Here is a 57,356-nt window from a genome sequence, read left to right on the forward strand (position 1 = left end):
CGATCCGGATCGGGATGCCCTGCAGCTCGGCGTCGACCGCCCGGCGGCCGAACGGGATGTCGGAGCGGTCGTCGAGCTTCACCCGTACACCCGCGGTCTTCAGCTCGTCGCGCAGCGACGCGGCCGCCTCGGCGACGCCGTCGCCCGCCTTGACCACCATGACCTGCACCTGGATCGGCGCCAGGCGCGGCGGCAGCCGCAGGCCGTTGTCGTCGCCGTGCACCATGATCAGACCGCCCACCATGCGGGTCGAGGTGCCCCACGAGGTGGTCCAGGCGTGCTCGACGCCGCCGGCGGCCGACGAGTAGGAGATGTCGAACGCCTTGGCGAAGTTCTGCCCGAGCTCGTGCGAGGTGCCCATCTGCAGCGCCTTGGTGTCGCCCATCATGGCCTCGACGGTCATGGTGTTGGTGGCGCCGGCGAACCGCTCCCGCTTCGTCTTGCGGCCGGGCACGACCGGGATGGCCAGGAAGTCGGTGATGAACGCCTCGTAGACGTTGCGGTGCACGTCACGGGCGTGCTCGCGGGCGTCCTGCTCGGTGGCGTGGGCGGTGTGGCCCTCCTGCCAGAGGAACTCGGTCGTCCGCAGGAAGGTGCGCGGGCGCAGCTCCCAGCGGACCACGTTGGCCCACTGGTTGAGCAGCAGCGGCAGGTCACGGTACGAGTCGACCCACTTGGCCATGAACTCGCCGATCACCGTCTCGCTGGTCGGGCGCACCACCAGCGGCTCGGACAGCTCCTTGCCACCGGCGTGGGTCACCACCGCGAGCTCGGGCGAGAAGCCCTCGACGTGGTCGGCCTCGCGGCGCAGGTAACTCTCCGGGATGAACAGCGGGAAGTACGCGTTCTGGACGCCAGCCTGCTTGATGCGGGCATCCATGTCCGCCTGCATCCGCTCCCAGATCGCGTAGCCGACCGGTCGGATGACCATGGTGCCGCGCACCGGGCCGTTGTCCGCCAGCTTCGCCTTGGCGATCAGGTCCTGGTACCAGCGAGGAAAGTCCTCCGCACGCGGAGTGAGCACTCGAGCCACGAGGGGACATTCTAGTCAGGGGCCGCGCAACCGCTCCGACAGGCATCCCGTGTCCTAGGTGGAAGGGCGGTGCGGATGACAACCACGGACGATTTCGACAACTTCTACCGGGACACCTCGCGCAGGCTGGCCCGGTACGCGTACGGCCTCACCGGCGACGCCGCCGAGGCGCAGGATCTGGTCCAGGAGGCGTACGCCCGGGCCTGGCAGCGATGGCGGCGATTAGCCGGCTACGAGAACCCCGAGGCCTGGTTACGGCTGGTGGTCAACCGTCTGGCCGCCGACGGCTGGCGCCGCTTGGGGGTACGCCGTAACCGGCCGGCCGAGGCACCGGCGACGGCGCCGCCCCCGTCCGAGGACACCGTGCTCGTGGTGCGGGCCATGCAGACGCTCCCGGCCGCCCACCGCCGCGCCCTCGCCCTCTACTACCTGCTCGACCGCTCGGTGGGCGAGATTGCCGCCGAGACCGGGGCCTCCACCGGCACGGTGAAGTCCTGGCTGTCCCGCGGCCGCGCCGGTCTGGCCGCCGCCCTCGAACCGATCGCGCCCAAGGAGGCGACCCGCGATGCTCGATGATCTCCTCACGCAGGTCGGCCGCGACGCCGACGCCATCCCGCTGAGCGGCCCGGCCTCGGCCCGGCAGCGCGGCCGGCAGCGCACCCGGCGCCAGGCCACGATCTCGGCCGCGCTCGCGGTGACGCTGGTCGCGGTGGGCGTGGGGCTGGCCCTGACCCGCCCGCACGACGACCTCGACCGGACGATCGCGCCCACGCCGTCCGCGCCCGTCCTGCCCGAGGTCGGCTCGCCGGTGGAGCTCGGCGCCCGGCCCACGTCGGTCGCCCAGGCGGCCGGGGACGGGAAGGTCTTCTCGGCCTGGCAGACACCGGACGGCGCCACCTTCGTCAACGCGGTCGACCTGCACACGGGCGCGGTGCTGTGGACGAAGCCGATGGAGACCACCGGCGCGGTGGCCGACGTGCGCCTGGTGCCGGGCGCGGTGGTGATCATCCGGGATGCCCCGCAGGGCCCAGGTCAGGGCCTGACCGTCTCGTACGCCGACCCGGCGACCGGACAGTCCCGGCGGCAGTTCCGGGTCAAAGCGGGCCACGAGGTGTCGCCCGCGGCGACGGTGCTGGTGGACCGCTGGGACACCGGCGAGGTCGAGGCGGGCAGCGTGGCGACGGGCGCGCCGGCCTGGTCGGACACCACGAACAAGACGACCCGCGTCATCTCCGACGGCGAGCGGCTGGTCCAGGTCACCACGGACGGCCGGTTGCTGGTCCGCGAGACCGGCACCGGCACGCTGCGGCGGACCATCACGCCGGCGTTGAAGCCGAACGAGCACGGTCAGTCCCAGTTCGTGATCGCGGGCGACCGGCTCTTCTTCGACACCGTCCCGTGCTGCGACGGCGCGGCCTACCAGATCGTCTCGACCGACCTCGCCACCGGCGACTCGTCGGTGGTCCTGAGCCAGGGTCCCGAGCGGTTGGTGGGCATGACCGCCTGCGGCGACCAGCGGCTGTGCGTCCTCGACGACACACCCCAGGTGACCGCGATCGACCTGGGCAGCAAGGTACGGCTCTGGCAGTCGCCCGCGCCGGAGTCGGCCGGCATGATCTCGGCGATCGGCGACAGCACCCTGATCACCGGCGGCGGCCCGGCCGTGGTCCTGGACGGCGGCGGACAGCCCGCGTTCCGGGCCCCCGACGCGAACGTGGACTGGCTCGACGAGGACACGGTGCTGATGACGCCGAGGCTGACGGCGGGCACGGTCACGACAGTGAACATCATCGACCGGAAGGTCACCCGGCTCGGCGAGATGCCGGCGACGATCGGGAACTGCGTGCACACGACCGACCGGCTGGCCTGCCCCACGGCGACCAGCCTGCGGCTCTGGAGCCTTACCGGATGACCTGACCGCGCAGCACGATCCGGCTGGGCGCCCGCACCACCCGCAGATCACGTCGAGGGTCGGCCTCGTAGACCACCAGGTCGGCGAGGCCGCCCTCGACCAGCCCCGGGAAGCCCAGCCACTCCCGCGCCTTCCACGAGGCTGAGGCCAGGATCGCCTCGGCCGGCAGCCCGGCTTCCTCGAGGATCAGCATCTCCTCGGCCACCAGCCCGTGCCGGATGCCCCCACCGGCGTCGGTGCCGACATAGATCGGCACGCCCGCCTCGTACGCCGCCCGCACCACCGACGGGAACCGGTCCCGCAGCGCGAGCATGTGATCGGCGTACCCCTCGAACTTGCCCCGGGCCTGCTCCGCGATCTTCCCGAAAGTCCGGATGTTGATCATCGTGGGCACGAGCGCCGTCCGGTTGCGGGCCATCTCGTCGATCAGGTCGAGCGACAGCCCGGTCCCGTGCTCGACCGAGTCGACCCCGGCCCGCACCATCATGGCCACGCCCTCCTCGGAGAACGTGTGCACCGCCGCCCGCACCCCCGCCGCATGCGCCGCCTCGACCGCCGCGGTCATCGTCGCCTCGTCCCACGACGGGGCCAGATCACCGACCCCCCGGTCGATCCAGTCCCCCACGATCTTCACCCAGCCGTTGCCGGCCTTGGCCTGCGCCGCCACGGTCTCGGCCACATCCGGCGCCTCGACCTCGATCCCCACCCCGCGCAGATACCGCTTCGGCGGCGCCACATGCCGCCCGGCCCGGGCCAGCCGCGGGATCCCCGGCTCGTCATCCAGCTCCGGATACGGATAGGGCGACCCCGCATCCCGCAACGCCAGCACCCCCGCGTCCCGGTCTCGGCCGGCCAGCTCCCGCGCCTGATCCAGGCTCTCGATCGGCTTGGCCCCCAGCGCAATCCCGAGATGGCAGTGCGCATCGACGAGCCCCGGCACCACAAACCCGCCGTCGCTGATGGTCTCGGCTTCCTTGACCGGCTCGAACGTGACCCGATCCCCCACCAGCCAGAGATCCCTGACATCCCCATCCGGCAAAACAGCCCCACGCACATGAAACGCCATAGGACAGTCCTACCTGATCAGGCGTTCAGGCACGCGAAGGGTTGTCGCTCCGGATCCGATTTCGGCGCCAAGCACGCGGACGCTTCATCTGGCCGCCTCGTAGAACTCGTCGCGTTCACGGGTGAGGGCGGGCACGTCGACGGGGCGTGATGGAGCATCGTGACCGAGGGCAGGATCAGGCGTCCCTCGATGAGCGCGCTGCGCAGTTCCACCGGGAGCCGCGCGAACTCGTCGGCGGTGACGTCATCGCGGCCGATCAGGTACGAAGCGGCGCGACGGATGTCCGAGGTCATCGACGTCTCCTCGGGCTGCTAGGCGGTGACCCGCGCGGCGGCGCGGATCCTTTCGCGGGTTCGGGTCAGCGCCGGCAGGTCGAGAGTCGCTTCCCAGGGCTGATCGACCGTCACCTTGGCGGCGGTGTGCAGCCGGCGGTGGTAGCGGCCACCGCGGCCCAACTGAAACTGGGTCAGGGTCACCTGCTCAGCCGTTGAGTCGACGAGCCAGTAGAACGGGATGCCGGCCCGGGCATAGAGCCACTTCTTCGGACCACGATCGAGCGCTTCCGACCAGGGGGCGATGACCTCGACAGCCAGAGTGACCCCGGCGGCCGGAACGGGTGAGTGCCCGGCCGCCTCGGCCCGCATCGCGACAACGTCCACGAAGGGCATGTTGTGGGCGTCGATTTCGATTGCCAGCCCAAAGCTGACTATGTGATCGTCGGGTGCGCGGCGGTCGAGGGCGGTCACCACCGCGGACATATGGACCTGATGGCTCGGAAGCGGCGATGGACGGCGAACGGCCTTGCCGTCCAGCAGCTCGAAGCGGAACTCTTCGGGAAAGTCCGCGACGTCGTCGATCGTGAGCCGGGACCCGAGGGTCACCGGCCGTCCTCAGCCTCGTCGTACTCGTCTCGAAGGGCCGTCAACGCCGGAACGTCGATCTCGATGCGATAGGGCACGTCGGTCGTGAAAACCTTGTTGGTGCTGGTGATGGCGTCGTACTGACCGTTGTCGCCGAGACGGTACTCGGTCAGCATGACGCCGCCCTCGAAGGTCGGATCAACGATCAGATACGTGCCGACGCCGTAGGTGGCATAGACCTTCAGCTTCGCCTGCATGTCACGGAAGTGGGATGTCGGCGAAACGACCTCGACGACGAGCAGAGCTCCATCGACGGGGAGGGGGCTGCGCTTGCCGTATGCCTTGCGCGCCACCACCACGTCCGGGCGTGGTTCGTTTCGATGGTTGACCTGCAAGGACAGATCGGTGACAGGTTTGTCGCCAGGCGGGCAATGGGGCCGGAGCATGCCATTCAGCTCCCAGCACAGGTCCTGATGAAAGAAGGCGGGAGACGGCAAGATCAACCTTCCGTCGATCAACTCATAGCGAAGATCCTGTGGAAGGCTTGCCAGGTCGTCGACGGTCCAGTCGTGCTTTTCGTCCAGCAGACTCGGCATATGAAGGGCCGCGGTCATCGGAACCTCCTCAGGGGATGTCACGAGACTACTGTACCCATGCCTAGATCGCCAGTCAGTTCTTGTCGTCGTCCCGCTGTTGCTTCATCAGCTTGTTGAAGTCGAGGTTGGGGAGCTTGAACCCGCCCCCAGGACCACCGGCGCCGCCGAGGGCGTTGGGGTCGAGGCCCGGGGGGAGCTGGGGCATGCCGCCCGGGAAGCCGGCGGGCAGGCCGCCGCCGGCGCCCGCGCCGGTGCGGGGGCGGTTGCCGCCCTTGGTGCCCTTGCGCTTGTTCTTGGGGCTCTTCGTGGCCTTGCGGCGGCCGCCGGGGAGGCCCATCATGCCGCTCATCTGCTTCATCATCTTCTGGGCGTCGGTGAAGCGGTTGAGCAGCTGGTTGACGTCCATGACGGTGACGCCGGAGCCGTTGGCGATGCGGGCGCGGCGGGAGCCGTTGAGGATCTTCGGGTTCTGGCGCTCGCCGGGGGTCATCGAGCGGATGATCGCGGTGACCTTGTCGAAGTGGCTGTCGTCGAGCTCGTCGAGCTGGGCCTTCATCTGGCCCATGCCGGGCATCATGCCGAGGATGTTGGCGATCGGGCCCATCCGGCGGACGGCGATGAGCTGGTCGAGGAAGTCCTCGAGGGTGAAGGTCTCGCCGGCCAACAGCTTGCCGGTCATCTTCTCCTTCTGGTCCTCGTCGAAGGCCTGTTCGGCCTGCTCGATGAGGGTCAGAACGTCACCCATGCCGAGGATCCGGCTGGCCATCCGGTCGGGGTGGAAGAGGTCGAAGTCCTCGAGTTTCTCACCGGTCGACGCGAACAGGATCGGCTCGCCGGTGACGTGGCGGACCGAGAGGGCGGCGCCGCCGCGGGCGTCGCCGTCGAGCTTGGAGAGGACCACGCCGGTGATGCCGACGCCGTCGCGGAACGCCTCGGCCGTCTGGACCGCGTCCTGGCCGACCATGGCGTCGATGACGAAGATGACCTCGTCGGGGTCGACCGCGGCCCGGATGTCGCGAGCCTGCTGCATCATCTCGGCGTCGATGCCGAGGCGGCCGGCGGTGTCGACGATGACGATGTCCTTGGCGGTGCGCTTCGCGTGCTCGATCGAGTCCTTGGCGACCTGGACCGGGTCACCGACGCCGTTGCCGGGCTGCGGGGCGTAGATGTCGACGCCGGCCCGGCCCGCGAGGACCTGGAGCTGGTTGACCGCGTTGGGGCGCTGCAGGTCGGCCGCGACCAGCAGCGGCTGGTGGCCCTGGTTCTTGAGCCAGCGGGACAGCTTGCCGGCCAGCGTGGTCTTACCGGAGCCCTGGAGGCCGGCCAGCATGATCACCGTGGGCGGCTGCTTGGCGAACTGGAGCCGCCGCCCCTCGCCGCCGAGGATGTTGATGAGCTCCTCGTGGACGATCTTGATGATCTGCTGGGCCGGGTTGAGCGCCTGCGAGACCTCGGCCCCGCGCGCCCGCTCCTTGACGTTGAAGATGAAGGCCTTGACCACGGGCAGCGCGACGTCCGCCTCCAGCAGGGCGAGACGGATCTCGCGCGCGGTGGCGTCGATGTCGGCGTCGGTGAGCTTGCCTTTGCCCCGGAGCTTGGTGAAGATCCCGGACAGGCGGTCACTCAAGGTGTCAAACACGGTGCGACATCCCCATGGTCGAAAGGTGTGTGTAGCACCGCAAGCCTAGCCGCCCGCGCGGAGCCTCACTTGTTGCGCATCCGGTACGTCTTCGTCGCGGCCTCGATCCGCCGCTGCGTACGCCCGTCCTGAGAGATCGACTTCTTGGCCTTCGAGTACAGGTAGTACCCGCCGCCGACCACTAGGGCGCCCACGATCAGGTAAAACAGCACCGGCCCGATCAGATTGGCCGCCACCCAGCCGACCACGACCACGCCGGCGATCAGCGCTACGAGAAATGCGATGGCCTTGCCCATCTTCGACCTCCCCAGTCGAGCGAAACCTCCTCCACCATGACGCAGCCGGGCAACTCTGCCCATCGGCCGTATCCCTGAGCGCACCCGTAGGGGTCGGTCGCGGTGAAAAAGCATCGCCACAACGGCAAATCGCGTATACCGCAGATATAGGGCGTCACTTACGGCCCAGGCGCCAGTTGAGGGTCAGCGAAGGCGACGAACCCCGGCGGAAGGAACAACGGCGTGCCCCTGCGGCAGATCCTCGGGCTGACGCCCTGGCCGGTCCGGCGGCGCGTGATGCGCCAGGTCGAGCTCCGGCTGCTGCCCCGCGTCGCGGCCGGGAACCAGCTGCGGACGGCCCGGCGGGTGGTCCCGCTGGTCCCCCGGCGCCGGCCCCGGCCGTCGGTCGCCCAGGCGCCGGCGCTGCGGGTCCGCACGGCCGGAGCGCGCCTCAAGGCCCGTCGTTCCTCCTGGTCCGACCCCGCAGCAGTACGCCGTGAGAACCTCGACCGCGTCGTCGCGTCCCTGGAGTCCGCGGGCCTGGAGTGGTTCCGCATCCCGTCCGAGTCGCTGACGCGCACGGCCGTGGCCGTGCTGGAATCGGACCGCGAGCGGGTGCTGGCCGTGCTCGAGGCGCTGACCGAGGCCGAGGTGGGCCGGCTGGTGATCAAGGGCCGCCGCGCCACCACCCGGCTGCTGCGGGTCAGCTGGCCCGTCACGGACCTCGCCGGGCAGGTCGTCTACGGCCCCGACTACTCCTGCGAGATCGAGCTGTGGCGCGCGGTCGACGGCCGCCTGGCCGCTCCCCGGCCCAACCCGGTGGCCACCTCGATCGCGGCCGACGAGCCGGCCACCGCCGCCCCGGAGCCGATCTTCGGCTCGTTCGGCGTGCCGGGCCCGCTGGCCCGCTACCGCACCCGCGAGATCTTCACGATGGTCAGCCCGGACCGGGTGGCCTTCCCGATCGACGCGGTCTACACGTGGGTCGACGGCGACGACCCGAACTGGTGCGAGCGCAAGGCCCGGGCCCTGCGCGACAACGGCTGGGTGGCCGGTTCGAACGGGCAGACCGCGAACCCGTCCCGTTTCATGTCGCGCGACGAGCTCCGCTACTCGCTGCGCTCCCTGCACGCGTACGCGCCCTGGATCCGGCACGTCTTCCTGGTCACCGACGATCAGGTGCCGGCCTGGCTCGACCTCGACCGGGCCGACCTGACCGTCGTCGGCCACCGGGAGATCTTCGGCGACACCGGGCGGCTGCCGACCTTCAACTCGCAGGCCATCGAGTCGCGGCTGCACCGGATCCCGGGACTGGCCGAGCACTTCCTCTACCTGAACGACGACGTCTTCCTGGGCCGGCCGGTGGCCCCCGAGATGTTCTTCACGCCGGGCGGGCTGACCCGGTTCTTCCCGTCCGGGGCGCGGGTCGACCCGGCGCCGCGGCGGCCCGGTGACACCCCGGCCAACTCGGCCGGCAAGAACAACCGGGACCTGATCCGGGACACGTTCGGCCGGGTGCTGACCCGCAAGATGAAGCACACGCCGCACCCGTCGCGGCGCAGCGTGCTGGCCGAGATCGAGCTGCGCTTCGCCGACGAGGTCAAGGCGACCTCGGAGCACCAGTTCCGGCACCCGGACGACATCGCGCTGCTCTCGTCGCTGCAGCAGTACTACGCCTATCTGACCGGGCGGGCCGCGCCGGGCGAGATCGAGTACATGTACACGGATCTGGCCGACCCGTCGACGCCGTTCCGGCTGGCCCGGCTGCTGCACAACCGCAACCTGGACGCGTTCTGCCTCAACGACACCGACTCGGCGGCCGAGCTCGTGGGCGAACAGGCGGCGCTGCTGGCCGAGTTCCTCCCGGCCTATCTGCCGTTCCCGTCGCGCTGGGAGCTGGACAAGCCGCGCGCGGGCACCATGTCACCGTCCTCGACCCGCAAGCCGATGATCGCGCGGCAGGCCACGAGGGCGCACCATCTCGCCGAGAGGCCGCACTCATGAGCGTGGACGTAGTGATTCTCGGCCTGGGTTACGTCGGGCTGCCGCTGGCCCAGCAGGCGGTCCGGGCCGGGCTCGGGGTGGCCGGCTTCGACGTGCAGCCGGCGGTGGTGACGTCGCTGGCCGCCGGCCGGTCGCACGTCGACGACTTGAGCGACGCCGACATCGCCGAGATGCTGACCGGCGGTTTCGCCCCCACGACGGACGAGCGGGTCATCGCGACGGCGGGCACGGCCGTCATCTGCGTACCGACGCCCCTCGCCGAAGGCGATGGTCCTGATCTGCGGGCCGTCGTCGGCGCCACCGAGGCGATCGGCCGCAACCTGCGGCCCGGCATGCTGGTCGTGCTCGAGTCGACGACCTATCCCGGCACCACCGACGAGGTCGTCCGGCCGCTGCTCGAGAAGCTGTCCGGGCTGACCGCCGGCATCGACTTCCACGTCGCGTTCTCGCCCGAGCGGATCGACCCGGGCAACGAGCGGTACGGGGCCCGCAACACCCCCAAGGTGGTCGGCGGCTACACGCCCGCCTGCACCGACGAAGCGGCCGCGTTCTACGGGCGTTTCGTGGACACCGTGGTGCGCACGCGCGGCACCCGCGAGGCGGAGACGGCCAAGCTGCTGGAGAACACGTACCGGCATGTGAACATCGCGCTGGTCAACGAGATGGCGCGGTTCTGCCACGAGCTCGAGATCGACCTGTGGGACGTGATCCGGGCCGCCTCGACCAAGCCGTTCGGCTTCCAGGCGTTCTATCCCGGGCCCGGGGTGGGCGGCCACTGCATCCCGATCGACCCGAACTATCTGAGCCACAACGTGCGCAGCCGGCTGGGCTATCCGTTCCGCTTCGTCGAGCTGGCCCAGGAGATCAACGCGACCATGCCGGACTACGTGGCCCGCCGCGCGCAGAATCTGCTCAACGCCGACGGTCAGGCCGTGCACGGCGCGACCGTGCTCCTGCTCGGGGTCACCTACAAGCCGAACATCGCCGACCAGCGCGAGTCCCCGGCGACCCCGCTGGCCCGCCAGCTCGCGGCTCTGGGCGCGACTGTGCTCTACCACGACCCGCACGTTCCTGAATGGACGGTCGGCGACGTCGCGGTCTCCCGCACCGACGACCTCGAGGGCGCCGCCACCTCGGCCGATCTGGTGATCCTGGTGCAGAACCACCGGGAGTACGACGCCGACCGGCTGGCCGGGCTGGCCAAGCGCTTCTTCGACACCCGCGGCGTCACCACCGGCCGGACGGCCCATCGCCTCTGAGAAATCAGGGTGGGATCATTCGCGCCATGCGCCGCCTGATCCTGCGTCTGTCCGCCGCCCTGACGATCGCCGCCCTGCTGGCCGGGGCCGTCGCCTGGGCCACGTGGCCCGCCTTGGCCGGCGATCTGCCCACCGACGAGCGGATGCACGCGCTGGCCGGCCTGGTCGTCGAGGGCTCGGAGAAGGGCACCGACATCACCCGCGTGGAGCACGTCGCCGGCTCGTCCTACGGCGACGACGTCCAGGACGGCTCGAACTGGCTGCTCGGCGTGGACGAGTACCGCGCGGGCTACGCCCGGACGTCGTTCGGGGCGGCCAAGACCGACCTCGCGGCCGCGGGCGAACGCCTCGAGGCCGACGGCTGGCGCGTCGGACGGGACGACGGCACGCTCGTGGCGGCGAACGACGCCTGGCGGCTGCGATTCGAGCCGACCGACGGCGAGGGCTCGGACGCCGTCCTGACGGTGGAGCGCGGCGCCCCGATGGCCGCGCTGGCTCTGACCAGCCTGGCCTGGATCGCCGGGCTGGCCCTGGGGTGGCGGCTGGCCCGGCGCTTCGACAACCCGGTCGGCATCGCCGCGATGGTCGTGCTCTGCCTCAACACCCTCGACACCACGCTGACCGTGGTCGACAACGCGGTCCTGATCGGCGGCACCCGGCCGTTCGGCCTGCCCTGGGCCTTCTCGGCGTACTACGGGGCCCGGCCGTTCGTGCTGCTCGGGCTGGCGCTGACCGCCCTCACCCTGCTCGTCGGCGGCCGGGTGGCGGTGGCGCCGAAGGTCCAGCGGGAATTGAGCGCGTAGTTCACGAGGGGGATCACGACCATCGCGGCCCCCTGGACAAGCGCGAACGGCCCGGGGGCGAGGCCGACGATCGCCGCGTTGAGCGTGAACGCGACGGCGGTGACGGCCAGGAAGCGCGGACCGGCCCGCGCGTGGGCCGTGGGCGAACGGAAGACCCAGGAGCGCTGCAACCCGTACGACACGAGAATGCTCACCGCGAAGCCGGCGGCGGACGACAGGACCGGCGGAACGCCGAAGCCCTTGTACGCCAGCAGGCCGAGGCCGAGATGCGTGGCCGCGCTGATCCCGCCGCTGAGGCCGTACCGGATCAGCTCAGCGCTCGGCACGTTCGACGACCCACTCCTCGGGGACGGAGAGCGCATCGGCCCGTTCCTGCACCAGATAGCGCGGCCGGCCACGCACCTCCTCGTGGATGCGGGCCAGGTACTCGCCGATGACGCCCAGGCCCAGCAACACGAACGTGCCCATCACCAGCAGCAGCAGGATGACCGTCGGGAAGCCGGCCACCGATCCGCCGTTGATCCAGCGGACCAGCGTCTGCGCGCCGAGCAGCACCGCGAACGCGGCGAAGGCCAGCCCCACGAAGGTCACCAGGTGAAGCGGGGCCGAGGTGAACGACGTGATCCCGTTGACGGCCAGCCGGAACAGCGACTGGAACGTCCAGCGGGAGCCGCCGCCCTCGCGGTGGTCGATGTCGACCTCGATGGTGCTGCGCCGGAACCCGATCCAGCTGCTGGTGCCGCGGAAGAACGACGAGTGCTCGGGCAGCATCAGCAACGCGTCCAGCGCGGCCCGGCTCAGCAACCGGAAGTCGGTGGCGTCGACGAGGTCCACTTTGGTCAGTCCGGTGAACGCCCGGTTGAACAACCGCCCGCCGAGCCGGCCGACCACGCCCTGCCCGGTGCGGTTGCGCTTGACCGCCTCCACCACGTGGGCGCCGTCGAGCCAGCGCCGCACCATGGCCGGGATCGCCGACGGCGGATGCTGCAGATCGGAGTCGATGACCACCACGGCGTCGCCGGCCGCGTGCTCCAGCCCGGCCAGCACGGCCGGCTCCTTGCCGAAGTTGCGGGACAGCTGGACGCCGCGGACCCGCCGGTCGAGCAGCGACTGCCGCACGATCCGGTCCCAGGAGTCGTCGCCGGAGCCGTCGTCGACCAGCACGAGTTCGTAGCGCAGCCCGGCGCCGGTCAGCACCTCGGTGAGCCGGCGCACGAATCGCTCGACGCCCGGCCCCTCGTTGTAGACCGGTGCGACCACGGAGATGAGCGCGCTCATGACCGAGCCAACGACGCGCCGAAGGAAGAGGTTGCGTTTTACCGCAGAAGGTCGGCCAGCGTCGGCGGGTGGGCCCGGTCCACGATGACCGTGCGGACGGTGCCGTGGTCGCGGTAGAGCCGGGACAGCCGCTCGGCGAGCACGTCTTCCCACGAGCGGTCGGGCCGGTGCGTCTCCCAGGTGGCCCGGTCCGGCAGGTATTCCAGCACGACGCCCTGGTCGGGCGGGGTCTCGAGGGCCGCGCAGTCGGTCATCACGACCGGCCGGTGATCGGGGTTCACGAGCAGCCGCTGGCCCAGCGTCAGCACGAATTCGCGGACCGCGCCGGGCTCCAGGCCGAGCACCACGTAAAGGTGAACGGGTGGCCGCACGGTCGCGACAGGCGCGCTGGTGGCGCTTTTCCGGTCGCGGCGCCGCCATCGGAGGACGAGGGACATCAGGGAGGTGCCGCCTCGCTTGCGCTCGCGGTCAAGTTCCTTGCGGTACGCCTCCGTGAGCCGCCGCTGCTCGACCAGACGCGCCTCGAGCGACCGGAGCCGCCCGGCCATGGCGGCCAGCTCCCACCGGGCCCGTTCCCTCTCGTTCATCGTGTTCAGCATCATCAGCCCCTCACCCGGGCGCGCAGCCCACTCAGCCAGGTCGCGGCCGCGGCCGCGCCGTTCCCGAACGTCAGCTCGGCGCAGCGCCGGCGCAACGCGGCCCGCACCTCCGGCCGCACCACGGCGTCCAGCACCTCGGCCGGCTCCGGCTCCTCCAGGCTGAGCGCCACCCCGGCCGCGTCGGCGAATCGTGCCCGGCCGCGCTGCTCCGCCGACCCGTCCGGGACGAAGACGGTGGGGATCGCGTGGGCCAGCCGCTCGTGGAAGACGTCGTACCGGGCGTCGGCCACCGTCAGATCGAACGCCCGCAGGCAGCGGGCGGGCGGGACGTCGTGCACGACCCGGAACCCGTGCCGCCCCAGATGCTCGCCGACCCGCGGGTCGATGCCGGGCTGCACGAGGGCGACCGGGCCGTCACCCAGACCCAGCTCGTCGCGGGCCTGAGCGACGGCCGGCAGCTCGGCCGGGTCGAGCAGGGTGATGGGGTCGACCCGGTGGACCCGGCCGTCCCCGGCCACGGCAGGCGCGGCGAACTCGCCCGGTTCGAGCACATGGACGCCGTCCCACCCGGCGTGGCCGGCGTCCCAGGCCCGGCGCAGCCACACCCAGAGGACGCCCGGATGGTCGCCGGCGGCCCGGATGACGCCCTCGTGCGGCCGGCCGTCGACCACCACCACCTCGGGCGTGTGCAGCTCGATCAGATGGGTCAGCCGGTCCCGCAGCAGCCGGTTCCAGCGCTCTCCGGGGACGCCCGTCGCCGCCTGGGACGGGATGTATTCGGTCAGGAAGCCTTCCTGGCGCGGAAGCGGCGCGCCGTAGGCCTGCGTGACGATGACGGCGTCCACGCCGCCCGGCAGCCGCCGCGCGATCGCCGTAGCCACCGTCGCCTCGCCCTCACACAGCATCAGCAGCCGCCGGCCCGGGCTGGGTGTGGGGGTTGGGACGGAGGCGCCGTGCGGGATCGGGATGGGGATGGAGGCTCCGTGCGCGCCGGGGCCCAGGGCCGGGTTGCGGCGGGGGCCGGGGAGGTTGAGGCGGGGGCGGATGCCGTGGCGGGCCAGGCGGGCCAGGTGCGAGCGGTGGCCATAGTGGCGCTCGGCGAACTCGCGGGCCCGGTCGACCACGGTCCGGTAGCGGCCGGGATCGGCGTAGACCTCGCGCACGAGCGCGGGAACGCCGTCCGGCGACGAGTAGAGGGCCGCGCCGGCCAGGAACGGGCGCAGGTGCTCACCGACGATCACCGGGACCCCGGCCGCCATCGACTCGAGGGCCGAGCGCGAGAAGGTCTGATGGAAGTCGACCAGGAAGTCGAGGGTGCGCAGGAACTCGTCCGGCATCTCGGCCCCGTACGGCACCAGCTCCCAGTGCGGGAACGGCGAACTCTCCCCCAGCCAGCGCACCCGCAGATCGCCCAGATCGATCGGGAACGGCCCGCGCAGCCCGACCACCGGCTCGCCGGCCACATAACCGTCCCGGTCCCGCCACCAGTGCGCGACGTCGATCAGCTCGTGCCAGTCGGCCTCGGTGACGCGCACGCCGGGCGCCGCCCGCACCAGTTGCTCCCGCGCCTGTGGGCTGGTGGGCGCCCACGCCGCCGCCGTCCCGAACCAGCGCCGCGCCTGCTCGTAGACGGCCGGGTCGGCCGGTGGCCTACCGGTCACCAGAACCGTTCGCTCGGCCCGAAGACGGAGGCCTGCCGGCCGGGCCCAGGGCCGGCGCACCACTAGAAGCCGCGCCGCGACCGGCTGGTCCTCGCGGGCGAGCGTGGCCGCCCCATCGCGGATCAGCTCCCGGATCCGCGGCCGGAAGCCGACCGCCGACTCCCGGCTGCCGCTGGCCGGCGCGTGGATCAGCACGGTGCTCAGCGCCGCCTCGGCCTGCGCGTGCACCTCGACCGCGATGGTGGCCGAGGCGGTGCCCGGCTGCCGGAAGTCGGCCAGCACAGCCACGTCGTGCACGGTCACGGGCGGCACCTTGTCGATCTCCCTCGGTCGCGGTGACCTGATCAACGATCTTGGCGAAGCGCCGTGACGCCCGGTGAACCGTTCGGCAACCGAAGAGCGCCGGGACCGCACCCATTCAACGGTAATCATCACTGGAGCGGGGCCGAACTAATCGGTGAACGCGGCGGTAGCAACCGCAGCGGCCACTACCGAAAGGCAGTCGATGCGCTCCTCGATCACCAAGCGTCTGGCCCTGATCGCCATGATCCCCGCCACCCTCTTCGCGATCGTTCTGCTTGCGTCGCCCGCCAACGCCGCCGCCGTCAGCACGACCCAGCTCTCGGCCGACATCGTCAAGCTGACCAACGCCCAGCGCGCGGCCCACGGCTGCAAGGCCCTGACGGTCGACGCCCGCCTGACCAAGGCGGCCGCCGGGCACAGCGCCTACATGGCCCGTGGCGGCGCGTTCAGCCACACCGGCGCCGGCCGCTCGAGCTTCGTCACCCGCGTCAAGGCCGCCGCCTACCCGCGCCCGCTGAGCGAGAACATCGCGTTCGGCTACCGCACCGGCGCCGACGTCGTGAAGGGCTGGATGGCCAGCCCGGGCCACCGCGCCAACATCCTGAACTGCAAGGCCAGCACGGTCGGCGTGGCCACCGCGTACGCCGCCAACGGCAACCCGTACTACACCCAGGACTTCGGTTACTGACCGATCCGCTCGAAGGCCTCACCGTCGCCGGTGGGGCCTTCGCTGCGTTTCACCAGGGCGAGGATCTCGCGGTGCTGCGCGGCCATCTGGTCGGCCAGCTCGCGGTGCCGGTCGCCCGAGTGCAGCAGCAGCTCCTCGATCGCGCCGAGCACCCGCCGCTGGGTCTGGTCGAGCACGGCCCGCATGTCGGCCTGCGCTTTCCGGTGCGCCCGTTGCAGCGTGGCCAGGCGCCGGATGAGCAGCAGCAGGCCACCGATCAGCACCGAGAAGAACAGCCCGAGGACGGTGAGCGCGACGCCGACCTGTCCGGTCAGCGCGGCCGCGGCGACGGCGGCGCAGAGCACGGCCGCCCCGGCGAGCAGTCCCGCCTGGCGCCGCGTCAGATTCCGCAGCCGTCGCATCGCTTCTCCTTCTGTCCCCCTCGTCAACGCGGTGCTGGTCACCGGGTTACGCAGAACGGCACCCCCGCCCGCTGCCGCGCGGCCACGTCGAGCGAGGCGTCGAAGCGGCGCAACGACTCGGGATAGGTGCCGGCGAACTCCTGCCGCAGCGCGCACCGCCGCTCGCCGCCGGCCGGCGTGCGGTCGAAATCGGCCATCTCCACGGCGATCCGGTCGTAGAGCTTGGCCGGCGCGCTCGCCATGAAGGTGTCCCGCTGCCGCTTGTTGGCCGCCGCCGACACGGCCGAAGCCCCGGCCAGCAGCACGATCGCGGCCACCAGGACCCACCGTCGCCGGCGGGCCGCCAGGAGCACGGCGGCCACCACGATCAGGGCGCCCGCGGTGGTGGTGACCGCCGAGTCCCGCCACCCCAGGCCCCACACCGTCATCTTCTGGACGTCGGCGTTGAGCGCCCCCATCCCGGCCGCGAGCAGCACGGCGGCGGCCGCGACGACCGCGAGCGCGGCGGCCGGCCGGCGGTCCACAGCGGACAGTCGCGGCAGATCGCGCACGGCCTGCCACGCCAGTCCGGCCAGCACCAGCGCGGCGGCCACGAGCACGAGGCCGAGCAGCCACGGGCGGGGGCTTCCACCGCGGACGGCTGCCTGCCACATGAGCGGCGGGAACCAGGCGACCGCCCGGACCGGCAGGGCTTCGAAGGTCTCCGGCCCGAACTGCACGTCGGATCCCCGATAACACCGGCCGGTCGAGCAGTAGCGGTGGATCACCACCCGTACGGCCAGGAAGACCGGAAGAAAGCCCACCCAGAGCAACCCGGCGGCCTTGGCCCGGGCCGAGGTGAGCATCTCGCGCGGACCGTGGCCCAGCACCAGATGACCGCGGGCGAGGACGGCGACGGTGGCCAGCGGCGGGGCCAGGTAGGCGATCTCGTTGAACGCGGCCAGGGCGGCCCCGCCGAGCACGAGCAGCGGAGCCCACCAGAGCCGGAAGCTCTCCAGCCGGCACAGCGCCGCCGCGACACCGAGCACCAGCGCCGCCGAGGCCAGATAGAGACCGCCGAAGAGCACGACCGGGCTCGATCCGCCCGCCGCCACGAAGCCCGCGGCCACCGCGAACGGCACGACCGGCGCGGCGACCGACGGCGGCTGCCGGAACAGCCGGCCCGGCGAGACCACGCACTCCACCAGCACCACCGCCACCAGGCACAACAGCAGGGCCGAAAGGAACGAGACGAGCCGGAAGGCCACGTTGGCCGGCAGGCCGGCCACGTCGCCCAGGGTGTACGCGGCCAGATCGAGCGCCTTCTCCAGCATGCGGCCGAAGAGCCGGAAGTTGCCCAGCCGCAGATAGCCGGGCAGCGAGTCGACCGTGTGCGGCACGATCTTCAGCGGGTTGTCGCGGAACAGCCCGCCGTGCCAGTAGATGTTGAACCGGTGGTCGCGGGCCGGCGCCAGCGCGATCAGCGGGGCCAGCACCGGCAGGGGCACCAGCACCGCCCGCAGCAGGGCCCGCCGCCAGAGCGCGCCGACCGGCGGCCCCTCGACCACGAAGCGCATCTCCACGCGCGGGGAGGGCGGGGCATCGATCGCTGGTGCGCTCATGCCATCGCCAACGATCGGCGCGGCCGGAAGATTACGCCGCCGGGGAAAGCAACCGGGCCAACGTCGGTGGATCTCTGGGATCGACCACCACCGCGCGGACCGCCCGGTGATCGCGGCAGAGCTGCGAGATCCGGACGGCCAGCAGCTCCTCCCAGTCGCCACCGGGGTCGTGCCGCGACCATGTCTGCGGGTCGGGCAGATATTCGAGGACGACGCCCGACACCTGCAGGCCGCGCAACGCCGGCTGGTCGGTCACCACCACCGGCAGGTGATCGGCGTCGACCAGGATCCGCTGGCGCAGGGCACGGATCAGCGCCTGCGCGGCCGGGCGGGAGAGCCCGATCGCGACGTAGACCCGGGCCGGCACCGGTGGCGCCGCCGGCCGCGGCACGGCCGCCGGGGCCAGGCCGCCCCGGCGCAGCCGCCGGGCGATGACCGGCCCGTAGCGCACCGGGTCGCGGGCCAGGTCGACCAGGACCCGGCCGAGCCGGTAGGAACGGCTGCGGCGCAGCGCCAGCACGAGCTCCCGGTTGCGGTCGCGCTCGCGCAGGGCGGCGTCCCGCTCGTCCTCGACCCAGCGCAGCCGCCCGGTCAGGGTGGCCACCTCCCAGCGGGCCAGCATCTCATCCAACGCGAGCCTCCACTGTGGCGTGTCGGGCGATCCAAGCGGCGGCCTCCCCGGCGCCGTTGCCGATCGAGAGCTCCGCGCAGCGGCGGCTCAGTGCTTCCCGGGCCGCCCGGCCGGCCAGCCGTTCCAGGGCCGCGGCGGCCTCGTCGTCGCTGGTGGCGCAGATGGCGACGCCGGCCGCGGCGGCGAACCGGGCCCGGGCCAGCTCGTCGTCGACGGCCCGCGGATCGGGCACGAAGACGGTCGGCACGGCCGCGCCCAGCAGCTCGTGAAAGCTCGTGTAGTCGGCCCGCGAGACGGCCAGCGCCACCTCACCCAGCTCGGCCGGGCCGGCCTCGACCCGGCGGAATCCGGGCAGGCTCGCCTCGACGCCGCGGCAGAGCAGGGTGTTCTCCCGGGTGCGGCGTGGTCGCCGGTCGGGCAGCTCGGTAATGGGATCCACTGTGGTCACTCCGGACCGGGCCGTGGTGGTCCACCCCTCGTCGCCGGCCGCGGCGAACTCGCCCGGCTCGAGGATGCCGGCGAACAGCGCGCCCCGGGCCGCCCATTCGCCGCCGGTGCCCCGTTTCCACATGGCCGGGCGCAGCCACAGCCAGCTCGGCCCGGTGTTGTCGGCGACGGCGGCGGCGATGCCGTCGTGCGGCACTCCCCCGACCAGCACCGCCCGCGGCCCGTACCACTCGATCAGGTGACGCAGGCGGTCCCGGACGAACCCGGTCCAGCGTTCCTCGGAGACGCCCAGCTCGGCCGCGGCGGGCAGGTACTCGGTGAGCAGGCCGGCCGCGTGGGCCTCGGGCAGGCGGGCCGAGCCGGCCACCACGACCGCCTCCAGACCGGCCGGCAGGCGCCGGGCGATGGCCCGGAACCGCGCGATGCCGTCGGCCACGAACAGCACCCGCCGGACCGGCCGGGCCGTCACGGTGGCCGCCTTCGCCGGGCGCGGGCCGGGCATCACGCCCAGCGAGGCGAGCCGGGCGATGTGCGAGGCGCGGCCGAAGTGCTCGGTGACGAACGAGCGGGCCCGCCGCACCACGGCGTCGTAGGCCGGGCGGTCGGCGTGCAGGCGGCGGACCAGATCACGGACGCCCGAGGGGTCGCAGTAGAGCGCGGCCTCCCCGAAGACCGACCGGAAATGCGGGCCCACGATGACCGGGACGCCGCTCGCCATGGCCTCCAGGATCGTCCGGCCGAACGCCTCGACCAGCTCCGGATCGTGGAAGTAGACGAAGAAGTCGAGCGAGGCCAGGAAGTCCTGCGGGGCCTCGGCGCCGAAGTCGAGCACGTCCCAGTTGCCCGGACGGCGGCCGAGACGCTCGACCGCGATCTCGCCCCCGCCCAGCAGCCGGACCCGCACGTCGGCCGCGTCCGGGTAAGCCTGCAGCAGCTCACCCGGATCGCGCGGCCACTTCACCGGATCGGGCCGCCCGTGCCGGCCGATGACCGGCGCCGCCCCCGGCTCGCGACGGCGCTCGACCTTCCAGTCGGCGACCTCGATGATCTCGTGCCAGTCGGTGTCGGTCAGCGTGGCCCCGCGCACGCTCGTCCGCACCTGCGGGCTGATCGGCGCCCAGACGACGCCGGGCCCGAAGTAGCGCTCGACGCGCTCGCGAACCTCGGCCACCGAGTAGTACCGCTCGTCGTCGCCCGGCACCTGGTTGATCACGACGATCGTGTGGCCGGCCCGGACGGCCGGCGGCGCCGCCAGATCCTCGGTGAAGATGCGCGGCTGGCGGATCAGCAGCACCTTCGCCTCGACCTCGGACCCGTCGTCGTGGGCCAGGTCGGCCAGGCCGTCGCGCAGGGCGGCCACGATGCGCGCCTGGAACGGGCGGGCGTGCCGCAGATGCGGCGACGGCACGTGGATCAGGACGGTCCGCAGACCCGCGGCGGCCTGGGCCTGGACCTCGGCCACGATGCTCGCCGAGTTGCCGCCCGGGTACCGCAGGTCGGACAGGATCGCGACGTCGTACACGGCTGGCTCAACGACGCGAGCTAACAGGGCGATACGGACAATTCACCCGAGTCGTTCATGGAGGAGAAGGAGGCGAAAACCATGCACCCACTCGCTGTCGCGGCCCTGCAGGCACGGTCGATCGCCGCGCGGGAGCCGCTCGCCCGCGCCGGTCTCACCGCGGAGCTGGCGCGGGTGATCGCGCTGCAGAACCTGCGCCCGGACGACCGGGCCGTCGCCCTGACCATGCTCGACGGGGACCTCACGCCCGAGTTCCGGGGGCTGCGCTGCCAGCTCGCGTACGCCGAAGGGGACCACGCGCAGGCGCGGGCGCTGCTGACGACCGAGATCCCGCCTCCGGTGCGGCGCACCGTCGGGCTCGACCTCGGCAACCCGTACGCCGGTGGCACCGGCCCGTGGGACCTCGGCGACCTGCTGCCCTCGGTGTCGGTGACCGGCGACGACGGCGACCCGTTCGACCGGCTCACCGCCCGCCCCTTCCAGCGCCTCGGTCACCCCCGCCGGGTCACCTCGATCGTCACCACCCGTCAGCCCGGCCGCCGCCTGCTCACCGCCCTGCGCTCGCTGATCCGCCAGACCTGGACCAACCAGGAGATCCTGCTGGTCGACGACGGCTCCCCGGCCTCGTACGGGCCGATGCTGCGCCGGGCGGCCGCGCTCGACCCCCGGATCCGGGTGATTCGGATGGTGACGCCGGGCGGCCCCTACGTCGCCCGCAACGCCGGCCTCGATGCCGCCACCGGCGACTTCGTGACGTTCCAGGACGCCGGTGACTGGTCGCACCCGCTCCGGCTGGAGAAGCAGGCGACCGCCCTGCTGGCCGACGAGGCGCTGCTCGCCGTCACCGCGGCCGGCATCCCGGTGACGCCCGAGCTCGTGGTGACCCGGCCCGGTGTGACCGATCCGCGCTGCCCGCACCCGTCGTCGCTGATGATCCGGCGCGGCGCGGGCGGCTACTTCGACCCGCTCCGGCTCGGCGCCGACGAGGAGTACGCGGCCCGGATCCCCGCCGTCCGCCACCTGGAGGACGCGCTGACCCTGATCCGCCGGGCCGAGCACGAGCCGGTCGGCTGGATCGACCCGGCCCGCCGCTCCTACCGCTCCGCCTACGAGACGGCCCACACCCACGGCCAGCCCACCTGGGCGGCGCCCCGCCGGCTGCGCGGCGAGACCGGGGCCCAGGCGTACGACGTGGTGCTGGCCGGTGACTGGACGACCGCGGGCGGGGCCGGCACGGCCGGGATCGGGCAACTGCGGGCCCTGGCCGCCCGCGGCCTGCGCGCCGCCCTGCTGCACCTGGACATGCTGGCGAACCTGCGCGAGGGCCCACAGAACCTCGACCCGGCCGTGCAGAAGCTCGTCAACTCGGGCGAGCTCATCCAGGTCGAGGTCACCGACGACGTCCGGGCCCGGCTGGTGGTCGCCCGCACGGCCCAGGTGCTCGAGCATGCGCCGGATCTGCCCAGCGGCGTCCGGGCCCAGCGGGTCGTCGTGGAGGACGCCGCCGTCTCCGAGCCGGCCGCGGCGGCCGCCCAGCGGCTCTTCGGCCGCCGGCCGGTGTGGGCGCCGGCCGGGCCGGACGGCCGCCGGCGCCTGACCGCCGACGCCGCCTCGCTCGACCTGCCCGGCACCCTGGACGCCGCCCAGTGGCGCCTGGACCGCCGGGGCCCGCGGGCCGACCGCCCGGTCGTCGGCCGTTACTGCCGGGGCGGACGAGCCGAGTGGCAACGCCTGCGCGAGGAGTTGCCGGACACGGGCCGGATCGACGTGCGGCTGCTCGACTCGGCCGGCACCGCCCGCCGCTCGTTCGGCCGGTTCGGGCCGCCGCGGACCTGGCTCGTCTACGAACCGGCCGACGTCAGCCCGCGCTCGTTCCTCTACCAGATCGACTTCTACCTGCGCCTGCCGCCGGACGACGTGCCGGCCGACCCCGACCCGGACATCCTGGCCGCCCTGGCCGCCGGCTGCGTGGCCGTGCTGCCCTACCGTTACGCCGAGGCCTTCGGCGAGGCGGCGGTCTACTGCGATCCGCCGGAGCTGCTCGACACCGTGCGCATGCTGCACGGCAACCGCCGGGCCCTGCGCGAACAGGGTCAGCGCGGGGCCGACTTCGTCCGCCGCCATCACGCCCACGAGCTGTACGCCGACCGGGTGGCCCGGTTGGCAACGTTTTAGCACCCGCCGAATCGTCAACCCGCCGCCCGCGCCGCCGATTCATGGGGGCACAACAGCAAAGCTCGGAGCGGCCCCCGCCGCCCCGTGCGGGCGGCGTAACCCCCAAACGTCAACCGCGAGCGCGACCCCGCCGTCCCCCGCGGCGGGGTCGCGTTTCTATGCAGGCACCGTCGATTGTGGATGGGCCAGGGCCACCCAGCGGCCCGGTAGCGGGCGCTGGGCGGTGAGACCGAAGCCGCCCTGCCGCGGCAGTGGGGACTCGTCGGCCACGACGGCGGCGTCGGCGGCCAGCCGCCGGCCCAGCACGTGCAGGGCCGGGCTCAGCGCGTCCGACTTCATCGGGGCGAGCGAGCCGTCCACCACCAGCAGGTCGATGTCGAGCAGGCCGTCGAGCGCGTCGACGTCGTACCAGTCGACGGTGCGGGCCTCGACCGACAGCTCGGCCACCGCCGCGTACCGCACCTCGACCGTGCCCAGCGCGTGCTCGGCGAGCAGGGCGCGCGTCCGGTCGGCCCGGCCCCGCTCGTGGTCGACCACCACCAGGCGCCCGCCGCGGGCCTCGGTCGTGTAGCCGAGCCAGATCGTCGAGGGGCCGCTGCCCAGGGCCACGGTCAGCCCGGGGGCCCGGTCGCGGGTGACGTGCACCAGGCCCAGCAGGTCGGTCGGGTTGAGGGTCGCACCGGCCGGCATCGGGGCGCGTGGCGTCACCCATTGGAAGAGCTGGACCAGGGCCTCGATCTCCCGGCTCTGCTCGCGCAGCAGCAGCTCGGCGCCGCGCCCGGTCAGCCGCTCGGTGCGGGTGACGGCCTCGGTCAGCTCCTGATGGCGGTCGCCGGCGGCCAGGCGCTCCTTCTCCACCGAGGCGAGGACGCGGCGCTGCAACTGCTCCACGACCGTGCGCAGGTCGCGGACGGCGGCCTGGGCCGAGCGGTCGGCGCGGCCGATCCGGCGGGACAGGTGGATGACCCCGGCCAGCACGACGGCCGGCAGCAACGCCAGCAGGCCGGCGGTCACGGCGGCGCCGGCCGAGAGGGCCAGGGCGACGGCGATGCCGGCCAACTGCCGCCGGGAGAGGCCGGCCAGCCGGTTCGCGTAGCGCCGGGCCCGGCGGCGGAGCTTGCGCCTGATGATCTCCTTGGTCGCCCACACATCGAGGTAACGCGCCCGCGTGACACCGCGTTACGCGACCGCCAGGGGCAGCATCGACCGGGCCCACTCGACGTAACCGGGCTGGACGGCGACGGCCCGGGCCCGGCGGCTCTGCTCGGCGAAGAGCGCGGGGTCGGCCCGGTAACGCGCGATCAGCGGTTCCACCTCCGAACGGGCGCAGTAGACGGCCGCGTCGCCGTACAGGGGTGCGTACCGCGCCGGCATGACCACGACGCAGCCGGTCTGGGCCGCCTCGACCGCCGGGCGCGAATACCACTCGGCCGCCTCGATCGGCGGGAAGTGCAGGTAGAAGTCGAGCTGGTGCAGGAACGGCCGCGGGCCCAGGTCGGCCGGCGCATAACCGAGCCAGGGCGGCGCGAGCGGCACGTCGAGCTCGCCCGCGGGCCGGTCGGGCAGCCGGATCCGGACGTCGGCCGTGGGCAGCCGCCGGAAGACCGCGAGACGATCGGCCGCGTCGGGCGGCCAGCCGGCGGCGTCGCACAGGTCGGTGCCCACGATCGCCGGTCCGGGGGCCGCGGTCGTCCGGTCCGCGACCCAGCCCGCCGGGGCCAGGGCGACAGGCAAGTTCATCAGGTCAAGGTCCCAGGCCGTACGCATCACCGCCCGCACCCCGTCGTCCTGGGGAACCCAGACCGGGTCCGCTCCGAACAGGCGCAGGGCGGCCGCCGTGCACATCGCCGGGTCGTAACGGCGGTCCGACCCGTCGGACCGGGCCGGCGCCCGATCCGCGACCACGACCGTCCGCTCGGCCCGAATCCCGCTCGCGACACCGGCGGTGAACTGCAGGACCGCCGCCTGCCGGACGATCACCAGCGCCGTCTCCACGCTGTCCTCGGGCGCGATCCAGTCCACCACCCCGTCGTTGACCAGATCCTGGATCGGGGCGCCGGCCGGCCACCGCCGCTGATGGACCGCGCGCAGCGAGTCGAGTTGCACCAGCGCCACCCGCATCCCGGCCGCGGTCAGCGCGCGCATCTCGTCCAGGGCCGTGCGCTGCACGCCGTCGAGGAAGCGCCAATCACCGGCCAGCACCACGTCGTAGCGGCGGTCCCGGACCGTGCCCAGCAGGTGGTCGGGGGCCGGGAACGGCCGGTCCAAGCCGTCGGCCGGGCGGAAGGCGCTGGCCCGGCGGGTGGCGATGAGCTGGTGGTGGCGCTGGTAGGCCGACATGTAGGCGGTGCGCGCGGGGTGCATCCAGTGGGCCCGGATCTCCGAACGCGACAGCGACCCCACCGACAGGCGGATCAGGGCCAGCGGCTTGGAGTCGACGTGGCGGACCCGCCCGGCGCCGAAGGCGGCCTGGATCCGGCCGATGTACTCGGAGTCGGCGGCCTTGCGCAGCCGGTCGAAGTAGCCGACGGTCCGCAGCACCGTGCTCCGCCGGATCAGCAGCGACGACGGGTTGAACCGGCCGCTGCGCACCCCGGGCCGGGTGCACAGCAGCTGATCGGTCACCGAGAGCCCCTCGGAAGTGGTGGCGACCAGGCGGCGATCGTCGAGCAGGGGCCGCACCTGCAGCTCGAGACGGCGCGGATGGGACCAGTCGTCGGAGTCCTGGAAGGTGGCGAACTCGCCGCCCGCGACGTCCAGGCCGGCGTTGCGCGCCGCGTACGTCCCGGAGTTGACCGCCATCTTCAGCAGCCGCACCCGGTCGCCGAGCGCCACCGCCTCGTCCAAAATGGAGTCGAACTCGGGTGGCGAGGCGTCGTCGACCAGGATCACCTCGGTGTTGGCCCAGGTCTGGGCGAGGATCGAGCGGACCGCGGTGATCAGGCCGCGATCGGGGCGGTACGAGGTGAGCACCACCGAGATCCGGTGCGGCCCCTCGATCTTCTCGAGCGGCGCCGACACCAGACGGTCGAACGGGCTTGCTTCATCACCCTCGACGGTGAAGGCCGGCGCCGGCAGCAACGCGCCGAACGCCGTGCGCCAAGGCTCGACCGGACCGTTGGAAACAAAGGGATTCAGCAGATCGGCCACGAGGCCCTTGCGGGCCGGCTCGCCGATCTTCCGGTACCGCCGCAGCAGGTGACGCGCCCGCGCCGGGCCCTCGTGAGCGAGCGCGAGCTGGGCGTGCAGGATCTGCTGGGCCGGGGTCAGCGCCCGCGCGCCGAGCACGCGCCGGGCCAGCTCGAACAGGGCCAGCGCGTCCTCGGTGCCGTCCTGCAGGGCCATGCTCTGGGCGACCGACGCGACCAGCGTCCCGTCGATCTTGCGGCGGCGCCGGCGAAGCCACCTTCGGTCCCCCCGGCGGGCCGCCTCCACGAGCTCTTCCAGGGTGCCCTGCGATCCGAGCGCGGCCCGGGCCAGCAGCACCTGCGCGTCGAAGGACCGGTTGCGCACAGCCGTGGCGGTCAGCGCGAGACGCAGGCGGGGACCGATCGCCCGCACGTGGTCGTCGAGCAGGCCGGAGGGATGGGACATGCCGGGACCAACGTTCGCACCGCAGCTGCGGTGACGGGCGCTCAGACCGCCGCCAGCACCGCCGCGCCGACCCGGTCGCGCTCGGCCTCGTCGGCCCACGAGCCGACCAGGTAGAACGCGTCCACCACGTCGCCGCCCAGGGTCGAGATGCGGGCCGCCCGCACGTCCGCGCCGGCCTCGTCGAGCGCCGTGGCCACCCGGTAGAGCAACCCGGCCGAGTCGGCCGCCCGCAGCTCCAGGATCGCCGCGTCGGTGGCCGCGCCGCGCTGCCACACCACCCGCGGCGAGGCCGTGCCACCGCGCGCGCTCATCGCCCGGGCCCGCACCCGCTGGGTCACCGAGACGTCCCCGGCGGCCACCCGGCGCAGGTCGGCCGCGAGGGCCACCGGGTCGTACGGCGTGCCGTAGCGGGGCTGGGTGAGGAACTCGACGATCGCCCGCTGGTCGACCGTGACCGTGTTCGCGGCCACCACGTCCAGGCGGTGCATGGCCAGGCAGGCCGCGACCTGCCCGAGCAGGCCCCGGCGGTCGGCCGCGGCCACCGCGATCCGGTCGCCGTCCAGATGCACGGCCGGCAGGCCGCCCTCCAGCAGCTCGGGGTCCGGGGCGGGCGGCTCGGGCAGTTCGCCGGTGTCGAGCCGGGTCCGTACCCGGCTCACCAGCTCGGCCATCAGCCGGCCCTTCCAGTCGGACCAGGCAGCCGGGCCGGTGGCCCGCGAGTCGGCCCGGGCTAGCGCGTGCAGCAGATCGAGCGTGCCGGCGTCACCGACCGCCTCGGCCACCGACGAGATCGTCTTGGGGTCGCTCAGGTCGCGGCGGGTGGCCACGTCGGGCAGCAGCAGGTGCAGCCGGACCAGCTTCTCGATGGTGGCCACGTCGGCCGGGGGCAGGCCGATGCGGGTGGCGATCTCGGCCGCGATCGGGGCGCCGACCACGCTGTGGTCGCCCGGCCGGCCCTTGCCCACGTCGTGCAGGAACGCGCCGATCAGCAGCAGGTCGGGGCGCTCGACCTCGCGGGCGTAGGCGGTCGCCTCGTACGCCGCCTGCACGAGGTGCCGGTCGAGCGTGTAGCGGTGGATCGGGTGGTGCTGCGGCAGGCTGCGCAGCCGGGCCCATTCGGGCAGCCAGGCGTCGGTCAGCCCGTACCGGTCACAGGTCTCCCAGGTCGGCAGCAGGCCCGGCCCGGAGCCGAGCAGCGAGACCAGGGCGGCCCGGGCCGGCGGCGGCCACGGGTTGGGCAGCGGCGGGCAGAACGAGGCCAGCCATTCGCTGGTGGCCCGGGCGATCGGCAGCTGCACGGTGGCGGCCGCGGCGGCCAGGCGCAGGGAGAGGCTGGGGTCGGGCACCGGCCCGATGGCGGTGCGGGCCAGCACCAGCTCGCCGTCCTGCTCGACCACGTCGCGGGCGACCGGGCGGCGGGCCGGCGACCCGGCGGGCAGGCCCCGGCGGCGGCCGCGCAGGCGGTCGGCCGCGCGCCAGGCGTCGTCGAGGGCGTGGGCGATGGTCCGGGCGTCGCCCGCGACCCGGCGCAGCAGCGCGTCGCCGTCGTCCAGGTCGAGCAGCTCGGCCACCGCGGCCCGCTCCTGGGCGACCAGCCGGTCGACCCGGCGGCCCACGGCCAGGTGCAGCGCGTCGCGGGTGTCGAGCACCCGCAGGTTGGCGGCGCGGACGGCCGGGCGCATCGTGTCGGCCACCCCGGCCCGGCCGATGGCCCGCAGGATCGTCACGTCCCGCAGCCCGCCGGCCGCCTCCTTGAGGTCGCCCTCGAGCAGGAACGCGAGCTCGCCGTGGCTGGCCCAGCGGGCGGTGGTCAGTTCCTTGAGCTGCGGCAGCAACCGGACCGCGGTGCGCCGCCATTGATCCGAGGCGGCCGCGACCAGCTCGGCGCTCAGGCCCGCGTCGCCGGCCACGTGCCGGGCGTCGAGCAGGCCCAGGGAGACCTTGACGTCGTCGTGCGCGACCGACAGCGCCTCCGGCAGGGTGCGCACGGAGTGGTCGAGGCCGAGCCGGGCGTCCCAGATCGGGTACCAGAGGGAGGCGGCGATCCGGTCGATGCCGGCCGCCCCGTTGTGCAGGAGCACGAGGTCAAGATCGCTGTAGGGCGCGCAGTCGCGCCGGCCCAGCCCGCCCACGGCGACCAGGCTGACGCCGGGCAGGTGGGCCGGGAACATGCCCTTGAGCCAGGCGTCGAGCGCCGCGGCCCGTTCGTCGCGGGCGGCGGCGCCGATGTGTTCGCGCAGCTTGGCCGGCGAGCCGCCGGCGGGCACCGAGGGCGGCGCCGGCGGCTCGCTGGTCATGCGTGTCATGTGTCGGTCGGTCTCAGAGCGCGTCGAGGCCGCGCTCGCCGGTGCGGACCCGGATCACCTCGTCGACCGAGGTCACCCAGACCTTGCCGTCGCCGATCTTGCCGGTCTTGGCCGCGGTGACGATGGCGTCGACGATCTTGTCGACGTCGATCTCATCGGTCACCACCTCGACCTTGATCTTCGGCAGGAACTCGACCGTGTACTCGGCGCCCCGGTACACCTCGGTGTGGCCCTTCTGCCGGCCGTAGCCCTGTACCTCGCTCACCGTCAGTCCGGTCACCCCCAGAGCGTGCAGGGCCTCCTTCACCGCGTCGAGCTGGTACGGCTTGATGACCGCGGTCACCAGCTTCATGCTCAGTCCCTCTCTCGGAGCAGTCATGGTGGTATTTAACCGGCGACCTTCTGGCTGACGTCAGCCTTGCCGTCCGCGTCGATGCCCTGACCCGGCTTGAGGCCGGCCATGGCGAACGCGCCGCCGCTGCCGGAGCCCGAGGCGGGCGTGAGGTCGTAACCCGTCTCGCCGTGGTCCGCGATGTCGATGCCGCCGACCTCGGCCTCCTCGGTGACCCGGCCGAGCTTGACGGCCTTGAGGATCAGAGCGAGGACCAGGGCGATGACGAACGAGTAGACCGTGACCGCCGCGCTACCGACGAACTGCCGGCCCAGCTGGGTCAGGCCGCCGCCGTAGAACAGGCCCTCGCTGCCGCCGAGCACGTCGGTGATGGCGCCGTTGACCTGGGTGGTGGCGAAGAAGCCGATCGACAGCGAGCCGATCCAGCCGCCGACGAAGTGGACGCCGACGACGTCGAGCGAGTCGTCGTAGCCCAGCTTGTACTTCAGGCCCACGGCCAGGGCGCAGACGGCGCCGGCGATGATGCCGATCAGGGCGGCCGGCAGCGGGGCCACGAAGCCACAGGCCGGGGTGATGGCGACCAGGCCGGCGACCGCGCCGGAGGACGCGCCGACCAGGGTCGGCTTGCCGTCGCGGAGCCACTCCACGATGATCCAGCCGAGCAGCGCGGCGGCCGTGGCGACCTGCGTGTTGACGAAGGCGACACCGGTGGTGCTGTCGACGGTCAGCTCGGAGCCGGCGTTGAAGCCGAACCAGCCGAACCAGAGCAGGCCGGCGCCGAGGGCGACGAACGGCACGTTGTGCGGGCGCATGTTCTCCCGCGGCCAGCCGATCCGCTTGCCGAGCACGATCGCGACCGCGAGGGCCGCCGCACCGGCGTTGATGTGCACCGCCGTACCACCGGCGAAGTCGAGAGCGTGCAGCTGCGCGCCGATCCAGCCGCCACCCCACACCCAGTGCGCGACCGGGACGTAGACCAGGGTGAACCAGCCGAACGCGAACAGGACCCAGCCGCCGAACTTGAAGCGGTCGGAGAGCGCGCCGCTGATCAGCGCGACGGTGATGATGGCGAACATCATCTGGAACGCCATGAAGACGTACGTCGGGATCCCGGTCTCGCCCCAGATGTCACCGGCCCAGCTCGTGCCGGTGCCCCAGTACTGGGTGAAGCTGCCCAGGAACTTGTTGAGGCCGTCGCTGTCGTTCGAGCCGAACGCCAGCGTGAATCCGTAGAGCACCCAGAGCACGGAGACCAGCCCGATGCTCGAGAAGCTCATCATCATCATGTTCAAAGCGCCCTTGGACCGGTTGAGGCCACCGTAGAACAGCGCCAGGCCGGGGGTCATGAGCAAAACGAGCGCAGACGACAGGAGCAACCAGGCGGTATTGCCGGTATCGATCTCCACGCTGCCTCCTCTCGGATGAAGGTGTCCTCCCACACGACCCTCAGAGCAGCGTCGCCCCTCGGCCGGTTGATGACGGGAGCCTTCCGGTCCGCTGTTTCACGCACGGTCTACGCGCGATTTCCGGCGCGTGACGGGTTGTTTCGTACGTGTGAAGAAAGCCTCACAGCCCGTAAGGGCAAAAATGCCCGAATCAGCGGAGGGCGTATTCGAGCGTGTGCCGCTCGTAGTCCAGGAGGCGCAGGTCACGCATCGGACGGCGCAGGTGGCCCTTGTGCACGATGCGGACGAAAGCCGGGTCACCGGCCGCGGCCATCCGGCGGATGCCCTCGACGTGGTCGACGATCCGCTTCCTTATGGTCCGGACCAGCCGGTGCCGGTCGCGCGGGATCAGCCCGTACGCGTCCGCGAACAACCGCAGCCGGCGCGGCCGGTTCGGCCTCTTCCACCCCAGGGTGTACGAGTCGCGGTCGCTGAACAGGGGCACCCAGGTCCAGGCGGCGTAGGCCACGTCGTAGATCCGCGCCCCCGGCGAGGCCAGGTCGAAGTCGATCAGCGCGAGGGTGCCGTCCGGCCGCCAGACCACGTTGTGCGGCGCCGCGTCGTGGTGACAGATCACCTCGGTGTCCGGCGGGGGCGGCCCGAACGAGCGCCAGACCGCGTTGGGGGGCGGCACGAACCCGTACTGCGCGTCGTGGAACATGCGCAGCATGGTCGCCACCGTGACCAGGGCCTCCTCGGTGACCCAGTGCGGGGCCAGGGGGTACTCGCCACACTCGCCGTCGAGGTACGAGAGGACCTCGCGGCCCTTCTCGTCCATGCCCAGGGCGTGCGGCGAGCCGGTGAAGCCGACCCGCTCGAGGTGGTTGAGGAGACCATGCACGGCCGGGGTCCACGGCCCGGCGTTGCGCCGCACGGTGTCCCCGACCCGGGAGACAGTGCTGACGTTGCCGCCGTGCAGGGGGATCTCCCGCACCGGCTCCTGCGTCACCAACACCCTCCCCCAACTAGCTTTCCCATCGAGACTACGCGGAGCCGCCAAGCAGCGCCTCGACGAACGCGGCCGGCTCGAACGGGGCAAGATCGTCCGGACCCTCGCCCAGACCCACCAGCTTGACCGGAATGCCCAGCTTGCGCTGCACGGCGATGACGATTCCGCCCTTCGCGGTGCCGTCGAGCTTGGTGAGCACCACACCAGTAACGTCCACCACTTCGGTGAAGACGCGGGCCTGCTCCAGCCCGTTCTGCCCGGTGGTCGCGTCCAGGATCAGCAGCGTCTCGTCGACCGGGCCGTGCTTCTCGACGACCCGCTTGACCTTGCCGAGCTCGTCCATCAGGCCGACCTTGTTCTGCAAGCGGCCCGCGGTGTCGATCACCACCGTGTCCACGCCGACCTCGATGCCCCGCTTGACCGCGTCGAACGCCACGCTGGCGGGGTCGGCCCCCTCCGGGCCGCGCACGGTCTCGGCGCCCACCCGCTCGCCCCACGTGGCCAGCTGCTCGGCGGCGGCCGCGCGGAACGTGTCGGCCGCGCCGAACAGCACCGAACGACCGTCGGCGATCAGCACCCGGCCGATCTTCCCGCAGGTCGTGGTCTTGCCGGCGCCGTTCACACCGACCACCATCATGATCCCGGGGCGGCCGTCGTGCGGGGCCGTCCTCAGGGTGCGGTCCATCTCCGGCTCGAGGGCCGTGGTCAGCTCCTCGGCCAGCTGCCGGCGCACCTCGGCCGCCGTCCGGGTGCCGAGCACGCGGACCCGCTCGCGCAGCCGCTCGACGATCACCTGGGTCGCCTCGACGCCGACGTCGGCCGTGATCAGGGTGTCCTCGATCTCCTCCCAGGCGTCCTCGTCCAGGTGGTCGCGGGAGAGCACGCTGAGCAGGCCCCGGCCGAACATGTTCTGCGAGCGGGAGAGACGGGCCCGCAGCCGGACCAGGCGCCCGGCCGTCGGCTCCGGCTGCTCGATCTCCGGCTCTCTGGTCGCGGGCTCCTCCACCACGATGAGCGGCGGGAGCTCCTCGTCGCGGACCGGCGGCACCACCACCGGGGGCGCGGCCTCGTCGACGGTGGGCTTCTCGAGTGTCGTGGTGGACCCGCCCTGCGGGGGCAGCTCCCGGCGGCGCATGCGCGGCACCACCAGGCCGACCGCACCGACGACCAGGACGACGAGCAGGATTACTGCGGTGACCACGTATTCCATGCCGAAATCCTGACAGATGCGCCGCCCGGCCGTGGCGTCGGCCGGGCAGTGGCGGGTCGTGGCCCCTGTGCAGGAAGATGGGACGCCCCCACCCCCTCAGGCTAAGGATCCCCACCCGGTGACTGCCCACCTGCTCATCGGCCCGCTGCTGCGCCGGGTCGTCGGAGACCGCGCCACCGTCTGGGTCGAGACCACCGAGCCCGCCTTCGTGCGGGTCGAGGCCGACGGTGGTGGCGCCGGCTCGGCCCCCACCTTCACCGCCTACGGGCACCACTACGCGCTCGTGGTCGTCGAGGGCCTGCGCCGGGGCGCGGCCAGCGCCTACACGGTGTCGTTGGACGACCGCGTGGTCTGGCCCTCGTCCGAGTCGACGTACCCGCCGCCGGTCATCCGCACCCGACCTGAGGCGGACGCCGGCGAGCCGGTCCGGATGATCTTCGGCTCGTGCCGGGAGGCCACCCCGCACGCCACCGGCCGCCGCCTGCCGCCGGACGCCCTCGACGCGTACGCCCGGCGCCTGATGAAGGACCCGCAGGACCCCGAGCTGCGGCCCGACCTGATCGTCCTGCTCGGCGACCAGGTGTACGCGGACAAGACGTCGGCCAAGGTCCGGCGCTTCCTCAAACGCCGCCGGGCGGCCGGCCACGACGGCCCGTCCGACCAGGTCGTCACCTTCGACGAGTACACGAAGCTCTACCTGGAGTCGTGGCGCGACCCCGAGGTCCGCTGGCTGCTGGCCACCGTCCCGGCCGTCATGATCTTCGACGACCACGAGATGATCGACGACTGGAACACGTCGTCCTCCTGGCGGGCCGACATGGCGGCCGAGCCGTGGTGGACCGAGCGGATCACCGGCGGCCTCGCCTCGTACTGGGTCTATCAGCACCTGGGCAACATGAGCCCCGACGAGCTGGCCACCGACCCGCTCTTCCAGAAGGTCACCACGGTCGACGACGCCACCGACCTGCTGCACGAGTTCGGCCGCTCGCTCGACACCGGCGAACAGCCGTACCAGTGGAGCTACGCCCTCGACATCGGCCGCACCCGCCTGATCATGCTGGACAACCGCTGCAGCCGCGTCCTCACCCCCGGCCGCCGCGAGATGCTGCCCGCCCAGGAGTGGAACTGGTTCATCGACCAGGCCCACGGCTCGTACGACCACCTGGTCGTCGGCTCCTCGCTGCCCTGGCTCATGCCGCCGGCCATCCACCACCTCGAGGCGTGGAACGAGCGCACCGCCGACTCGTCCAACCCACGCGTGGCCGCCCTCGCCGAGAGACTGCGCCGGGCCGTCGACCTGGAACACTGGGCCGCCTTCGGCCGCTCCTTCAACGCCCTGGGCGAGCTGTTCCGCCGCCTCGGCGAGGGCAGCCCCGGCGCACCCACCCACCGCGTCGGCGCGGGCGGCGCCTACGCCGCCCCCGCCTCCATCAGCGTCCTCTCCGGCGACGTCCACCACTCGTACGTGGCCCAGGCCGACTTCGGCGAGGCCATGGCCACCCCGGTCATGCAGCTGACCTGCTCCCCCGTGCACAACCAGGTGCCCGCCTTCATGCGCCCCCTGATGCGCTTCAGCTGGTCCCGGGCCGCCGCCCAGGGCGTACGGGGCCTGGCCCGCTCGGCCGGCGTCCGCAAACCCGCCTGGCGCTGGACCCGCCTGGCCGGCCCCTACTTCGGCAACGCCATCAGCACCCTGCGCCTCCACGGCCCCGACGCCACCGTCCGCGTGGAAGGCACCGAAAAGGACGGCACCCTCTTCGAAGTGGCCGAGGTGACCTACCCCCGATGACTACCTGGACAGCACCCTCCGTCGACCGCACCGGCGAACCGCACACCGGCCCCGAGCGGGCCATGCTGCAGGGCTGGCTCGACTGGCACCGCGGCACCCTGCTCAGCAAATGCGCCGGCCTGACCGCCGACCAGCTCCGCCGCCCGTCGGCCGCCCCCTCCAACCTCACCCTGCTCGGCCTGGTCCGGCACATGAGTTACGTCGAACGCGTCTGGTTCCGCCAGCGCATCGCCCACGAGCCCGGCGTGACCACCCTCTACAACACGCCGGAACACCCCGACGCCGACCTCGAGGACATCGCCACCACCGACCCGGCGCAAGCCTGGGCCGTCTTCACCGAAGAGTGCGCCGCCGCCGACCGCGCCGTGACCCGGTACACCCTGGACCAGGAGTTCCCCATGGACTCCGGCGCCCCCCGCAGCCTCCGCTGGGTCTACCTCCACATGATCGAGGAATACGCCCGCCACAACGGCCACGCCGACCTGCTCCGCGAACGCCTCGACGGCACCACCGGCGCCTGAGCACCACGCGACTCCAGCTCCCGGCCAGAACTCCCGGACCGAACAGTCGGTCCGCCCACCACCCACAAGATCGCTACGCTCGGGGTCAATCGGTTGGGGGTACGTGGTGGTCTCGATCAACAACTGGTACGCCAACAAGAACGCGCTCGAACCGGCGAACCCGCGGTTCGACCGGGGTAACGACGATCCGGCCGACACCCATGCGGAATCCTGGGTCGACCAGGTCACGAGGCGCAGCGGGCGCCGTGCTCCCGCACCACGCTCCGCCCGGCCGGCCACCCGATCCCGGCGAGACGCCCCGGTGGTGACCACGTACAGAACCCTCGCCGACGCGATCCGGCACATTCAGGCCAGCGTTCCGGGAATCGGCAGCAAGGGCATTCGGAAAAGGCTGAAGGGGCTGGGATGGCCGGAGATCAGTCACCATGACGTCGAGAAAGCGCTGCTCCCCGTTCCGCCCGAGCCGGCGCGGACGGAGCCTCCGGTCGTCAAGACCTACCGGGCTCCAGGTCGCTCGGCGACGCGGGAAGATGACCCGGAGCGACAGCCGTCACCACAGCGAGCGGCCACGCCGAAGGAGGGAAAGAAGGCCGGGCGAAACCGGCCGGCGCCGGTCGTCACTCAGCACCGGGCCGAGTCGTGTCCCTCGTGTGGGACGCCGATCTCCGCTCTGGGCATCTGCCGCTGCTCCTGACCCGACTGGGTTCACGACGGGAGGTCGAGGGCCTTGCGGAGGTACGGGACGTGCTGGGGGCCGGTCCAGCGGTAGGCCGACAGGCCGGCGGCGCGGGCGCCGCGGACGGCGCGCTCGTCGTCGTCGATGAAGAGGATGTGTTTGGGCTGTTCGCCGATCAGTTCGCAGGCCTTCTGGAAGTACTCGGGGGCCGGCTTGTGGATCTTCAGGTCCCAGGAGCTGATGACCACGTCGATCTCGCCGGTCAGGCCGAGGGCGTCGAGGTCGCCGGGGAGGCGGTCGGTGGCGTTGGTGGCCAGGCCGACCTTGCGGCCGGCGGCGCGGACCTCGCGGACGAAGGCCAGGGCGTCGGGGTCGGGCTCGCCGCGGTACGCCTGCCACTCGGCGACGGCCGATGCGGCGTTGTCGATGGGCAAGCGGTCGGCGACGAGTCTCATCCACTCGGCGTCGGTGATCTCGCCGGCCATGGCGGGGCGGTAGATGTCCCACGCCATCGACGTCTCGAGGAGGGCGGCCGGCTTGAGGCCGTACTTCACCTCGACGGCGATCATCGGGGCCGGGTCCCACCGGCGCAGGACGCCGTCGAAGTCGATCAGCAGGGCCCGGGCCCGGTCACGCGCCATGATTCCTAGTCCTCCGGTTCGCGGTTGAGGCGCTGGCTGATCACCTGGGTGACGCCGGAGCGCATCGTGACGCCGTAGAGGGCGTCCGCGACCTCCATCGTGCGTTTCTGGTGCGTGATGATGAGCAGCTGGCTCTTCTCCCGCAACTGTTGGAAGAGGGTAATCAACCGGCCCAGGTTGACGTCGTCCAGGGCCGCCTCGACCTCGTCCATGATGTAGAAGGGCGAGGGGCGGGCCCGGAAGATCGCGCAGAGCATGGCCACCGCGGTCAGCGAGCGCTCGCCACCGGAGAGCAGCGACAGCCGCTTGATCTTCTTGCCGGGCGGGCGGGCCTCGACCTCGACGCCGGTGGTCAGCATGTCCTCGGGGTCGGTGAGCACCAGCCGGCCCTCGCCGCCGGGGAACAGCACCTGGAAGACGGTCTGGAACTCGCGGGCGGTGTCCTCGAAGGCCGAGGCGAAGACCTCGAGGATCCGGTCGTCGACGTCCTTGACCACGGTGAGCAGGTCCTTGCGGGTGGCCTTGAGGTCTTCGAGCTGGTCGGAGAGGAACTTGAAGCGTTCCTCCAGCGCCGCGAACTCCTCCAGCGCGAGCGGGTTGACCTTGCCGAGCAGGGCCAGGTCGCGTTCGGCCTTGTTGGACCTTTTCTCCTGGGTGGGCCGGTGGAACGGCACCGGTTCGGGCGCGGGCTTGCCGTCCTTCTCGGCCTGGGCCACCTCAGCCTGGGTGGGCGGCACGAGCTGCTCGGGCCCGTACTCGGTGATCAGCGTGTCGACGTCGAGGGAGAAGTCCTCGGCCGCCTTGGCTTCGAGCTGTTCGATGCGCATGCGCTGCTCGGCCCGGGCCACCTCGTCGCGGTGGACCTCGTTGGTGAGGCGTTCCAGCTCGGCCACGAACCGCTTGGCGCTCGCCCGTACCTCCTGCAGCTCGGCCTCGCGGGCGGTGCGGGCCTGGGCCAGCTCGTCGCGGACCTCGATCGCCGCGGCCAGCGAGACCGAGACGCGGGCCAGGGCGGCGGCCGCGCCGAGGGCGACGGCGCGGGCGATCTCGGCGCCGCGGGCGCGGGCGGCCCGGCGGGCGGCGGCGCGTTCGCGGGCCTGCCGTTCGGCGTTGGCCTGGCGCAGCAGCGAGTCGGCCCGGCCGGCGATGGAGGCGACGCGCTCCTCGGCCGTGCGCACCGCGAGGCGTACCTCCATCTCGTTCTGCCGGGACTGGGGCACGAGCGCGGCCAGCCGGTCGCGCTCGTCGGTGGAGGGTTCCTCGTCGATCGGGGTGGCCTCGGCCAGCCGTAGCCGCTCCTCGAGCTCGGCCACCCGGATCAGGTCGGCCTCGCGGGCCGACTCGGCTTTCTGCCGGGAGGCGCCGAGGCGCTCGGACTCGGCTTTGGCCGAGCGGGCGGCGGCGCCGAGCTCGGCCAGCCGGCGGGCGGCCGCGTTGCGCTGGCCCTCGGCCGCGCGTTTCTCGGTCGCGGCCGCGTTGACCAGTTCCTTGTGCTGCGCGACCTCGGCCCGGGCCTCGGCCAGCTGCGCCTTCAGCTCGCCGATGGCGGCTTCGGCCTCGGCCCGGCGGGCCTTCGCCTCGTCCACGGCGGCCTGGACCTCGATGTAACTGGAGGCTTTTCCGGAGCCTCCGGCGGCGGCGTACGCCCCCAGCACATCCCCGTCCGGGGTGACTGCCCGCAGCTCCGGGTTGCCGGCGATCAGCGTCGCGGCCGACGGAAGATCATTGACCAGTACGACGTCCCGCAGCGCCCGGTGCAGGGCGGCGCGCACCGTCTCGGGGCAGTCGATCACGTCGGGGGCCCAGATCGCGCCGTCCGGCAGGGCCGGCCGCAACGCGTCGAGCGAACCCTGCATGCCCGGCCCCGCCGGCGACGCGACCACGAGCGCCGCCCGCCCGGCGTCGGCGATCTTGAGCGTACGCATCGCCTCGACGGCCTCGTCCACCCCGGAGAGGGCGACCGAGTCGGCCAGCGTGCCCAGCGCGGCGGCGATCGCCGCCTCGTGCCCGGGCCGGACCGTCAGCATCGAGGCCAGGCTGCCGAGCAGGCCCGGCACCTCGGTCCCCTTGGCCAGCAGGGCCCCGGCGCCGTCCTTGCGCTGCAGGCCGAGGGCGAGCGCCTCCTCGCGGGCCTTCCAGCTTGCGGCGTCCTTCTCGGCGGCGCGCTCGGCGTCGGAGAGCTCCTTGACGACGGCGGCCGCGCGTTCCTGCGCCGCCACCGCCTCGGCGTGCCGGGCGTCGAGCTCGACGTTGTCCCGGTCGGCGTCGGACGACTCGGCCGCGACCAGGTCGACCTCGGCCTGGGCGGCCTCGGCCCGCATCATCGCGTCGGTGTGGGCGGCGGCCAGGCGCTCGATCTCGTCGGTGGCGCCTTCCGTACGGGCGCGGGCCGCGTTCACGTTGCCGACCAGCTTGGCCAGGCCCTCGCGGCGGTCGGCGATGGCCTTGGCCGCCGTCCGCAGCGCGCCCTCGGCCGCGGCCAGCTGGCGTTCGAGGTCCTGCCGGTGCTCGATCGCCTCGGCCAGGCGCATCTGATCGTCGGTGAGCGCCTCGCGCAGCTCCTCCTCCTGCTCGCGGACCCGTTCCGACTCGGCTTCGAGCTGGTCGGGGTCGCGGCCGGGCCGTTCCTCGTCCGGGGTGGCGGCGAGGTGGCGCAGGCGCTCGGTGGCGAGCTGCTCGGTCGAGCGGAAGCGTTCCTGCAGGGCGGACAGCTTGTACCAGGTGTCCTGGGCGGCCTGCAGCAGTGGAGCGTCCTCGGCGTGGGCCAGCTCGAGGTCGGCCAGCAGGCGCTGGATCTCGCGGTTCTCCGCCTCGACCTGCTGGCGGCGCTCACGCATGGCCGACTCGTCGGCGATCTCCTTGTCGAGGGTGGTGCGCAGGGTGTGCAGGTCGTCGGCGAGCAGCCGGAGCCGGGCATCGCGCAGGTCGGCCTGGATGCCGGCGGCGCGCCGGGCCACCTCGGCCTGCTTGCCGAGCGGCTTGAGCTGGCGGCGCAGCTCGGCCGTGAGGTCGGTCAGCCGGTTGAGGTTGACCTGCATCGCGTCGAGCTTGCGGATCGCCTTCTCTTTGCGCTTGCGGTGCTTGAGGACGCCGGCCGCCTCCTCGATGAAGGCGCGGCGGTCCTCGGGCTTGGCGTGCAGCATCGCGTCGAGCCGGCCCTGGCCGACGATGATGTGCATCTCACGGCCGATGCCGGAGTCGCTGAGCAGCTCCTGGATGTCGAGCAGGCGGCACTGGTTGCCGTTGATCTCGTACTCGCTGGCGCCGTCCCGGAACATCCGGCGGGTGATCGAGACTTCCGTGTACTCGATCGGCAGGGCGCCGTCGTTGTTGTCGATCGTGAGTGTCACCTCGGCCCGGCCGAGCGGCGCCCGGCCCGACGTGCCGGCGAAGATGACGTCCTCCATCTTGCCGCCGCGCAGCGCCTTGGCGCCCTGCTCGCCCAGCACCCAGGCGATGGCGTCGACGACGTTGGACTTGCCAGAGCCGTTGGGGCCCACCACGCAGGTGATGCCCGGCTCCAGCCGCAGCGTCGTAGCGGAGGCGAAGGACTTGAAGCCCTTGACCGTGAGGCTCTTGAGGTGCACGGATTTCCCGGGGGTCAGCGGTCGGCGTTTGGTGCAGGCTACCCGCAGCGTGTGCTGATGGCCCTACCCGCAACACCCGGCGCCGCGGAAATCGGGCAAAAAGATGCGCGCCGCCACGAGGGGTGGAGGCGCGCGCGATTCTCGAAAAACAAAACTGCAGGGGGGTGGTGCGTCGAGGGATCAGCGATGGCCGCCGGGTCACGACGGCCAGCGGAACTCAGGTCAGCGCGGGCTCGGTCAGCCGTGCGAAATCGTCTGCCTCCGCGGCCGCGGCCGCGAGACGATCATTTTCCGCCCGGAGGCGGGTGACCTCGAACTCCAGGGACTGAACCCGGGAACGCAGTCGGGTGACCTCGTCGAGCAGACGCCGATCGGGCGCCGCACCTACGTGGCCGAAGAGGGCCTTCGCCATGGTGACTCCTTGAGAAGCTCTGCTTCTTCTTGTGAAAAGCGTTGCCGGAGAGGCCGGCGCTACGCGCGCCCAGTGCACCGCGCATCTATGCTCAAGGGCACGCAAGAGCACAGAGCTATGCACCGTCAGATGTGTTTCTTTAGGTGCAGATCCCTCAAGCCCAGCTGTAACCGGGCATGAGTGGGCGCGACTGGCGACTTCTCCATAGTCCGCCGATACCCAACGTCCGTCAAGCCGTGGAGACTGCCACCAGCACGGAGCGAGAGTGAATCTTGCCACCTTGACGGCTCGACCTGGGCTTATGCGGGTTAAACGCCGGGTTTGCACCTCAGGCGCCGCTCTCGGAAAGATCCAAAAGCGCCGCGAAAACACGAATGCTGACATACCATCCTAAAGCAGCTGGCAAATCGGAATAAATTAGTCCATTTGTGTCGCCTACCCGACAGGCTCCCGCGCCCGGCGACGGTCCGTCGTTGCCCCCATCGTGAATCCGACCCCGTCGCCCGAGCGCGTCTGCCTGCTCACCGGCGGCGGGTACCCGTACCGGCGGGACGCGCTCAGCGGTTGGTGCCGCACCCTCGTCGAGGGGCTGCGCCGGTTCCGCTTCGAACTGCTCACCGTCACGGACCGTGAGCCGCCGTCCGCCCCCGCGTACCCGCTGCCTCTCAACGTGCGATCCGCGCACGCCGTCGCGGTCGGCCGCGACTCCGCCCGCCCCGAGCGCCGGCGCGGCGACGCGGATGATCGCGGCCGCGCCGCCGCCAAGATGCTCGGCCAGGGCCTGCTCGACCGGTCCGGGCCGGAGAAGGACGACTCCGAGCGCTCGGGCCGGGTGTTCGCCGAAGGTCTCCGCCGGCTCGCCGAACTGGCGGGGGAACGACCCTCCGCGCTGGCGTCGCTGCCGCTGGCCGACGCCCTGCTCGACGCCTGGCGGTCAGGACCGGAACAGTCCGTTCCCCGGCTGAGCATGCGCGACGCCCGCACGGCGGCCACGCTGCTGCGGCACGCGCTCGGCGCCCTCACCGTGCCGATGCCCGAGGCCGACCTGGTGCACTGCGTCGGTGGCACGACGCCGCTGCTGACCGCGCTGGCCGGGCGCTGGCGCTCGGGCACCCCGCTGTTGCTCACCGAGGCCCGCACGCCGGTCACCCGGCACAAACCGCACGAGGAGCGGCTCTCCCCCGCGGTCCGCACGCTGCTGCGCCGGTTCCGGGGCGCGGTGGCCCGGACCGGGTACGCCGAGGCCGGGCTGATCGCCCCGCTCAGCGCCTACCACCACAGCTGGGCCCTGCGGCACGGCGCCGAAGCGGCCAAGCTCGTCCAGGTGCCGGCCGGGGTCGACCCGTCGGAGTACCCGGGCGCGGCCGAGCTCGACACCCAGGCCGCGGTGGTGTGGGCCGGCAGCGGCGGGCCGGACAGCGGGCTGACCCCGCTGCTGGCCGCGTTCGAGCAGGTGGTGGCCGCGGTCCCGGGGACCGTGCTGCACCTGGTCGGGGTGACCGCCGCGCACGAGGACCACTGCGCCGAGCAGATCGAGCGGATGCGGCTCGGCCGGTCGGTCCGGCTGCACCCGCTGCCGGCCGACCCGCGTGATCGTTACACCGCCGGGCACGTGGTGGCGCACGTGCCCGGGCCCGCCGACCCGCCCTATCGCCTGATCGAGGCGATGATGTCGGGCCGGGCGGTGGTCGGCGTCGACGTCGGGCCGGCCGCCGAGACCCTCGGCGACGCCGGGGTCCTGGTCCAGCCGGACGACCCGGCCGAGCTGGCCATCGCCGTCACCGGCCTGCTGCGTTCGCCGGGGCGCCGGCGTCAGCTCGGCGACGCGGCCCGCCGCCGCGCGCTCACCCACTTCACGCACGACCGGGTGGTCCGCGTCTACGGCGCCCTCTACACCGATCTCGCGGCGCCGCCGCCGGCGCCCGCCTTCGAACTGGCGCTCGCCGTGCCCGCACCGCGCTGCGAGCCGCCCGCCACCCTGCGCTGGCTTGTCCGGGAGGACTCATGACGATCACCCCCGCCCGTTCCCGCACGCAGACGCCCCGGCGGAAACGGCACCGCGTACCTTCGCCGGGGCGCCACGCGATCAGCCTGCTTCCCGAGGCCGCCCCCGAGCCCGATCCGGCGGCACCGGCCGAACCGCGATCACCTCACGCCCCGGAAGCGCGATCAGCGCACGCCCCGGAAGAAGGCGCGCTGCAAGCCCCGGAAGACGGTGGGCCGCGCTCGCGGCGGGCGCCGGCGCGGCGTACCTGTCTGCGGTCGGCTCTGCTGCGCTGCGCCCTCTATCTGGGGCCGATCAGCGTCGCCGTGGCCGCCGCCGGGCCGCTCAGCCGGGTGGCCTGGCCGGTGCCGATCGTCACCCTGCTGCTCGGCTGGTCGGCGGCGCAGACCCTGACCAGCGTCGGCGCCGCCGTCGCGCGGCGGGCCGGCCCGTCGGCCGCGGCCCGGCTCGTAGGCTGCGGCTTCGCCGCCGTCGCGGCGCTCTGGGCTGCCCTGGTCTGGATCGCCCCGGCCGCCCTGGCCGGCCCCGAGCGCGGCCTGGCCCTGGTGATCGGCCTCGGCGGCCTGGCCGGCCTGGCCACGGTGACGGCGGCGGTCGTCACCCGCTCCGAGGCGGCCGTCATCGGGTGGAGCCTGCCGTGCTGGCTGCTCGGCGCGGCCACGCTGGCCGGTCTGGCCGGCTACCCGATCGGCGGGCGGCTGCCGATCGGCACACTGCTGCCGGCCGCCATCGTGGTGGCGACGGTGCGCGCGTTCCGGCCGGTCGTGATCCCCGGGCTGTGCGGCCGGATGCCCCGGCCGGCCCGGACCGAGCTGCGGCGAGGCGGCACGTTCCTGGTCATCGGCGCGTCTCAGGCGATTTGTGTGGGTTTGCTATGGCAGGCCGGACCGTCCGGGCCGACCATGCCGTTCTGGCTGCCGCTGCTGCTGGCCGTGCCGATCCTCGAGGCGCTGATCGGCTGGCACACCGACCAGGTGGACGCCGGGCTCGACACCGCGGAGAACCAGGCGGCCTACAAGAAGCACGTCCGGGGCGTCACGCTGATCACGCTGGCCGGGCTGCTCCCGCCGCTCGCCGTGGGGGTCGCGCTCGCGCTGGCCGCCTATCGGCTCGCCGCGGAATCGGCGGCCCGCGCCGACGTGCTCGGCCTGGCCGGCGGCACGCTGCTCGGCGGCGTCTTCGCCGTCACGTTCCTGCTGGCCGCGCGGGGCCGTCCCGGCCTGGCCGCGGGCCTGGCCGCCGCGCCGCCGGTGGCCATGGCCACCCTGCCGCTCCTCCCGCTGCCCGCGGCCGGCGCCCTGCCCGACGGCGTCGCCGTCCTCGCCGCGACCCACCTGGCCGGCCTGCTCGCCGTCGCCTTGACCCCCGCCGCCGACCGAAGAACGCCCTGACGCCAACAGGCGACCGCAGAGCCCTGACGGCCGCAGACCAACGAAGGACGGCGCCGGCGAGCGGGAAACCCCGTGCCCGCCGCCGGTGAACACCCAGCTCCATGACCGCCGCCGACGAACGGAGAATCCGAGTGAAGACACTCTTCCCCCCGTACGCCCACCCGTCCCCCGAACTGCCGCTGGACGGCGACACCTGGATCGTCCGGGACCTGCCGGGCGAGCGCCGGAGCCTGCACCAGTCGCTGGGCCGCATCGACCTCGACTGGGGCAGCCGCTCGCTGGCCGACGTGCTGGCCGACGTGGACGCCTGGCGCGAGGACGGCGCCGAGGGTCTGTTCCTCGACCGGGCCCCGGCCGGCTCGGGCGGGGTCGGCCCGGTCGCGCTGACCGTCCGGCTGGCCGCCCGCCGGGGGCTGCACCGGGTCGTGCTCAACCCGGGCGTGCCGACCCATCCGCTCTACCGTGATCTCGGCGTCCGGATCTGCACCTTCGAGGGCCCGTGGGAGGCCTACCAGAGCTGGGACGGCGACGGCATGCGGCCGGGCGACGGGCACATCGTGCACGGGGTGCCGACCGCGCTGCTCACCGCCGCCCGCCGGCTGATGGGCCGCCGGGGCGCCGGCTTCGGGCTGGCCACCGACGCCAGCCCGTACATCAGCGCCGGATCGTTCGCGGGCGGGGCTGGCAGCGGGGGCAGCTGAAGGACGAGCGGTTCATGAACTGCTCGCGGCGGATCGGGGTGCCGCAGCGGTGGCAGGGCTCGCCCTCCCGGCCGTACGCGTTGAGGGCGCGATCGAAGTAGCCGCTCTCACCGTTCACGTTGACGTAGAGCTCGTCGAAGCTCGTTCCGCCGGCGACGATGGCCTCGCCGAGCACGTCGCGGACGTGGGCGAGCAGACGGCGTACGGCCGGCCCGGTCAGTTGATCTGTCGGCCGTGCGCCGTGCAGCTGGGCCCGCCAGAGCGCCTCGTCGGCGTAGATGTTGCCGATGCCGGAGATCAAAGTCTGGTCGAGCAGGGCCCGCTTGATCTCGGTGCGCTTGGCCCGGAGCCGGTCGACGAAGACCTCGTCGTCGAAGAGCGGGTCCATCGGGTCGCGGGCGATGTGCGCGATCTCGTCCGGCAGCTCGGCCCCGCCCTCCGAGAGCGACAGCCCGCCGAAGGTCCGCTGGTCGACGAAGCGCAGCTCGGGGCCGCCGTCGGTGAAGGTGAACCGGATCCGCAGGTGCTTCTCGTCCTCGGCCTCGGCCGGCTGCATCAGCAACTGGCCGCTCATGCCGAGGTGGCCGATGATCGCGTCGCCCGAGTCGAGCGGGAACCAGAGGTACTTGCCGCGCCGGGACACGTCGAGGACGGTCCGGCCGGTCAGCAGGGCGATGAAGTGCGCGTCGCCCGGGAGATGGCGGCGGATCGCGCGGGGGTGATGCACCTCGACGGTCTTGATCGTGCGGCCGGTCACCCATTTGGACAGGCCCTGCCGGACGGTCTCGACCTCGGGCAGCTCGGGCACCGGAAACTCCTCTGACTAAAGCGTGTACGGCCAGACGGCGACCAGATAGGCGCCGTACCAGAGGCCGAAGGCGGCCCACGCGGTGATCGACAGGATCGCCACCCGGGGGCGGGCCCGGGCGGCGGCGACCGCCGCGGGAAGCAGCGTCAACAGTACGGGGACGAGCAGCCTCGGCTTCGAGTGGTAGAAGCCGGCCTGACCGTAGACGAGCACCATGGCGATCAATCCGTAAACGGCCAGCGGCGGCCAGGGCTTCCCGGCCAGAGCAACCCCGGCCGCCGCCACGGCGGCGATCAGGATGATGGCCACGCTGATCGGGACCCAGCCGTCACCCGTGCTCAGCGTCGTGTTCAGGAACTTGATCGTGCTGGAGCCGTAGTCGAAGGACGTGCCCCAGCCGGCCGCCTGGATCCGGAACCAGGCCGCCGGGTCGCCGACCCGCCAGCCGACCCAGGCCAGGAAGAGCGGCACCCCGGCCAGGGCGACGGCGGCCGCGCCCAGGGGTTGCCAGGCCTTCCGCCGATCCTCCCGGACGGCCAGGACGGCGGCCACGGCCAGCGCGACGGCGGCGGCCGCGCCGGTCGGGCGGCTCAGCGCGGTCAACAGGCCGAGCAGCCCGGCCGCCCACCACACGCGCCGGTGAGCGGCCACGAGCATGCCCGCCACCAGGGCGACGAAGATCGATTCGGAGTAGGCCATCGAGAAGACGATCGAGACCGGGGCCGAGCAGCAGATCGCCACCAGCGCCCAGCCGGCCCGTTTGCCGTAGAGCGACGTGCCGAGCAGGTGCAGCGCGAGCGCCGCGCCGACCGAGGCGGCCCAGCTGATGATCAGCGCGGCCGTCGAGGCCGGGATGCCGAGCGACGCGACGAGCCGGATCAGCATCGGGTAGACCGGGAAGAAGGCCAGCTCGTTGCCCTGCAGCTGGCCGGCCAGGTCGTACGTGTAGCCGTGCGGGTAGCCGTTGACCGCCACCTTCAGGAACCACCCGGCGTCCCAGACCAGCAGGCGGTTCCGGATGCCGATGGGGTCGTCCGACGCCGCGTCGAGCCACCCCAGGATCAGCAGCTGGGCCACCCGGGTGAGCGCGAAGATCCCGATTGCCGTGCCCACCCCGCGCCACGCGCCCGCGGCATCCCACAGCCGGGGACGCTCTTCGACGGCGACGCTCACTCCTGGTCTTTCTCTTCCGCCTTGTCGAGCAGGGCGCCGTCCGGCTCGGCCGTACGCTCGGTCAGGATCCGCCAGGCAGCCGCGGCGGCCCGCTGCTCGGCCTGCTTCTTGCTGCGGCCCTCCGAACCCCCGTACCGCTCGCCGGCCACCACGACCCAGGCGGTGAACGTCTTGGCGTGATCCGGGCCCGAGTCCTCGATCACGTAGTCCGGCACGCCCAGGCCGAGCGCGGCGGTCAGCTCCTGCAGGCTCGTCTTCCAGTCGAGGGCGGCGCCCCGGCTGGCCGACTCCACCATCAGCGGGTCGAAGAGCCGGTGGATCACCTCGCCCGCGGTGTCCAGCCCATGGTCCAGGTAGATCGCGCCGAGCAGCGCCTCGAGCGTGTCGGCCAGGATGCTCGCCTTGTCCCGGCCGCCGGTGGTCTCCTCGCCCTTGCCCAGCAGCAGGTGCTTGCCGAGCCCCTCGGGGCCGAGCCCGCGGGCCACGTCGGCCAGCGCGTGCATGTTGACCACGCTCGCCCGCAGCTTGGCCAGCTGCCCCTCGGGCAGGTCGGGGTGGTTGTGGAAGAGCGCCGAGGTGATCACGACGCCGAGCACCGAGTCGCCCAGGAACTCCAGGCGCTCGTTGGTCGGCAGGCCACCGTTCTCGTACGCGTAGGAGCGGTGGGTGAGCGCCCGTTCGAGCAGCGTGGGCTCGATCGGGACGCCGAATGCCTCCTCGAGGGGCAGGGTCGGCGGCCGGCGGCGCTTATCGTTCATCTTCAGACACCTCGTTGTGCTTCGATCATCTCGGCCATGGCCGCGACGGCGGCCCGGCGATGCAGGTCGGCGGCGAACGCGATGCCCGCGGCCACGTCCGGCCCGGAGGCGGCGCCGTGGCAGACCACCACGGTGCCGGCGACGCCGAGCAGGAGGGCGGCGCGCGGGGGCGGTGCGCCAGTGGCGGGATTGGGCGGCCCGAGCTCGACGTAAGCCGCCTCCAGGCCCTTGAGCAGGATGTTCCCGGAGAAACCGTCGGTCACCACGACGTCCGCGGCGGTGCCCGCGACGACGTCGTTGCCCTCGACCAGGCCGACGTACCGGGCGCCGCCGGGCAGATCGAGGGCGGCCAGGACCGGCGGGAGGGCCCGGCGCAGCCGGTCGCCCTTGCCCCGTTCGGCGCCGATGGTGAGCAGTCCCACCCGGGGCGCGGCGACGCCGTGCACGACCGAGGCGTACGCGGCGCCGAGGCGGGCGTGCATGGCGAGGGTCTCCTCGTCCGGGTCGACGGAGGAACCCACGTCGAGCAGGACCACACGCCCGGCGACGGTGGGCAGCACGGCGGCCAGCGGTGGGCGGCGCACCCCCGGGTCACGGCCCAGGCCGAGCGCGGCCGAGGTCACCGTGGCGCCCGTGTTGCCGGCGGAGATCATCGCGTCGGCCTCGCCCTGGGCGACGGCCAGCACGGCGGAGCGTACGCCCGACTCCACCCAGCTCTCCACGCGCTCACCCGGAGCTATGGGCAGACGGGCGACCCGGCCGTGCTCGGCCGGGTCGAGGGCGTGCAGAAGCTCGTCGGCGGCTTCCGCCGGGCCGACGAGCAGCAAGTGAAGGGCCGGGTCGGCCTGACAGGCACGCAGAGCGCCGTCAACCACGACGGCGGGAGCACTGTCCCCGCCGAGGAGGTCGACGGCGATCCGCGCGGTGCCCGGCTCCCCGACAGCGAGCTGTGGGGAGACCGAAGCACCGGGACGCCGTTGCGCAGGCGAGACCCGCCCGATGATCGGGCGCGTCACTTAGCGCGGCTTCAGACCTCGAGGACCTGACGACCGTTGTAGGTGCCGCAGACCCCGCACGCGGTGTGCGGCAGGTGCGGCGACTTGCACTGGGGGCACTCCACGGTCTGCACCGCGGTCGCCTTCCAGTTCGCCCGGCGGGACCGGGTGTTGCTGCGCGACATCTTGCGCTTGGGGACGGCCACGGTTACTTCTCCTCGGTGTTCGTTAGGTTACGCAAAGCGGCCCAGCGGGGATCGACTTCCTCGTGGCTGTGATCGGCCGGAAGGTCGTCGAAGTGCACCCCGCAGTCGGGGCACAGGCCTGGGCAGTCTTGTCGGCAGAGCGGGTTCGTCGGCAGGGTCAGCACCACCGCGTCCCGCAGAGCCGGCTCCAGGTCGAGCAGGTCGCCCTGCATCCGGCCCACCTCGTCCTCGTCGGTCGTCTCCTCCGTGGTGCTGTCCTCGTAGGCGAACAGCTCCGCGATCTTGACGTCGAAAGGCTCGTTGATCTCGTTGAGGCACCGACCGCACTCGCCGACCAGCGAGCCGCGGGCGTTGCCACTGACATAGACCCCCTCGGAGACCGACGTGAGCACGAGATCGAGCTCGACGTCAGACCCCTCGGGAACCGAGAGCAACTCCAGACCGAGGTCCGCCGGGGCCGGGATCACCCGCTTGAGGGCACGCGTCGCACCAGGCTGGCGCGGAAGTTTCGTCGTGTCGACGACGAGCGGCTGCCTGGGATCGAGGTGACTCTGTGGTGACTTGGGCATCGTTGTTCCTCAGCCTGAGAGATAGGCCGACAGAAAAGGTTACCTGAGCTGCCGCCATACCGTCGAATCCGGGTGTGCCCGGGCCCCTTGCTTCGCCAGGGGCATTACTAGAACGGCAGGGGGCGCTCGCTGTCTTCCCCTTGGAAGGTGCCGATCTCCCGGAGAGCGTGCATCTTGTCCCGGCCGCGCTCGATCGAGGCTAGCGCGCGGGTGAGGAACTGCTCGAAGTTGGCCAGGGCGGTGTCGACGTAGTCGTCGACCTCCTCCCGCAGGCGCTGGGCCTCCTGCCGGGCCTCGGCCACGATGCGGGCGCCCTCGTGCTCGGCCGAGACCGTGATCTCGTTGACCGAGACCAGCCGGGCGTGTTCCGTCTCACCCTCGCTGATGATCCGGTCGGCCTCGCGGCGGCCGGCCTCGATGATCCGGTCACGCTCCTCCAGCACGGCCGCGGCCTTGCGCAGCTCGCTGGGCAGCTCGGAGCGGAGCACGTCGAGGTGCTCGATCATCTCGTGGCGGTCGAACATGAAATTCGTCCGCGACATGGGCACGGAGCGCGATTCCTGCACGAGTTCGATGATCTCGTCGATGCGGTCGAGCGGGTCCACCGATGCTCACTCCTTTTGGACTCAGTGGGCTCACGGTACTGCTTGAACCTCGCACCGACCGCCCGGCGCGCCTAGTTCTGCTTGAGCCGCGTGACCAAGCGCTCGCCGACGAAGTCCGGCACGTAGGCCGAGGCGTCGCCGCCCCACTTCACCACGTCCTTGACCAGGCTCGACGACAGGAAGGAGTAGAGCGGGTTGGTCGGCATGAAGAGGGTCTCCACGCCGGAGAGCCCGATGTTCATCTGCGCCATCTGCAACTCGTAGTCGAAGTCGCTGACCGCGCGCAGACCCTTGACGACCACCGCCGCCCCCTGGGCCCGGCAGAAATCGACCAGCAGCCCGTGGAACGAGGCCACCCGGACGTTCGGGTACGCGGAGGTCGCCTCGCGCAGCATCTCGATCCGCTCTTCGATCGTGAAGAGGCCGGTCTTCGACTGGTTGATCAGCACTCCGATGATCACTTCGTCGAACAACCGGCTGGCCCGCCCGACGATGTCGAGGTGGCCGTTGGTGACCGGATCGAAGGAGCCGGGACACACCGCTCGTCTCATGATCGGCGACCGTACCAAAGTGTGGTCTCCCCGTAACGCCTGCTCCGATCGGCTGTTATGCCGTCCACCCACTCCATCGACCGGCCCCGGCTGGACCGCTCCACGGTGAGCACCGCGTCGTCGGCCAGCCACCCCGCCTCGACCAGGGCCGTCTGCACCTCGGTGATCTCGCGGTCGGTCACCGCGTACGGCGGGTCGGCGAAGACCACGTCGTACGGGCCGCCGTCGGGCGGGCCGGCCAGAACCTGGGACACCTTGCCGGTGACCAGCCGGGCCGCGCCACCGAGGCGCAGCGCCACGATGTTGTCCCGGATCGTGCGGGCGGCCCGGCCGTCCGCCTCGATCAGAAGGGCGTGACCGGCGCCGCGCGAGATCGCTTCCAGGCCGACCGCGCCGGAACCGGCATAAAGATCAAGAAAGCGCGTGCCGGAAAGGTCGATCATCGAATCGAGGGCGCTGAAATACGCCTCGCGGACGCGGTCCGATGTGGGCCGGGTCAGCGCGCCGGCGGGTGCGGACAGGCGCCGGCCGCCGTGCGCTCCGGCGATGATCCTGGTCATCGCGGCTCGGGGAAATTTGCGGTGAACACGACTCGAAGCTACTTCACCACTTACGCACCGCAACCGAAGAGTGAACAATTCCGCATCACGCCGCCACGTAGAGCATTGATCCGAATTCGTTCGGTCTATGGAAGATCACGGATCTACAACAACGTTCTTAAGCTCCTCTGAGGGATTTCCCAGCTTCTTATTAGTAGCTAAGGTCAGGCGCTGTTGCTGACGCTCTCCACCGGGCGTCGGCCGACGACGTGGGGAGGCGTTGTCGCTGGCCAGCGCCTGTTTCATCGGTGTGTGCCCGCCGCTTCCCCGCCGCAAACCCTGACCTATCCCCAGTACAGGAGTAGGCGTGAACCTGCTGAAGTCCAAGCTGCGGCGAGCAACCGCCGTAGCCGCCGGATCGCTCATCGGCCTCGCCGGTGTCGCGTTCTTCGCCTCGCCCGCCAGCGCTCACTACAGCGCGGTGAAGGGCAAGGCCTACTGCGACACCGCCACCGGCGAGTACATCGTCAACTGGACGGTGAAGACCGACAACGGCCGCACGCCGAAGTCCGAGAACTACCGCTTCATCAACGTGCAGCAGACGCCGGCCGACCGCCCCGTCGACGGCATCGCCCACACCCCGGACGACAACGACCCGGTCTTCCCGTACGAGAGCAACAAGCCTCTCCGCGGCGTCCAGAAGGTCCCGGGCACCGCCACCTCGGCCTCGCTGACCGTCCAGGTCAAGTGGAGCGACGACTGGATCCAGTACGAGCCCTCGACCGGCACGGTCGAGCTCGACGGCAAGTGCTCCACCCCGGCCACGCCGAAGCCGGAGGCCGCGCTGGTCTCCAACTGCGACGGTGTCGCGGTGACGCTGACCAACGGCAAGGACGCCAAGGCCGACGCGGTCTTCACGATCAAGGGCTCGGACGGCTACACCAAGGACGTCACGGTCAAGCCCCAGGGCGAGCCCGTCAAGGTCGACATCCCGGGCAAGAGCGCCGGCGAGATCGTCGTCACCGAGAAGAGCACCAAGGAGCCGGTCCTCAAGGGCGCCTGGCAGAAGCCGGAGGACTGCACCGCCCCGGAGCAGCCCGCCGATGACTTCACCGGTGGTTACGAGGTCACCTGTGACTCGCTGATCTTCCACATCGACAACTCCAAGGGCAAGACCACCATCAACGCCAAGTTCACCCCGAACAAGGGCGAGGCCCAGACCGTCGTGGTCAAGGCCGGCGAGACCAAGAGCGTGACCTTCAAGGGCGCCAAGGGCCTCGAGGTCACCCCGACCGTCCAGGGCGAGGCGTACGAGGCGATCAAGTGGGACGAGGAGGAGAAGCCGGCCGACTGCGCCAGCGCCTCCCCGAGCCCGTCCGCCAGCGAGTCCCCCGCCCCGGCCCCCGGCCAGGGTGGCGGCGACGAGGGCGAGAGCCTGCCGCTGACCGGTGCCGCCGCCGGTGGCATCGCGGCCGGTGCCGCGGCGCTGCTCGCCGTGGGTGCCGTGCTCTTCATCATGGCGCGTCGCCGTAAGGTGAAGTTCACCGCCTGATAGGTGTCAGCTGAAAGGCGCCCCGGCTTCGGCCGGGGCGCCTTTTGCTATATCCGGGGCGGGTGGAAAGTGCCGTCGGCGTCCGGCTGGTACTCGTGGACGGCCACCACCGCGCTGACGGGCAACGCCGCATACAGATGAGGGAACAGCTCACCGTCCGGTTTGGGCGGATCGCCCTGCTCCCACGTCACCGGCACCGGCAACCGGGCCTCGTCGATCTCCAGCAGCACCAGATCGCGCCGGCCGTGGAACAGGAAGTTGGCCGGGCCGCTGACCTGCGCGGCCGTCGAACAGTGGATGTAGCCCTGCTTGGCCAGCGTGTCACCCTCGTACGTCCCCGTCGTGACCGCCTCGTCCCAGGCGGCCCGGGAGCAGATGTGCAGGATCAACCCTTCTCCAGGTACTCGGCCCGCTCCTCGTCCACGAAGGCGGCCACCGAGGCGGCCAGAGCGGGGTATTTGGTCAGGGCCGGGTCGTCGGCGACCAGCTCGGCCGCCTCGGCCCGGGCGTCAGTGATCAGCTTGGCGTCGCGCAGCAGCGACAACAGCCGCAGATGGGAATGCTTGCCCGACTGCGAGGCGCCGAGCACGTCACCCTCACGGCGCTGCTCGAGGTCGATCTCGGAGAGCTTGAACCCGTCCGTCGTGGACGCCACCGCGTCGAGCCGCTCGCGGGCCGCGGTGCCCTCCACCGACTCGGTGACCAGCAGGCAGATGCCCGCCGCGGAGCCCCGGCCGACCCGGCCCCGCAGCTGGTGCAGCTGGGAGACGCCGAACCGGTCGGCATCCATGATCACCATGACCGTGGAGTTGGGCACGTCCACCCCGACCTCAATCACCGTGGTCGCCACCAGCACGTCGAGATCACCGGCGGCGAAGCGGCGCATCACCGCGTCCTTCTCCTCGGCCGGCATCTTGCCGTGCAGCATCTCGATCCGCAGGCCGTGCAGCGGACCCTCCTCGAGGATCGGCATCACCTCGGTCACAGCCAGCGGCGGGCGCCGGGCCGGCTCGTTGTCACCCGGCGGCTCCTCGTCCTCCTCGGCCCCGGTGGCGCCGATGCGCGGGCAGACCACGTACGCCTGATGGCCGGCCTGCACCTCCTCGCGCAAGCGACGCCAGGCCCGGTCGAGGAAGGCCGGCTTCTCGGGCGGGACCACATGCGAGGCGATCGGCGAGCGGCCCCGCGGCAGCTGGGAGAGCACGGACGTCTCGAGGTCGCCGTAAACGGTCATGGCGACCGTGCGCGGGATCGGCGTCGCGGTCATGACCAGCACGTGCGGGGGTGTGGCAGCCTTGGCCCGCAGCGCGTCCCGCTGCTCGACGCCGAACCGGTGCTGCTCGTCCACGACCACCAGACCCAGATCGTGGAAGTCGACACCCTCGTACAGCAGGGCGTGCGTGCCGATCACGATGCCGGCCGTGCCGTCAGCCACCTTGGCCAGGGCCTTGCGCTTGGCGACGGCGCCGAGCGAGCCGGTGACCAGAGTGAGCTGCGTGCCGGCGGGATCGCCGTCGATCTCACCGGCCCGGCCGAGCGCACCGAGCTGGGCGCTGATGCCACGGAAGTGCTGGGTGGCCAGAACCTCGGTCGGGGCGAGCAGGGCGGCCTGACCCCCCGAGTCGACAACCTGCAACATGGCCCGCACCGAGACCAGGGTCTTGCCGGAACCGACCTCGCCCTGCAGAAGCCGGTGCATCGGGTGCGGCTGCGCGAGATCGGCCGCGATCTCCTCGCCGACGCTGCGCTGTCCGTCCGTCAACTCGTACGGCAGGCCGGCGTCGAACTTGGCGAGAATGCCGTCGTCCCGTCGTGGCCGCGCGCGGCCCGGGGTGCCTTGAGCTTTGGCCCGGCGCTGAGCCAAAGTCACCTGGACGGCGAACGCCTCGTCCCACTTGAGACGATATTTCGCCACCTGCAGGGCCTCCTGCGAGGTGGGCCGGTGAATCTCGTGCAGCGCCTTGCCGATGCCGACCAGATTGCGATTGGCCCGCACATTCGCCGGCAGCGGATCGGGCGGCGCCTCGAACGTGTCCAACAAGGTCCGCACACACTTGGCGATCACCCAGGTCGGCACCGCCTGCGCGGCCGGATAGACCGGGATCAGCGCGCCCGCGAACTCCTCGATCTCCTCGGCCGCCTCATCCTGCGTGGCATCCACACTGAGCAGCTGGTAAGCCGGGCCGTTGAGCTGGCGCTTGCCCCGAAAATCGGTGACCTTGCCCGCGAACAGGCCCCAACGACCCTTACGCAGCTCCCGCTCCCGCCACGCCTGATTGAAAAAAGTGCAGGTCAGCGTGGCCCCCGAGCCGTCGCCGATGGTGACCTCGAGCATGTTGCCGCGCCGCTGCCGCATCGGCTTCACATTGATGCCCTGCACCTGGGCCAGCAGGGTGACCTGCTCGCCGATCTCCAGACTCCGCAGATCGGTGTGCTCCCCACGCTCGTCGTAACGCCGCGGGAAGTGGTAAACGAGATCACCGGCGGTGTGCAGGTCGAGGTGGTCGGCGAGGGCCTTGGCGGTCTTGGCGCCCAGGACCTTCGTCAACGGGGTGTCGATGGTGGTGCGCTCGCTCATTCCACTCCAACCAGCAGGTGGTAGCGGGGCTGCCCGCCCGCGTAGCTGTGCAGCTCGACGAAGGGCCAGGCCCGGGCGACGTAGCCGCGGAGCTTGTCCTCCAGGCCGTCCGGGGCGCCGGCGCCCAGCACCAGGGTGGCCAGCTCGCCACCCCCGCCCAGCATCCGGTCGAGCAGCTGAAGACTCACCGCGGCCAGGTCGTCGCCGATCACATGCACCTCGCCGTCGACCAGACCGAGCAGATCACCGGCCCGGCACGGCCCGGCCACGGTCAGCGAGTCCCGCTGGGCGGTACAGACCTCCCCGTACCGGCAGGCGCCGGCAGCCTCGGCCATCGCGATCACATCATCGGCGAAAGGCCGGGTCAGGTCACGCACGGCCAGGGCAGCCAGGGCCTGTACGGGGGAACGGGTGGGCACGACGCTGACCCGCACCCCGGTCTTCTCGGCCTCCCGCGCCGCCGAAACGGCGACGGCATGCGTGTTGGCGTCGTTCGGAAGCAGGACCACGCAGCGAGCACCGGTGGCGGCGATCGCGGTGAGCATCTCGCCGGTCGACGGATTACGGTCGACGACGGTGGCCCCCTCGGCCTCGAAGAGCGACGTCAGACCATCACCGGCGGCCACGACCACGGCGCCCCGCTTGCGCACGGGGCGGTCGGCCTCCCCCGGCCCGTGCCCGTTGTCATCGAGCGGGGTGACGCTGATCCGATAGGGCCGGCCGGCCTCGACCCCGGCCTCCATGGCCGGCCCGATCCCCCCGGCGGCCACGTGAACGTGCACGTTCCAGGTCTGAAGGCCGTCGCCACCCGTGCCGACCACCACAAGCGAGTCCCCCAGCCCGTCGAGCACTCCCCGCAGCGTGTCCACCGCAGCGGGCGCGGCATCGAGCAGATATTGCACCTCGTAGCCGTATTCACCCTCGGGGTTTGTGCGGCTTTTTTCCGCTTTGTGGCCCAGCCCGGCGTCGCCTCGGTCCAATTCATTGCCCGGCTCAGTAACCGTCGGCAGGCCAGTAATCGCAGACGAAGAAGCCGGGATGGCGGAAGGCGCAGAGACGTAGGCGGAGGCGGAAGGCGCAGAGACGGAGGCGGAGGCGGAAGGCGCAGTGGCGGAAGGCGCGGAGGACGCAGAGGTGGGGGCGGAGGACGCGGAGGTGGCGGCAGAAGAGAGGACAGGCGAGGAGAGAGAGGGCGAGGCGACGGAGGTCGGGGCCGAGGTGGGCTCGCGGACTGCCGAGGTGGTGGGAGCCGAGGTGGCGGAGGCGAGAGCTGAGGTGGGCTCACGGACGGCCCGGGAGACGGAAGCGGAGGTCGGCGCCGAGTTGGCGGAGGTGGGCTCGCGGACCGCGGGAGAAGCGGAAGCGGAGGCGGTGGAGGCCGGGTCGGTGGAGGCCGGGTCGGTGGGGGCGGCGGGGGTCAGGGCTTCGACCAGGGCGTCGAGGAGCAGGCAGAGGCCGCGGCCGCCGGCGTCGACCACGCCGGCTCGGGCCAGGGCGGGTAGCTGCTGGGGGGTGCGGGCCAGGGCCTCCGAGGCGGCGCGGGCGGCGGCGCGGGCGACGGCCAGCAGGTCGTCGGACCGGACACGGGCGGCGGCCTCGGCGGCGGCGGCCACGACCGAGAGGACCGTGCCCTCGACCGGGCGGGCGACAGCCGCGTAGGCCGCCTCGGAGGCCGAGCGCAGCGCCCGCGCCAGCTCGACCCCGCGAACGGCGGCCGAAGCAGCGAGGCTGTCGGCCATGCCGCGCAGGATCTGCGAAACGATCACCCCGGAGTTGCCGCGCGCGCCCAGCAGCGCCCCTCGGGCCATCCGCCGCAGGGCCCCAGCGGGCGAGGCGCCGGCGGTGGTCTCACTCAAGGCAGCCGCCGCCCCACGCGAGGCCGCCGGAATGCCTGGGATCGCCGCGGTCCGGGCCGTTGGGGTGGGTGCCACCGCAGTGGGTGGGGGGCCGGGGGCCGGCTCGGTGGCGTCGAGGGCCTCCTGGGCTGAGGTGAGGGTGAGGACGAGGTTGGTGCCGGTGTCGCCGTCGGGGACGGGGTAGACGTTCAGCTCGTCTATTTCGTGCTGGTGGGCTCGGAGCGCGCGGAGGCCGCCGCCGCACCAGCGGCGTACGGCTGCGGCGTCCAAGGTCTCCAGCACGCGAAAATCGTACTAACCACCTCTGACATTTGCCTGCGGCAGCACTCTCGTGGGGTGGTCGAAGGCCCAGGTCGGCCACCGATTGGCCGACTCGCGGGAGCATCATGTAACCTTGCCGGGTTGCCTGCGGCCTTGTTCGCTGGGCGCCTTCAGTTTTCGTTTCGACCCAGGAGTTACCCGTGGCTAGCGTGTGCGACGTCTGTGGCAAGGGACCGGGCTTCGGCCACAACGTGTCCCACTCGCACCGGCGGACCAACCGCCGCTGGAACCCGAACATTCAGTCGGTGCGCACCCCCGCGGGTGGCGGCACGACCCGGAAGGTCAAGGCCTGCACCTCGTGCATCAAGGCCGGCAAGGTCACCCGCGCCTGACCTAGTTCGTCGTCCACCAGCCCTTCGGCCACTCGGCCGGAGGGCTGGTTGCGTTTGCCCGGAAGCCCGCGGGGCGCCGAGGGCGGGGTCGGCAGAACGGCGGGCCGGCGAACGCGCTAGGGCGGGAGTCGGCGGGGCGCCGAGGGCGGGGTCGGCAGAACGGCGGGCCGGCGAAGGCGCC

51 protein-coding genes (1 of these 51 cut by a window edge) are annotated in these 57,356 nt (G+C 72.2%); 14 read left to right on the plus strand and 37 right to left on the minus strand.

Translation table 11 applies throughout. The features are described 5' to 3' along the window. Positions 1-1,033, minus strand: the 5' portion of a protein-coding gene (gene proS, locus AB0J66_RS14375; protein ID WP_364659810.1) for a proline--tRNA ligase. The gene continues 374 nt to the left of window position 1, outside the view; the window shows 1,033 of its 1,407 coding nt (coding positions 1-1,033); its start codon is at positions 1,031-1,033; its stop codon lies off the left edge, out of view. A 75-nt stretch (positions 1,034-1,108) separates the two neighbouring features. On the opposite strand from proS, the gene AB0J66_RS14380 reads away from it, so the two are divergent. Beyond that, positions 1,109-1,609 carry a SigE family RNA polymerase sigma factor gene (locus AB0J66_RS14380; protein ID WP_364659812.1) on the plus strand — a complete coding sequence of 167 codons (501 nt, stop codon included), beginning with the start codon at positions 1,109-1,111 and terminating at the stop codon, positions 1,607-1,609. Further along, positions 1,599-2,945 (plus strand): PQQ-binding-like beta-propeller repeat protein, encoded by a 1,347-nt coding sequence (locus AB0J66_RS14385; protein ID WP_364659814.1) that lies wholly within the window; start codon positions 1,599-1,601, stop codon positions 2,943-2,945. Before AB0J66_RS14380 ends, AB0J66_RS14385 begins: the two co-directional genes overlap by 11 nt. Here AB0J66_RS14385 and AB0J66_RS14390 read toward each other — a convergent pair. The 6 genes from AB0J66_RS14390 to AB0J66_RS14415 form a co-directional block, all read right to left on the minus strand. Beyond that, on the minus strand, positions 2,935-4,011 hold the full coding sequence (locus tag AB0J66_RS14390; RefSeq protein ID WP_364659816.1) for an amidohydrolase family protein: 1,077 nt from the start codon (positions 4,009-4,011) through the stop codon (positions 2,935-2,937). The two genes, AB0J66_RS14385 and AB0J66_RS14390, sit on opposite strands and share 11 nt — an antisense overlap. A 17-nt stretch (positions 4,012-4,028) precedes the next feature. Continuing rightward, positions 4,029-4,304, minus strand: coding sequence for a hypothetical protein (locus tag AB0J66_RS14395; RefSeq protein ID WP_364659818.1), 276 nt, complete (start codon positions 4,302-4,304; stop codon positions 4,029-4,031). Between the two features lie 18 nt (positions 4,305-4,322). Next, positions 4,323-4,892: a Uma2 family endonuclease gene (locus tag AB0J66_RS14400; protein ID WP_364659820.1), complete on the minus strand. Its 570-nt coding sequence runs from the start codon at positions 4,890-4,892 to the stop codon at positions 4,323-4,325. Beyond that, positions 4,889-5,485: a Uma2 family endonuclease gene (locus tag AB0J66_RS14405; RefSeq protein ID WP_364659822.1), complete on the minus strand. Its 597-nt coding sequence runs from the start codon at positions 5,483-5,485 to the stop codon at positions 4,889-4,891. The genes AB0J66_RS14400 and AB0J66_RS14405 overlap by 4 nt, the downstream gene beginning before the upstream one ends. 55 nt (positions 5,486-5,540) lie before the next feature. Then, complete coding sequence (gene ffh, locus AB0J66_RS14410) at positions 5,541-7,106, minus strand: signal recognition particle protein (protein WP_364659824.1); 1,566 nt, start codon at positions 7,104-7,106, stop codon at positions 5,541-5,543. Between the two features lie 65 nt (positions 7,107-7,171). Next, positions 7,172-7,402 carry a hypothetical protein gene (locus AB0J66_RS14415; RefSeq protein ID WP_364659826.1) on the minus strand — a complete coding sequence of 77 codons (231 nt, stop codon included), beginning with the start codon at positions 7,400-7,402 and terminating at the stop codon, positions 7,172-7,174. A gap of 222 nt (positions 7,403-7,624) precedes the next feature. Here AB0J66_RS14415 and AB0J66_RS14420 point away from each other — a divergent pair, with 222 nt between their 5' ends. Genes AB0J66_RS14420 through AB0J66_RS14430 form a run of 3 tightly spaced genes read left to right on the plus strand, consistent with a single transcriptional unit; the run spans position 7,625 to position 11,447 of the window. After that, positions 7,625-9,385 (plus strand): stealth family protein, encoded by a 1,761-nt coding sequence (locus AB0J66_RS14420; RefSeq protein ID WP_364659828.1) that lies wholly within the window; start codon positions 7,625-7,627, stop codon positions 9,383-9,385. Continuing rightward, entirely contained in the window at positions 9,382-10,644 is a 1,263-nt protein-coding gene (locus tag AB0J66_RS14425) for a nucleotide sugar dehydrogenase (protein WP_364659830.1), read from the plus strand. The genes AB0J66_RS14420 and AB0J66_RS14425 overlap by 4 nt, the downstream gene beginning before the upstream one ends. Before the next feature lie 26 nt (positions 10,645-10,670). Then, on the plus strand, positions 10,671-11,447 hold the full coding sequence (locus tag AB0J66_RS14430; RefSeq protein ID WP_364659832.1) for a hypothetical protein: 777 nt from the start codon (positions 10,671-10,673) through the stop codon (positions 11,445-11,447). Here AB0J66_RS14430 and AB0J66_RS14435 read toward each other — a convergent pair. Genes AB0J66_RS14435 through AB0J66_RS14450 form a run of 4 tightly spaced genes read right to left on the minus strand, consistent with a single transcriptional unit; the run spans position 11,336 to position 15,288 of the window. After that, complete coding sequence (locus AB0J66_RS14435) at positions 11,336-11,773, minus strand: GtrA family protein (protein ID WP_364659833.1); 438 nt, start codon at positions 11,771-11,773, stop codon at positions 11,336-11,338. The genes AB0J66_RS14430 and AB0J66_RS14435 overlap by 112 nt on opposite strands. Then, positions 11,760-12,725 (minus strand): glycosyltransferase family 2 protein, encoded by a 966-nt coding sequence (locus AB0J66_RS14440; RefSeq protein ID WP_364659835.1) that lies wholly within the window; start codon positions 12,723-12,725, stop codon positions 11,760-11,762. The genes AB0J66_RS14435 and AB0J66_RS14440 overlap by 14 nt, the downstream gene beginning before the upstream one ends. Before the next feature lie 38 nt (positions 12,726-12,763). Then, on the minus strand, positions 12,764-13,312 hold the full coding sequence (locus tag AB0J66_RS14445) for a hypothetical protein (protein WP_364659837.1): 549 nt from the start codon (positions 13,310-13,312) through the stop codon (positions 12,764-12,766). Between the two features lie 14 nt (positions 13,313-13,326). Further along, positions 13,327-15,288 carry a glycosyl transferase gene (locus AB0J66_RS14450; protein WP_364659839.1) on the minus strand — a complete coding sequence of 654 codons (1,962 nt, stop codon included), beginning with the start codon at positions 15,286-15,288 and terminating at the stop codon, positions 13,327-13,329. A gap of 202 nt (positions 15,289-15,490) precedes the next feature. Here AB0J66_RS14450 and AB0J66_RS14455 point away from each other — a divergent pair, with 202 nt between their 5' ends. Continuing rightward, a complete protein-coding gene (locus tag AB0J66_RS14455; protein WP_364659841.1) occupies positions 15,491-15,976 on the plus strand; it encodes a CAP domain-containing protein in 486 nt (161 codons plus the stop codon). Here the strand turns inward: AB0J66_RS14455 and AB0J66_RS14460 are convergent. The 4 genes from AB0J66_RS14460 to AB0J66_RS14475 are packed head-to-tail and all read right to left on the minus strand — an operon-like array spanning position 15,970 to position 20,578. Next, a complete protein-coding gene (locus tag AB0J66_RS14460) occupies positions 15,970-16,377 on the minus strand; it encodes a hypothetical protein (protein WP_364659843.1) in 408 nt (135 codons plus the stop codon). The genes AB0J66_RS14455 and AB0J66_RS14460 overlap by 7 nt on opposite strands. 38 nt (positions 16,378-16,415) lie before the next feature. Beyond that, the gene (locus tag AB0J66_RS14465; protein ID WP_364659845.1) at positions 16,416-17,978 is read right to left on the minus strand and encodes a hypothetical protein; all 1,563 of its coding nucleotides are present in this window, start codon (positions 17,976-17,978) and stop codon (positions 16,416-16,418) included. A 31-nt stretch (positions 17,979-18,009) separates the two neighbouring features. Then, a complete protein-coding gene (locus tag AB0J66_RS14470) occupies positions 18,010-18,600 on the minus strand; it encodes a hypothetical protein (protein WP_364660255.1) in 591 nt (196 codons plus the stop codon). Position 18,601: 1 nt separating this feature from the next. Next, positions 18,602-20,578: a glycosyltransferase gene (locus AB0J66_RS14475; protein ID WP_364659847.1), complete on the minus strand. Its 1,977-nt coding sequence runs from the start codon at positions 20,576-20,578 to the stop codon at positions 18,602-18,604. 81 nt (positions 20,579-20,659) lie between these two features. Between AB0J66_RS14475 and AB0J66_RS14480 the strand changes: the two genes are divergently transcribed. Beyond that, entirely contained in the window at positions 20,660-22,753 is a 2,094-nt protein-coding gene (locus AB0J66_RS14480) for a glycosyltransferase (protein WP_364659849.1), read from the plus strand. A gap of 156 nt (positions 22,754-22,909) precedes the next feature. On the opposite strand, the gene AB0J66_RS14485 is transcribed toward AB0J66_RS14480, so the two are convergent. The 7 genes from AB0J66_RS14485 to ftsY form a co-directional block, all read right to left on the minus strand. Further along, entirely contained in the window at positions 22,910-23,902 is a 993-nt protein-coding gene (locus AB0J66_RS14485; protein ID WP_364659851.1) for a class I SAM-dependent methyltransferase, read from the minus strand. A gap of 30 nt (positions 23,903-23,932) precedes the next feature. Next, entirely contained in the window at positions 23,933-26,347 is a 2,415-nt protein-coding gene (locus AB0J66_RS14490) for a glycosyltransferase (RefSeq protein ID WP_364659853.1), read from the minus strand. A 41-nt stretch (positions 26,348-26,388) separates the two neighbouring features. Further along, entirely contained in the window at positions 26,389-28,653 is a 2,265-nt protein-coding gene (locus AB0J66_RS14495; RefSeq protein ID WP_364659855.1) for a [protein-PII] uridylyltransferase, read from the minus strand. Between the two features lie 13 nt (positions 28,654-28,666). Continuing rightward, entirely contained in the window at positions 28,667-29,005 is a 339-nt protein-coding gene (locus AB0J66_RS14500; protein ID WP_097318397.1) for a P-II family nitrogen regulator, read from the minus strand. Positions 29,006-29,040: 35 nt separating this feature from the next. Continuing rightward, positions 29,041-30,411 carry an ammonium transporter gene (locus AB0J66_RS14505; protein WP_364659857.1) on the minus strand — a complete coding sequence of 457 codons (1,371 nt, stop codon included), beginning with the start codon at positions 30,409-30,411 and terminating at the stop codon, positions 29,041-29,043. Between the two features lie 190 nt (positions 30,412-30,601). Continuing rightward, the gene (locus AB0J66_RS14510; RefSeq protein WP_097318764.1) at positions 30,602-31,399 is read right to left on the minus strand and encodes an aminoglycoside phosphotransferase family protein; all 798 of its coding nucleotides are present in this window, start codon (positions 31,397-31,399) and stop codon (positions 30,602-30,604) included. A 34-nt stretch (positions 31,400-31,433) separates the two neighbouring features. After that, the gene (ftsY, locus tag AB0J66_RS14515) at positions 31,434-32,609 is read right to left on the minus strand and encodes a signal recognition particle-docking protein FtsY (RefSeq protein WP_364659859.1); all 1,176 of its coding nucleotides are present in this window, start codon (positions 32,607-32,609) and stop codon (positions 31,434-31,436) included. A gap of 118 nt (positions 32,610-32,727) precedes the next feature. On the opposite strand from ftsY, the gene AB0J66_RS14520 reads away from it, so the two are divergent. Then, positions 32,728-34,398, plus strand: a complete 1,671-nt coding sequence (locus tag AB0J66_RS14520) for an alkaline phosphatase D family protein (protein ID WP_364659861.1) — start codon at positions 32,728-32,730, stop codon at positions 34,396-34,398. Further along, on the plus strand, positions 34,395-34,919 hold the full coding sequence (locus AB0J66_RS14525; protein WP_364659863.1) for a DinB family protein: 525 nt from the start codon (positions 34,395-34,397) through the stop codon (positions 34,917-34,919). The genes AB0J66_RS14520 and AB0J66_RS14525 overlap by 4 nt, the downstream gene beginning before the upstream one ends. A 705-nt stretch (positions 34,920-35,624) precedes the next feature. Here AB0J66_RS14525 and AB0J66_RS14530 read toward each other — a convergent pair. The 3 genes from AB0J66_RS14530 to AB0J66_RS14540 all read right to left on the minus strand — a co-directional run bounded on the left by AB0J66_RS14530 (position 35,625) and on the right by AB0J66_RS14540 (position 40,235). Then, the gene (locus tag AB0J66_RS14530) at positions 35,625-36,236 is read right to left on the minus strand and encodes an HAD-IA family hydrolase (RefSeq protein WP_364659865.1); all 612 of its coding nucleotides are present in this window, start codon (positions 36,234-36,236) and stop codon (positions 35,625-35,627) included. 5 nt (positions 36,237-36,241) lie between these two features. After that, positions 36,242-39,823 carry a chromosome segregation protein SMC gene (smc, locus tag AB0J66_RS14535; RefSeq protein WP_364659867.1) on the minus strand — a complete coding sequence of 1,194 codons (3,582 nt, stop codon included), beginning with the start codon at positions 39,821-39,823 and terminating at the stop codon, positions 36,242-36,244. A 217-nt stretch (positions 39,824-40,040) separates the two neighbouring features. Beyond that, positions 40,041-40,235, minus strand: a complete 195-nt coding sequence (locus tag AB0J66_RS14540; protein ID WP_097318386.1) for a hypothetical protein — start codon at positions 40,233-40,235, stop codon at positions 40,041-40,043. Between the two features lie 484 nt (positions 40,236-40,719). Between AB0J66_RS14540 and AB0J66_RS14545 the strand changes: the two genes are divergently transcribed. The 3 genes from AB0J66_RS14545 to AB0J66_RS14555 all read left to right on the plus strand — a co-directional run bounded on the left by AB0J66_RS14545 (position 40,720) and on the right by AB0J66_RS14555 (position 44,332). After that, complete coding sequence (locus tag AB0J66_RS14545; RefSeq protein ID WP_364659869.1) at positions 40,720-42,243, plus strand: DUF3492 domain-containing protein; 1,524 nt, start codon at positions 40,720-40,722, stop codon at positions 42,241-42,243. After that, positions 42,240-43,631, plus strand: coding sequence for a hypothetical protein (locus AB0J66_RS14550; protein ID WP_364659871.1), 1,392 nt, complete (start codon positions 42,240-42,242; stop codon positions 43,629-43,631). Before AB0J66_RS14545 ends, AB0J66_RS14550 begins: the two co-directional genes overlap by 4 nt. A 131-nt stretch (positions 43,632-43,762) precedes the next feature. After that, positions 43,763-44,332: a spherulation-specific family 4 protein gene (locus tag AB0J66_RS14555; protein ID WP_364659873.1), complete on the plus strand. Its 570-nt coding sequence runs from the start codon at positions 43,763-43,765 to the stop codon at positions 44,330-44,332. On the opposite strand, the gene mutM is transcribed toward AB0J66_RS14555, so the two are convergent. The 9 genes from mutM to rsmD all read right to left on the minus strand — a co-directional run bounded on the left by mutM (position 44,286) and on the right by rsmD (position 50,557). Beyond that, positions 44,286-45,140, minus strand: coding sequence for a bifunctional DNA-formamidopyrimidine glycosylase/DNA-(apurinic or apyrimidinic site) lyase (gene mutM / locus AB0J66_RS14560; protein ID WP_364659875.1), 855 nt, complete (start codon positions 45,138-45,140; stop codon positions 44,286-44,288). The genes AB0J66_RS14555 and mutM overlap by 47 nt on opposite strands. 15 nt (positions 45,141-45,155) lie before the next feature. Further along, positions 45,156-46,313: a hypothetical protein gene (locus AB0J66_RS14565; protein ID WP_364659877.1), complete on the minus strand. Its 1,158-nt coding sequence runs from the start codon at positions 46,311-46,313 to the stop codon at positions 45,156-45,158. Further along, entirely contained in the window at positions 46,310-47,071 is a 762-nt protein-coding gene (gene rnc / locus AB0J66_RS14570) for a ribonuclease III (RefSeq protein WP_364659879.1), read from the minus strand. The genes AB0J66_RS14565 and rnc overlap by 4 nt, the downstream gene beginning before the upstream one ends. A gap of 2 nt (positions 47,072-47,073) precedes the next feature. After that, positions 47,074-47,988: a phosphate acyltransferase PlsX gene (locus AB0J66_RS14575; protein ID WP_364660257.1), complete on the minus strand. Its 915-nt coding sequence runs from the start codon at positions 47,986-47,988 to the stop codon at positions 47,074-47,076. Positions 47,989-48,098: 110 nt separating this feature from the next. Then, positions 48,099-48,272 carry a 50S ribosomal protein L32 gene (rpmF, locus tag AB0J66_RS14580; RefSeq protein WP_015624974.1) on the minus strand — a complete coding sequence of 58 codons (174 nt, stop codon included), beginning with the start codon at positions 48,270-48,272 and terminating at the stop codon, positions 48,099-48,101. 2 nt (positions 48,273-48,274) lie between these two features. Continuing rightward, a complete protein-coding gene (locus tag AB0J66_RS14585; protein ID WP_364659881.1) occupies positions 48,275-48,841 on the minus strand; it encodes a DUF177 domain-containing protein in 567 nt (188 codons plus the stop codon). Positions 48,842-48,948: 107 nt separating this feature from the next. Continuing rightward, positions 48,949-49,446 (minus strand): hypothetical protein, encoded by a 498-nt coding sequence (locus AB0J66_RS14590; RefSeq protein ID WP_364659883.1) that lies wholly within the window; start codon positions 49,444-49,446, stop codon positions 48,949-48,951. A 71-nt stretch (positions 49,447-49,517) separates the two neighbouring features. After that, positions 49,518-49,997 carry a pantetheine-phosphate adenylyltransferase gene (coaD, locus tag AB0J66_RS14595; protein WP_364659885.1) on the minus strand — a complete coding sequence of 160 codons (480 nt, stop codon included), beginning with the start codon at positions 49,995-49,997 and terminating at the stop codon, positions 49,518-49,520. After that, the gene (rsmD, locus tag AB0J66_RS14600; RefSeq protein WP_364659886.1) at positions 49,994-50,557 is read right to left on the minus strand and encodes a 16S rRNA (guanine(966)-N(2))-methyltransferase RsmD; all 564 of its coding nucleotides are present in this window, start codon (positions 50,555-50,557) and stop codon (positions 49,994-49,996) included. Before rsmD ends, coaD begins: the two co-directional genes overlap by 4 nt. A gap of 346 nt (positions 50,558-50,903) precedes the next feature. On the opposite strand from rsmD, the gene AB0J66_RS14605 reads away from it, so the two are divergent. Beyond that, entirely contained in the window at positions 50,904-52,088 is a 1,185-nt protein-coding gene (locus AB0J66_RS14605) for a cell wall anchor protein (protein ID WP_364659888.1), read from the plus strand. Positions 52,089-52,135: 47 nt separating this feature from the next. Here the strand turns inward: AB0J66_RS14605 and AB0J66_RS14610 are convergent, their stop codons facing one another. The 3 genes from AB0J66_RS14610 to AB0J66_RS14620 are packed head-to-tail and all read right to left on the minus strand — an operon-like array spanning position 52,136 to position 56,804. Then, entirely contained in the window at positions 52,136-52,477 is a 342-nt protein-coding gene (locus AB0J66_RS14610) for a DUF952 domain-containing protein (protein ID WP_364659890.1), read from the minus strand. Continuing rightward, the gene (recG, locus tag AB0J66_RS14615) at positions 52,474-54,666 is read right to left on the minus strand and encodes an ATP-dependent DNA helicase RecG (RefSeq protein WP_364659892.1); all 2,193 of its coding nucleotides are present in this window, start codon (positions 54,664-54,666) and stop codon (positions 52,474-52,476) included. The genes AB0J66_RS14610 and recG overlap by 4 nt, the downstream gene beginning before the upstream one ends. After that, positions 54,663-56,804: a DAK2 domain-containing protein gene (locus tag AB0J66_RS14620; protein WP_364659894.1), complete on the minus strand. Its 2,142-nt coding sequence runs from the start codon at positions 56,802-56,804 to the stop codon at positions 54,663-54,665. The genes recG and AB0J66_RS14620 overlap by 4 nt, the downstream gene beginning before the upstream one ends. Before the next feature lie 179 nt (positions 56,805-56,983). Here AB0J66_RS14620 and rpmB point away from each other — a divergent pair, with 179 nt between their 5' ends. Further along, positions 56,984-57,175, plus strand: a complete 192-nt coding sequence (rpmB, locus tag AB0J66_RS14625) for a 50S ribosomal protein L28 (RefSeq protein ID WP_097318353.1) — start codon at positions 56,984-56,986, stop codon at positions 57,173-57,175. Positions 57,176-57,356: the final 181 nt, after the last annotated feature.

Origin of the sequence: Actinoplanes sp. NPDC049598 (assembly GCF_040675435.1) — a bacterium.
Classification (GTDB): domain Bacteria; phylum Actinomycetota; class Actinomycetes; order Mycobacteriales; family Micromonosporaceae; genus Actinoplanes.

Coding starts and splice junctions, on each gene's coding strand:
- AB0J66_RS14380 (WP_364659812.1), top strand. CDS start 1,109: ATGACAACCACGGACGATTTCGACAACTTCTACCGGGACACCTCGCGC.
- AB0J66_RS14385 (WP_364659814.1), top strand. CDS start 1,599: ATGCTCGATGATCTCCTCACGCAGGTCGGCCGCGACGCCGACGCCATC.
- AB0J66_RS14390 (WP_364659816.1), bottom strand. CDS start 4,011: ATGGCGTTTCATGTGCGTGGGGCTGTTTTGCCGGATGGGGATGTCAGG.
- AB0J66_RS14395 (WP_364659818.1), bottom strand. CDS start 4,304: ATGACCTCGGACATCCGTCGCGCCGCTTCGTACCTGATCGGCCGCGAT.
- AB0J66_RS14405 (WP_364659822.1), bottom strand. CDS start 5,485: ATGACCGCGGCCCTTCATATGCCGAGTCTGCTGGACGAAAAGCACGAC.
- AB0J66_RS14415 (WP_364659826.1), bottom strand. CDS start 7,402: ATGGGCAAGGCCATCGCATTTCTCGTAGCGCTGATCGCCGGCGTGGTC.
- AB0J66_RS14425 (WP_364659830.1), top strand. CDS start 9,382: ATGAGCGTGGACGTAGTGATTCTCGGCCTGGGTTACGTCGGGCTGCCG.
- AB0J66_RS14430 (WP_364659832.1), top strand. CDS start 10,671: ATGCGCCGCCTGATCCTGCGTCTGTCCGCCGCCCTGACGATCGCCGCC.
- AB0J66_RS14440 (WP_364659835.1), bottom strand. CDS start 12,725: ATGAGCGCGCTCATCTCCGTGGTCGCACCGGTCTACAACGAGGGGCCG.
- AB0J66_RS14445 (WP_364659837.1), bottom strand. CDS start 13,312: ATGAACGAGAGGGAACGGGCCCGGTGGGAGCTGGCCGCCATGGCCGGG.
- AB0J66_RS14455 (WP_364659841.1), top strand. CDS start 15,491: ATGCGCTCCTCGATCACCAAGCGTCTGGCCCTGATCGCCATGATCCCC.
- AB0J66_RS14460 (WP_364659843.1), bottom strand. CDS start 16,377: ATGCGACGGCTGCGGAATCTGACGCGGCGCCAGGCGGGACTGCTCGCC.
- AB0J66_RS14465 (WP_364659845.1), bottom strand. CDS start 17,978: ATGAGCGCACCAGCGATCGATGCCCCGCCCTCCCCGCGCGTGGAGATG.
- AB0J66_RS14470 (WP_364660255.1), bottom strand. CDS start 18,600: ATGCTGGCCCGCTGGGAGGTGGCCACCCTGACCGGGCGGCTGCGCTGG.
- AB0J66_RS14480 (WP_364659849.1), top strand. CDS start 20,660: ATGCACCCACTCGCTGTCGCGGCCCTGCAGGCACGGTCGATCGCCGCG.
- AB0J66_RS14490 (WP_364659853.1), bottom strand. CDS start 26,347: ATGTCCCATCCCTCCGGCCTGCTCGACGACCACGTGCGGGCGATCGGT.
- AB0J66_RS14495 (WP_364659855.1), bottom strand. CDS start 28,653: ATGACACGCATGACCAGCGAGCCGCCGGCGCCGCCCTCGGTGCCCGCC.
- AB0J66_RS14500 (WP_097318397.1), bottom strand. CDS start 29,005: ATGAAGCTGGTGACCGCGGTCATCAAGCCGTACCAGCTCGACGCGGTG.
- ftsY (WP_364659859.1), bottom strand. CDS start 32,609: ATGGAATACGTGGTCACCGCAGTAATCCTGCTCGTCGTCCTGGTCGTC.
- AB0J66_RS14525 (WP_364659863.1), top strand. CDS start 34,395: ATGACTACCTGGACAGCACCCTCCGTCGACCGCACCGGCGAACCGCAC.
- AB0J66_RS14530 (WP_364659865.1), bottom strand. CDS start 36,236: ATGGCGCGTGACCGGGCCCGGGCCCTGCTGATCGACTTCGACGGCGTC.
- AB0J66_RS14540 (WP_097318386.1), bottom strand. CDS start 40,235: ATGGCGAAGGCCCTCTTCGGCCACGTAGGTGCGGCGCCCGATCGGCGT.
- AB0J66_RS14550 (WP_364659871.1), top strand. CDS start 42,240: ATGACGATCACCCCCGCCCGTTCCCGCACGCAGACGCCCCGGCGGAAA.
- rnc (WP_364659879.1), bottom strand. CDS start 47,071: ATGAACGATAAGCGCCGCCGGCCGCCGACCCTGCCCCTCGAGGAGGCA.
- AB0J66_RS14585 (WP_364659881.1), bottom strand. CDS start 48,841: ATGCCCAAGTCACCACAGAGTCACCTCGATCCCAGGCAGCCGCTCGTC.
- coaD (WP_364659885.1), bottom strand. CDS start 49,997: ATGAGACGAGCGGTGTGTCCCGGCTCCTTCGATCCGGTCACCAACGGC.
- rsmD (WP_364659886.1), bottom strand. CDS start 50,557: ATGACCAGGATCATCGCCGGAGCGCACGGCGGCCGGCGCCTGTCCGCA.
- recG (WP_364659892.1), bottom strand. CDS start 54,666: ATGAGCGAGCGCACCACCATCGACACCCCGTTGACGAAGGTCCTGGGC.